This window comes from Vibrio cincinnatiensis DSM 19608, from assembly GCF_900167345.1.
Taxonomy (GTDB): domain Bacteria; phylum Pseudomonadota; class Gammaproteobacteria; order Enterobacterales; family Vibrionaceae; genus Vibrio; species Vibrio cincinnatiensis.
Genome location: NZ_FUXB01000005.1, coordinates 173014 through 230684, shown reverse-complemented (window position 1 = coordinate 230684; position 57671 = coordinate 173014). Strand labels below are relative to the sequence as shown.

52 protein-coding genes and 2 pseudogenes (2 of these 54 only partly in view) are annotated in these 57671 nt (G+C 43.5%); 13 read left to right on the top strand and 41 right to left on the bottom strand.

The window, feature by feature from the left end:
• Window positions 1–1896: the 5' portion of a methyl-accepting chemotaxis protein gene (locus B5D54_RS06570; RefSeq protein WP_078925729.1), read on the bottom strand. Its footprint begins 114 nt before the window's first position; the window shows 1896 of its 2010 coding nt (coding positions 1–1896); it begins with the start codon at window positions 1894–1896; its stop codon lies off the left edge, out of view.
• A gap of 623 nt (window positions 1897–2519) precedes the next feature.
• Here B5D54_RS06570 and B5D54_RS17470 point away from each other — a divergent pair.
• The 5 genes from B5D54_RS17470 (at window position 2520) to B5D54_RS06550 (ending at window position 5684) form a co-directional block, all read left to right on the top strand.
• The gene (locus B5D54_RS17470; RefSeq protein WP_078925728.1) at window positions 2520–2675 is read left to right on the top strand and encodes a PTS transporter subunit EIIB; all 156 of its coding nucleotides are present in this window, start codon (window positions 2520–2522) and stop codon (window positions 2673–2675) included.
• Window positions 2651–2959, top strand: coding sequence for a PTS sugar transporter subunit IIA (locus B5D54_RS17335; protein WP_254847073.1), 309 nt, complete (start codon window positions 2651–2653; stop codon window positions 2957–2959). The genes B5D54_RS17470 and B5D54_RS17335 overlap by 25 nt, the downstream gene beginning before the upstream one ends.
• An 8-nt stretch (window positions 2960–2967) precedes the next feature.
• On the top strand, window positions 2968–3141 hold the full coding sequence (locus B5D54_RS17330; RefSeq protein ID WP_254847072.1) for a PTS glucose transporter subunit IIA: 174 nt from the start codon (window positions 2968–2970) through the stop codon (window positions 3139–3141).
• Between the two features lie 8 nt (window positions 3142–3149).
• Window positions 3150–4595, top strand: a complete 1446-nt coding sequence (locus B5D54_RS06555) for a 6-phospho-beta-glucosidase (RefSeq protein ID WP_078925727.1) — start codon at window positions 3150–3152, stop codon at window positions 4593–4595.
• 81 nt (window positions 4596–4676) lie between these two features.
• Window positions 4677–5684 carry a LacI family DNA-binding transcriptional regulator gene (locus B5D54_RS06550; RefSeq protein ID WP_078925726.1) on the top strand — a complete coding sequence of 336 codons (1008 nt, stop codon included), beginning with the start codon at window positions 4677–4679 and terminating at the stop codon, window positions 5682–5684.
• A 14-nt stretch (window positions 5685–5698) separates the two neighbouring features.
• Here B5D54_RS06550 and B5D54_RS06545 read toward each other — a convergent pair.
• The 6 genes and pseudogenes from B5D54_RS06545 to B5D54_RS06520 form a co-directional block, all read right to left on the bottom strand.
• Window positions 5699–6853, bottom strand: a pseudogene (locus B5D54_RS06545) (glycerate kinase).
• Between the two features lie 28 nt (window positions 6854–6881).
• Window positions 6882–7463, bottom strand: coding sequence for a Tat proofreading chaperone DmsD (dmsD, locus tag B5D54_RS06540; protein ID WP_078925725.1), 582 nt, complete (start codon window positions 7461–7463; stop codon window positions 6882–6884).
• Window positions 7464–7531: 68 nt separating this feature from the next.
• Complete coding sequence (locus tag B5D54_RS06535; RefSeq protein WP_078925724.1) at window positions 7532–8377, bottom strand: dimethyl sulfoxide reductase anchor subunit family protein; 846 nt, start codon at window positions 8375–8377, stop codon at window positions 7532–7534.
• Window position 8378: 1 nt separating this feature from the next.
• Window positions 8379–8993: a DMSO/selenate family reductase complex B subunit gene (locus B5D54_RS06530; protein ID WP_078925723.1), complete on the bottom strand. Its 615-nt coding sequence runs from the start codon at window positions 8991–8993 to the stop codon at window positions 8379–8381.
• A gap of 15 nt (window positions 8994–9008) precedes the next feature.
• Window positions 9009–11456 carry a DmsA/YnfE/YnfF family dimethyl sulfoxide reductase gene (locus B5D54_RS06525; RefSeq protein WP_078925722.1) on the bottom strand — a complete coding sequence of 816 codons (2448 nt, stop codon included), beginning with the start codon at window positions 11454–11456 and terminating at the stop codon, window positions 9009–9011.
• A 409-nt stretch (window positions 11457–11865) separates the two neighbouring features.
• Window positions 11866–12669: a MetQ/NlpA family ABC transporter substrate-binding protein gene (locus B5D54_RS06520; RefSeq protein ID WP_078925721.1), complete on the bottom strand. Its 804-nt coding sequence runs from the start codon at window positions 12667–12669 to the stop codon at window positions 11866–11868.
• A gap of 232 nt (window positions 12670–12901) precedes the next feature.
• Between B5D54_RS06520 and B5D54_RS06515 the strand changes: the two genes are divergently transcribed.
• Complete coding sequence (locus tag B5D54_RS06515) at window positions 12902–13243, top strand: carboxymuconolactone decarboxylase family protein (RefSeq protein ID WP_078925720.1); 342 nt, start codon at window positions 12902–12904, stop codon at window positions 13241–13243.
• A gap of 69 nt (window positions 13244–13312) precedes the next feature.
• Here the strand turns inward: B5D54_RS06515 and B5D54_RS06510 are convergent, their stop codons facing one another.
• The 7 genes from B5D54_RS06510 to B5D54_RS06485 form a co-directional block, all read right to left on the bottom strand.
• The gene (locus tag B5D54_RS06510; RefSeq protein WP_078925719.1) at window positions 13313–14302 is read right to left on the bottom strand and encodes a sulfate ABC transporter substrate-binding protein; all 990 of its coding nucleotides are present in this window, start codon (window positions 14300–14302) and stop codon (window positions 13313–13315) included.
• Between the two features lie 215 nt (window positions 14303–14517).
• Window positions 14518–15999 (bottom strand): AGE family epimerase/isomerase, encoded by a 1482-nt coding sequence (locus B5D54_RS06505; RefSeq protein ID WP_115174020.1) that lies wholly within the window; start codon window positions 15997–15999, stop codon window positions 14518–14520.
• A gap of 145 nt (window positions 16000–16144) precedes the next feature.
• The gene (locus B5D54_RS06500; RefSeq protein ID WP_078925717.1) at window positions 16145–16558 is read right to left on the bottom strand and encodes a VF530 family protein; all 414 of its coding nucleotides are present in this window, start codon (window positions 16556–16558) and stop codon (window positions 16145–16147) included.
• A gap of 110 nt (window positions 16559–16668) precedes the next feature.
• Entirely contained in the window at window positions 16669–18039 is a 1371-nt protein-coding gene (gene mgtE / locus B5D54_RS06495) for a magnesium transporter (RefSeq protein WP_172459883.1), read from the bottom strand.
• A 134-nt stretch (window positions 18040–18173) separates the two neighbouring features.
• Window positions 18174–18299, bottom strand: coding sequence for a hypothetical protein (locus B5D54_RS17435; RefSeq protein WP_269117593.1), 126 nt, complete (start codon window positions 18297–18299; stop codon window positions 18174–18176).
• A 12-nt stretch (window positions 18300–18311) separates the two neighbouring features.
• Entirely contained in the window at window positions 18312–18818 is a 507-nt protein-coding gene (locus tag B5D54_RS06490) for a CBS domain-containing protein (protein WP_078925716.1), read from the bottom strand.
• 583 nt (window positions 18819–19401) lie between these two features.
• On the bottom strand, window positions 19402–19725 hold the full coding sequence (locus B5D54_RS06485; protein WP_078925715.1) for a DOPA 4,5-dioxygenase family protein: 324 nt from the start codon (window positions 19723–19725) through the stop codon (window positions 19402–19404).
• Between the two features lie 243 nt (window positions 19726–19968).
• Between B5D54_RS06485 and B5D54_RS06480 the strand changes: the two genes are divergently transcribed.
• A complete protein-coding gene (locus tag B5D54_RS06480) occupies window positions 19969–21477 on the top strand; it encodes an alanine/glycine:cation symporter family protein (RefSeq protein WP_078925714.1) in 1509 nt (502 codons plus the stop codon).
• A 104-nt stretch (window positions 21478–21581) separates the two neighbouring features.
• Here B5D54_RS06480 and B5D54_RS06475 read toward each other — a convergent pair whose 3' ends face one another.
• From B5D54_RS06475 to B5D54_RS06465, 3 genes are all read right to left on the bottom strand, one after another.
• Window positions 21582–22178: an acetate uptake transporter gene (locus B5D54_RS06475; protein ID WP_078925713.1), complete on the bottom strand. Its 597-nt coding sequence runs from the start codon at window positions 22176–22178 to the stop codon at window positions 21582–21584.
• Between the two features lie 209 nt (window positions 22179–22387).
• Complete coding sequence (locus tag B5D54_RS06470) at window positions 22388–23839, bottom strand: chitinase (RefSeq protein ID WP_078925712.1); 1452 nt, start codon at window positions 23837–23839, stop codon at window positions 22388–22390.
• Between the two features lie 139 nt (window positions 23840–23978).
• Window positions 23979–26663 (bottom strand): DUF2339 domain-containing protein, encoded by a 2685-nt coding sequence (locus B5D54_RS06465; RefSeq protein ID WP_078925711.1) that lies wholly within the window; start codon window positions 26661–26663, stop codon window positions 23979–23981.
• 126 nt (window positions 26664–26789) lie between these two features.
• On the opposite strand from B5D54_RS06465, the pseudogene B5D54_RS06460 reads away from it, so the two are divergent.
• The 3 genes and pseudogenes from B5D54_RS06460 to B5D54_RS06450 all read left to right on the top strand — a co-directional run.
• Window positions 26790–27253, top strand: a pseudogene (locus tag B5D54_RS06460) (transposase); the annotation flags it as partial.
• 301 nt (window positions 27254–27554) lie between these two features.
• The gene (locus tag B5D54_RS06455; protein ID WP_238095306.1) at window positions 27555–28091 is read left to right on the top strand and encodes a DUF6795 domain-containing protein; all 537 of its coding nucleotides are present in this window, start codon (window positions 27555–27557) and stop codon (window positions 28089–28091) included.
• A 3-nt stretch (window positions 28092–28094) separates the two neighbouring features.
• On the top strand, window positions 28095–29234 hold the full coding sequence (locus tag B5D54_RS06450) for a lipase family protein (RefSeq protein ID WP_078925710.1): 1140 nt from the start codon (window positions 28095–28097) through the stop codon (window positions 29232–29234).
• A 590-nt stretch (window positions 29235–29824) separates the two neighbouring features.
• On the opposite strand, the gene B5D54_RS06440 is transcribed toward B5D54_RS06450, so the two are convergent.
• Window positions 29825–31012 carry an MFS transporter gene (locus B5D54_RS06440; protein ID WP_078925708.1) on the bottom strand — a complete coding sequence of 396 codons (1188 nt, stop codon included), beginning with the start codon at window positions 31010–31012 and terminating at the stop codon, window positions 29825–29827.
• Complete coding sequence (locus tag B5D54_RS06435) at window positions 31009–31992, bottom strand: aldo/keto reductase (RefSeq protein ID WP_078925707.1); 984 nt, start codon at window positions 31990–31992, stop codon at window positions 31009–31011. The genes B5D54_RS06440 and B5D54_RS06435 overlap by 4 nt, the downstream gene beginning before the upstream one ends.
• A 92-nt stretch (window positions 31993–32084) precedes the next feature.
• Between B5D54_RS06435 and B5D54_RS06430 the strand changes: the two genes are divergently transcribed.
• Window positions 32085–32993: a LysR family transcriptional regulator gene (locus B5D54_RS06430; protein ID WP_078925706.1), complete on the top strand. Its 909-nt coding sequence runs from the start codon at window positions 32085–32087 to the stop codon at window positions 32991–32993.
• A 73-nt stretch (window positions 32994–33066) separates the two neighbouring features.
• On the opposite strand, the gene guaA is transcribed toward B5D54_RS06430, so the two are convergent.
• On the bottom strand, window positions 33067–34644 hold the full coding sequence (guaA, locus tag B5D54_RS06425) for a glutamine-hydrolyzing GMP synthase (RefSeq protein ID WP_078925705.1): 1578 nt from the start codon (window positions 34642–34644) through the stop codon (window positions 33067–33069).
• Between the two features lie 91 nt (window positions 34645–34735).
• Window positions 34736–36199, bottom strand: a complete 1464-nt coding sequence (gene guaB / locus B5D54_RS06420; protein ID WP_078925704.1) for an IMP dehydrogenase — start codon at window positions 36197–36199, stop codon at window positions 34736–34738.
• Between the two features lie 210 nt (window positions 36200–36409).
• On the opposite strand from guaB, the gene xseA reads away from it, so the two are divergent.
• Window positions 36410–37741 carry an exodeoxyribonuclease VII large subunit gene (xseA, locus tag B5D54_RS06415; RefSeq protein WP_078925703.1) on the top strand — a complete coding sequence of 444 codons (1332 nt, stop codon included), beginning with the start codon at window positions 36410–36412 and terminating at the stop codon, window positions 37739–37741.
• Here xseA and B5D54_RS06410 read toward each other — a convergent pair.
• From B5D54_RS06410 to trmJ, 19 genes are all read right to left on the bottom strand, one after another.
• The gene (locus tag B5D54_RS06410) at window positions 37738–37959 is read right to left on the bottom strand and encodes a zinc ribbon domain-containing protein (protein WP_078925702.1); all 222 of its coding nucleotides are present in this window, start codon (window positions 37957–37959) and stop codon (window positions 37738–37740) included. The two genes, xseA and B5D54_RS06410, sit on opposite strands and share 4 nt — an antisense overlap.
• Before the next feature lie 490 nt (window positions 37960–38449).
• On the bottom strand, window positions 38450–39937 hold the full coding sequence (der, locus tag B5D54_RS06405; protein ID WP_078925701.1) for a ribosome biogenesis GTPase Der: 1488 nt from the start codon (window positions 39935–39937) through the stop codon (window positions 38450–38452).
• A 171-nt stretch (window positions 39938–40108) separates the two neighbouring features.
• A complete protein-coding gene (gene bamB / locus B5D54_RS06400; protein WP_078925700.1) occupies window positions 40109–41269 on the bottom strand; it encodes an outer membrane protein assembly factor BamB in 1161 nt (386 codons plus the stop codon).
• 12 nt (window positions 41270–41281) lie between these two features.
• The gene (locus B5D54_RS06395; RefSeq protein WP_078925699.1) at window positions 41282–41896 is read right to left on the bottom strand and encodes a YfgM family protein; all 615 of its coding nucleotides are present in this window, start codon (window positions 41894–41896) and stop codon (window positions 41282–41284) included.
• Between the two features lie 41 nt (window positions 41897–41937).
• The gene (hisS, locus tag B5D54_RS06390; RefSeq protein WP_078925698.1) at window positions 41938–43206 is read right to left on the bottom strand and encodes a histidine--tRNA ligase; all 1269 of its coding nucleotides are present in this window, start codon (window positions 43204–43206) and stop codon (window positions 41938–41940) included.
• Between the two features lie 25 nt (window positions 43207–43231).
• Entirely contained in the window at window positions 43232–44356 is a 1125-nt protein-coding gene (gene ispG, locus B5D54_RS06385) for a flavodoxin-dependent (E)-4-hydroxy-3-methylbut-2-enyl-diphosphate synthase (RefSeq protein WP_078925697.1), read from the bottom strand.
• An 8-nt stretch (window positions 44357–44364) separates the two neighbouring features.
• Window positions 44365–45258 (bottom strand): RodZ domain-containing protein, encoded by an 894-nt coding sequence (locus B5D54_RS06380; RefSeq protein ID WP_078925696.1) that lies wholly within the window; start codon window positions 45256–45258, stop codon window positions 44365–44367.
• A gap of 461 nt (window positions 45259–45719) precedes the next feature.
• A complete protein-coding gene (gene rlmN / locus B5D54_RS06375; protein WP_078925695.1) occupies window positions 45720–46841 on the bottom strand; it encodes a dual-specificity RNA methyltransferase RlmN in 1122 nt (373 codons plus the stop codon).
• A 238-nt stretch (window positions 46842–47079) separates the two neighbouring features.
• Window positions 47080–47514, bottom strand: a complete 435-nt coding sequence (ndk, locus tag B5D54_RS06370; RefSeq protein ID WP_078925694.1) for a nucleoside-diphosphate kinase — start codon at window positions 47512–47514, stop codon at window positions 47080–47082.
• Window positions 47515–47596: 82 nt separating this feature from the next.
• On the bottom strand, window positions 47597–48889 hold the full coding sequence (gene pepB, locus B5D54_RS06365; RefSeq protein ID WP_078925693.1) for an aminopeptidase PepB: 1293 nt from the start codon (window positions 48887–48889) through the stop codon (window positions 47597–47599).
• Between the two features lie 199 nt (window positions 48890–49088).
• A complete protein-coding gene (gene iscX / locus B5D54_RS06360) occupies window positions 49089–49283 on the bottom strand; it encodes a Fe-S cluster assembly protein IscX (protein ID WP_078925692.1) in 195 nt (64 codons plus the stop codon).
• Between the two features lie 59 nt (window positions 49284–49342).
• Window positions 49343–49681 (bottom strand): ISC system 2Fe-2S type ferredoxin, encoded by a 339-nt coding sequence (gene fdx, locus B5D54_RS06355; RefSeq protein ID WP_078925691.1) that lies wholly within the window; start codon window positions 49679–49681, stop codon window positions 49343–49345.
• 10 nt (window positions 49682–49691) lie between these two features.
• Window positions 49692–51545, bottom strand: coding sequence for a Fe-S protein assembly chaperone HscA (hscA, locus tag B5D54_RS06350; protein WP_078925690.1), 1854 nt, complete (start codon window positions 51543–51545; stop codon window positions 49692–49694).
• A 21-nt stretch (window positions 51546–51566) separates the two neighbouring features.
• Window positions 51567–52082, bottom strand: coding sequence for a co-chaperone HscB (gene hscB / locus B5D54_RS06345; RefSeq protein ID WP_078925689.1), 516 nt, complete (start codon window positions 52080–52082; stop codon window positions 51567–51569).
• 111 nt (window positions 52083–52193) lie between these two features.
• The gene (gene iscA, locus B5D54_RS06340; protein WP_078925688.1) at window positions 52194–52517 is read right to left on the bottom strand and encodes an iron-sulfur cluster assembly protein IscA; all 324 of its coding nucleotides are present in this window, start codon (window positions 52515–52517) and stop codon (window positions 52194–52196) included.
• Window positions 52518–52578: 61 nt separating this feature from the next.
• Window positions 52579–52962: a Fe-S cluster assembly scaffold IscU gene (gene iscU, locus B5D54_RS06335; protein WP_078925687.1), complete on the bottom strand. Its 384-nt coding sequence runs from the start codon at window positions 52960–52962 to the stop codon at window positions 52579–52581.
• A gap of 36 nt (window positions 52963–52998) precedes the next feature.
• Window positions 52999–54213: an IscS subfamily cysteine desulfurase gene (locus B5D54_RS06330; protein ID WP_078925686.1), complete on the bottom strand. Its 1215-nt coding sequence runs from the start codon at window positions 54211–54213 to the stop codon at window positions 52999–53001.
• A 27-nt stretch (window positions 54214–54240) separates the two neighbouring features.
• The gene (gene iscR, locus B5D54_RS06325) at window positions 54241–54762 is read right to left on the bottom strand and encodes a Fe-S cluster assembly transcriptional regulator IscR (protein WP_078925685.1); all 522 of its coding nucleotides are present in this window, start codon (window positions 54760–54762) and stop codon (window positions 54241–54243) included.
• A gap of 123 nt (window positions 54763–54885) precedes the next feature.
• Complete coding sequence (gene trmJ / locus B5D54_RS06320; protein ID WP_078925684.1) at window positions 54886–55617, bottom strand: tRNA (cytosine(32)/uridine(32)-2'-O)-methyltransferase TrmJ; 732 nt, start codon at window positions 55615–55617, stop codon at window positions 54886–54888.
• 348 nt (window positions 55618–55965) lie between these two features.
• Here trmJ and suhB point away from each other — a divergent pair, with 348 nt between their 5' ends.
• Window positions 55966–56769, top strand: coding sequence for an inositol-1-monophosphatase (gene suhB / locus B5D54_RS06315; protein WP_078925683.1), 804 nt, complete (start codon window positions 55966–55968; stop codon window positions 56767–56769).
• Window positions 56770–56892: 123 nt separating this feature from the next.
• Here the strand turns inward: suhB and secF are convergent, their stop codons facing one another.
• On the bottom strand, window positions 56893–57671 hold the 3' portion of the coding sequence (secF, locus tag B5D54_RS06310) for a protein translocase subunit SecF (RefSeq protein WP_078925682.1). The gene runs 169 nt beyond the window's last position; the window shows 779 of its 948 coding nt (coding positions 170–948); its start codon lies off the right edge, out of view — the gene reads right to left on this strand; its stop codon occupies window positions 56893–56895.

Here is a 57671-nt window from a genome sequence, read left to right as displayed (position 1 = left end):
ATTGGCTAATGTCTGTATTTGACTAACCGTGTGTGTGACTTCTTCTGCCACTAATTGGTGCTGAGTGGTTGCAGAAGCAATCTGATGACTGCGATCTTCTATTTGATTTAATTGACCATGAACATGGCTCAACGATAGGCTGACATCATGGGTTTGAGCAATACAATGGCTCATATCGCCAACACACGCTGTCATTTGCTTCACCGCTAATGCAGCGCGGTTTTGTAACTGTTCTATTTTATGCTGAATTTCTTGCGTGCTTGCGGTTGTTTTAGCTGCAAGCACTCTGACTTCATCCGCCACCACCGAAAAACCCCGCCCTTGCTCTCCTGCCCTTGCCGCTTCTATAGCGGCATTGAGTGCCAATAAGTTCGTTTGTTCAGAGATCCCAGAAATAACATCAAGAATCGATTCAATACCAACACACTCACACTCTAACCGTTGGATCGTTTGTGTCGAATCATTAAGACGCTGCGATAAGTGATCCAACCGCTGCACATTTTCCTGCATCATGGCCTGACCAGACGTGGAATCCACCACTGCGGTGGTGACGATGGATAATGTTTGGTTGGCGGAACAAGCAATGTTGTGTACCGCTGATTCAATTTCTTCCATCGCCGTTGCTATCAATGCCGTTTGCGATGTTTGCTCACCAATAGTCCGGTTTAACGCTTCACTGGTTTGCTGATTCTCTAATGAGGCATCATTCAATTGAGTCGCAGCCCCTCTTATCTGCTTTATGATATGAGATAAGTCATCAATCACAAGATTCACTTTTGTGGCGACCCATCCAAGCTCATTTTTTGTGGATAGCTGGATTCTTTGAGTCAAATCTTTCGATGCAACCTTATCCAGAACCTCTTGCAGACGTTGGCTGGGTTTTCGGATCATATTGGCAATACTAAACCCAATCAATAACGCCATGATGATCGATAGCAGTGAGATAATAGTCAGCAGAATGAGCGTTTTTTCTGCTCGCGCAGAAGATTCAAGATAACGCTGTTCTGCGGTTTGTGCAGCATAAGCAGATAGCGCATCCATATTGTCCAATTGAGTATCAATATCTTTTTTGATGCTTTCGCGCTGACGCTGTAATTGCTCATAAAGCTCAACTATCGTGAGATGCTGTCCGACCACCCCATTCGGAGAAAAGATATGATGCTCTAACAGGGTTAACGAGGCTTCACTCTGCTGAAAAAAAGAAGGAGAGGAAGACTTCAAGGCTAAAATAGCCTCATCAAATCGCTCTTTTCGGCCATTAAAGCGACGCGCTATTCCCCGAGTCTCCATAACATCTTGCAATGAAAAAGTTTCATTGGCCTCGCCAAGCAACAACCCCACCTGTGTGAGAAGAACTTCCACCACTTCTCGCTCTTGATGCCCTGTGGTTTTGGCAAGATTCCCCAATAAATTACTATTAAGTTGAATCGCTAGAGACTGAAACAAAGACTGTTGATCAATATTCTGTTCTCGCAACTCAAGGTAACGGGAATAACTTTCTAAAACTTGTGTTATGTTTCTAAAGCTCTCTATGCTTGTCTCTTTTATTCTATGAAATCGCAGAGAGACATCTGCATCTTTACTGGCGATGATTTCAAACCAATCCAGTTTCTTTTCATAAAGTTGTATATTGGCATGAACCGCTTCACGTAAAGAATCGAGTTCATCGACATACATCGCAGACAAATATGAATTCAAACTTCGATTAATATTTAAGAAGCTTATCGTGAGTTCACCGGAACCTAGCATTAAAGGGGTAGATTCTTGTGTCATAAACTCTAAGTTCGCATTGATTTCCTCATTCCCTTTTAATAAAACCACTGCCGAGAATAACATAATAAAAATAAGAATAAAAAATCCAAGGTAAACTCTAGAAACAATTAAATTAAGCTGCATAGTATGACTCTTTATTATTTTAATGAAAAAAATGGCACTTAATGTGCCAAATTAAAAAGTAGCAAAATTAACAAAACGTCTCCCTAGTAAAACCTCTTTAGTCCATCACAACTTATAAACTCGATTATATCTATGAAAAAAATGAAAAATAAGTTATATTTCACAGTTGAAAATTTAAATAACCATGAAAGATGCCAAATCAAAGAACCACAATAAAAACAAACAAACTCAAAGAGTTAAATAAGAAATAAACCTCTCACAAATAACCACCAAGTTATTATTCCATATATAAATTTGCACAAAATCACAAAAACGCATTGACTCAAAGTGATAAAAAATGAATATTTTCATAAATATGAAAATATTCATTCACATAAATACCTAAAGATAACCTCACCTATAAATAAACCCGAAGTAAAAAGACAGAGCCTTATCAATTCTCACGTCCTCTTTTTGTGTCACTCGCTCAATCGTCCCCTTCTCCTTCAGTAAGACCTCATCACTAAGCCTTCATCGCTCCCGATTTTATCGTGATCTAACGCACGGAATACACAAAGGGGAATGGCTGAAACGGGTTTCAGAAATAACCATGCCTTCGTACCCTACACATAGAGGTGAAACTTATGGCTAAAATAAGAGATTATCAAAAGCTCGCCAATGACATCCTGAACCAGGTCGGTGGGCAAGAGAATGTTGTCAGCTTTACACGTTGTGCAACACGCCTTCGATTGAAGATAACGAACAGAAAACGCCCATGCCTTTATCAAAAGCAACTGTAACACCTAAAGTCACGATGAGCCTGATTAGCCCAGCAAAAGGGGAATTAATCGCGCTGGAAGAGGTCAATGATCCTAGCTTCTCTTCTAAGTTACTTGGAGATGGCGTAGCGATAAAACCCGTGGATGGGGTCATTAAAGCCCCCTGTGATGCCATCATCTCCTCGGTGATCGACAGTCACCATGCTGTAGGAATGACCTGTGAAAATGGTGCCAATATTCTGATTCACGTTGGGCTTGATACCGTTAACTTAAAAGGTCAACACTTTGAATGTAAAGTCGTTTAAATCAGAAAGTGAAAGCTGGCGATCCTCTGATTCAATTTGATTGCCAAGCCATTGAAAATGCGGGTTATGACATAACCACACCTTTTATCATACTGAACAGCGATGAGTTTTCTTTGAATATCAACCAACAAGAGAGCAATCAAGTTCAATTCGGACAACCACTAATTCAATTAACACAATGAGCGATAATATGAGTAATACATTTCCAGAAAATTTCCTATGGGGCGGCGCAGTGGCGGCGCATCAACTAGAAGGCGGATGGGATGCTAACGGAAAAGGTGTCAGTGTTGTTGATGTTTTAACCGCCGGCGAACATGGGGTTCAACGAAGAATTACCGACGGCGTGCTGGAAGGGGAAAACTACCCAAACCAAGTGGCCATTGATTTTTATCATCGTTATAAAGAGGACATTAAACTCTTTGCTGAAATGGGCTTTAAGTGTTTCCGTACCAGCATTGCTTGGACGCGTATTTTCCCCAATGGTGATGAAATGGAGCCCTGTGAAGCCGGTTTAGCCTTCTATGATGATCTCTTTGATGAATTGCTAAAATATGGCATTGAACCCGTCATTACGTTAAGCCACTTTGAAATGCCCTACCATCTTGCCAAGCAGTATGGCGGCTGGATGAACCGCAAAGTGATCGATTTCTTCGTTCACTACTCAACGGTGGTGATGGAAAGATACCAAAATAAAGTTAAGTATTGGATGACGTTTAACGAAATCAACAACCAAGCGAACGTGTCAGCCGATATCTTTGGCTGGATGTGCTCTGGCATTAAATTTTCCGATTTTGAACGTCCTCAAGAAGCGATGTACCAAGCGGTGCACCACCAATTTGTGGCCAGCGCATTAGTCGTGAAAAAAGGCCATGAGATCAACCCTGATATGAAAATCGGTGCCATGTGTGCCATGGTTCCTTTTTATCCAAGAAGTTCAAAACCTGAAGATGTCATGTTAGCGCAGTGCGCCATGCGTGATCGTTACCTATTTTCCGATGTAATGATTCGTGGCCACTATCCCGCATACGCTAAACGTGATTGGGCCCTGAAAGATTACCATATTGAGATGCATCCAGAGGACGAACGCATCTTAAAAGAAGGTAAAGCGGATTATTTAGGGTTTAGTTACTATATGTCGAACACTCTAGATTCGACTTCTTCACAATCCACAGAAGAAAGTATGGATGGCGGCCATGAAAATTCAGTGCCAAACCCTTATATCCAATCCAGCGATTGGGGGTGGCCTATCGACCCAACGGGCCTTCGTTACTGTTTAGCCGCATTGTATGAGAGATACGAAGTGCCACTGTTTATCGTTGAAAATGGCTTTGGTGCCATTGATAATATTGAGCAAGATGGTTCTATCCATGATGATTATCGTATCGAATACCTCAAGGCGCACATCCGTGAAATGAGTAAAGCGGTGAGCATTGATGGCGTAGATTTAATGGGTTACACCCCATGGGGATGTATCGATTTGGTCTCCTTTACTACGGGTGAAATGAAAAAACGCTATGGTTTTATCTATGTTGATAAACATAATGATGGAAGCGGAACGCTAGAGCGCAAACGTAAGAAATCTTTTGATTGGTATAAACAAGTCATTTCAACCAATGGCGAAAAGATTGAGTTTTAGATAACCACCTTAAGTCGATTGCGCATTGGTTTTATTACCAATGCGTCTTTCCACTCGATACCTTTATACGGAGAGGTTTTCATGGCTGTAACGATGTTAGAGGTAGCAAATAAAGCCGGTGTCTCAAAATCAACCGTATCTAGAGTGCTAAATGGTAAAAACATTGTCCGCCCAGAGTTGGTAAGCCGTGTGTTTGAAGCCATAAAAGAGACGGGATACAGACCCAATATCTTAGCCCAAAGTCTCTCATCACGTCAGACGAACTTTATTGGTTTTGTCATTGCAAACGTCCTCTTTGACGGCCCTTATTTCTCATCATTGATGTACCATGCTGCCTCATTTTGTGAAGACTCAGGCCATCAACTAGTGATGACCGATGGAAAACATAGCAAGGTGGAAGAGCGGCACGCCATCAACTTTCTGTTGGACATGCGCTGTGCTGGCATCATTATTTATCCCAAATATCTTAATGAAAAAGAACTCGCTTCAATCATAGCCAGCTCTGACATCCCCATCATGGTGATCAACCATAAGATCGAAGAACGGCCACAATACGCTATCACCACCGATCACTATCAAAGTGCCTTGAAGATGATGGAATACATTGTTGAACAAGGGCATAAACACATTGCGATTATTCGTGGTAATGTCTGCTCTGGTACAGATAAGCAGCGTTATCAAGCTTACCGAGATGTACTGGAAAAATATCACTTACCGTATCAAGGTAATCAAGAACAACAAGGCAACTGGACACTAAAAGGGGGATACTTAGCCGCCCAACGAATACTAGAAACCTCACCACAAATCACTGCGGTATTGGCATGTAATGATGAGATGGCGATTGGTGCCAGTAAAGCCTTCAAGAAGGCGGGATTAAGCTTACCAGAAGAGATGTCTGTGGTTGGGTTTGATAACAGTAACGTCGGTGAGTACCTTTCTCCCAGTTTAACCAGTGTGGATATTCCTCTTAAAGCGCTAACACAAAAAGCGATTCTCAACATTCTTGGAGAACATGAAAAAGCCGCTGCGATTGATACCTCTGCATCCATCATCTTCCGAGAGTCAGTACACCGAATGATGACCGAATAAACAGCCGACCTCCATTATTCACCACACAAAGAGATCTGCCATAAGCGAGCAATATTTTCAGCAATATTTTCAGCAATATTGCTGAGGTTAACTTCTGCTTCCGCTAACGCTTCTGGTAGGCTCATTGCTCAAGGCGTACAAGGAAAAACCGCATCAATGCCGTGCAGATAAACGGCTTGATAATTCTCTCCCGTACAACCGGCCACTGCGATGACTGGAACATTGAATGCTTTGGCGAGCTTAGCAACCCCTATTGGCGTTTTACCATAAATGGTTTGCTGATCAATGCGCCCTTCCCCCGTAAATACGATGTCTGTATCGACTAATTTTTCAGCTAACCCGACAGTTTCAAGAACAATATCAATCCCTGATTTTAATTTGGCGGGAGTATAAGCTATCCATGCCGCGCCCATCCCACCAGCAGCACCAGAACCTTTTACCGAGAGTACGTGATGACCCGTCACATGTTCAGTTAATAAGCCAAAGTTGTATAACGCTTGATCAAGCGTTATAACGTCTTCAGCACTGGCTCCTTTCTGGGGGCCAAACACCGCCGAGGCTCCCCTGTCACCGCAAAGTGGATTATCCACATCACAAGCGATGGATATATCACATTGGGCTAAACGAGGATCCAACCCAGAGAGATCGATTTGGGCTAATTCGCTCAACGCTTGCCCCGAGGGGATGATGTCATGACCATTATGATCATAAAATTTAACCCCTAAAGCGGCCAACATTCCGCTTCCAGCATCATTGGTGGCACTGCCACCTAAACCGATAATAAAACGTCTGATACCCGCATCTAATGCATGTTTCACTAACTGTCCTGTGCCATAACTGCTGGTTCGTTTGGGATCTCGCCATTCATTCGGAACTAAATGTAAGCCACTTGCTTGTGCCATTTCGATGACCGCAGTTTGACCATCCCCCAGCACCCCATAAATCGCTTCGACCGAATGACCTAAAGGGCCATTGACCGTCGTAGTAATACAGTGCCCCTCAGTGGCATCGACAAGAGCTTGAACCGTACCTTCTCCCCCATCGGCAACCGGTATACAAATAAACTCCGCGTTTGGCCAAACTCGTTGTAACCCCGTTTTAATGGCTTGACTCACTTGTTTGGCGGTTAAACTCTCTTTAAATGAATCTGGAGCAATCACAATTTTCATTCGTTGATCCTAAATAAAAATGCTCATACTAGCGATACACTTTCATTTCCACTGGCTGAACGGAAAAGGCTTGTTGTAAATATTCTAGCCACTGCTGAGCTATATCGGCTAAACATTGATACGTTTGGGTGGTTGCAGACTGTTTTAATAAGGTGAGATAACGATAACCCCAAGGTAAAAGATGGTGAGAGAGTAGCACCTTACCGCTGTTTTGGCTTTGAGCATCACTGAGTAACTGGCTAAGAGACATCAACATTAAGCCGAAGTGATCTTCCGGCTCACGTAACCCAGTATCGATTTCAATTTGATGCTGGCGTAAAAAAGCACGCAGAGCTAACGTAGATTCACCAAAAATCACCTGATCTTTATCGAGATACACCGATCCCCATGGGGGGGCAGGCATACTTTCTCGCCCTTCAAAAAGCTGCTGGTAGTCTTCGAGCAAGGTATCAGGCGCATCTTGTTGCTGCGCTTCCAGTAAGTCTAAAAAAGGGTGTTCCCCTTCCGTCCATTGTGTCAGTTGCTGTAAAATCACCTGATTTTGTTCATGCGAAAGCGGGTAATACAACAAACTGCCCAAAACCGAACTTAAGGTAATAATTTCATTCATAATAAACACTCTTAATGAACAAAGAAGGAGGCATTCGCCCCCTTCCTATGAATTGAGTCGAGTTCAGTTTACAAACCGACCGTCATGTGCAAGCTATAGAAAATACCACGCCCTAAGAACTCAGCCAAAAACACACAGACCACTCCCGCTAAAAGAGGAAGTAATGCCCGCTGAGAGCGACGCCAAGTTGGCCACCACCATAAGACCAATGCAACCACGAGTAGCAGCCACTGTACGCCCTTAAGCACGCCAATGTTTGGCAATAGATCTTGTGCTGACACGATCGCGGAATGAATATTGGCAAGTTCATGCAGTTGGATAAAGCTAGCAAGAATACTGACCACAACGCCAACCGTCCCCAATACGGGAAGCTGTTTTTCAACAACCTGAGTGCGATACCCCGCCCCCGTTAATAGGGCACAAGCCACTAAACTTCCGCCAATGACGGCTGTTAATACAAAGCTTAGTGGAGTATAAGCCGTATCCCAAGTCGGTACTGTCTCAATCATATACAAACGAGACATGGCATACATAAAGACAACACCCATTACCATCGCAGCCACCATCAAGCCTTTGCGCAATGTGGCAGAAGCTAGGTTAAGCACACTCATTAACCAGAAAAAACCACCCAACGCAAAAAATAGGCTACCAGTTAAGATTTCATTGGATAACCAAGAGTGCCCGACCCGATTAAAGGCATTAAAAGCACGCAGTGGGCTACCTAAATGGAAGGTCGATGCCGCAAAGCCTATTCCCATCAAAACCCAAACAAAGAATAGGCTTTTCACCATACTCGATTGTTGCGGTTTCGTTGGGCGTCCAAATAAAAGCGTTAAGCTCACCAGTAGAAATGCCCCGACCGCCGTTTGAGCAAAGACGGTAAAGATCACCAGTGGGAATTCATGCCAAGCCATCTTATACCTCCTTCGGATTTGCTAAGAAACCCGTTTGATCACCCGTTGGTCGGGCATTCTTGTTAGGTTTAATCACAATATTTGGCTTCGTGATAAGAGAGGAAGGCAGCGGTGCCACATCGGCATTGGTGCCATATTTTGCTCTTAATTCATCAATCGGCCCAAACTCCAAAGCTCGTAATGGGCAAGAGCCTACACAAATCGGTTCTAAACCTTGCTCGACTCGTTCATAACAGCCATCGCACTTGGTCATGTGACCTTTTTCTTCGTTGTATTGCGGTGCACCGTAAGGGCAAGACATCGCACACAACTTACAGCCAATACAAACACTTTCATCCACAATGACAAAACCATCTTCCCGTTTGTGCATCGCTCCCGATGGACAAACCTTAGTACACGCAGGCTCATCACAGTGGTTACAAGCAATAGAAAGGTAGTAAGAGAAGACGTCTTGACGGAAAGTTTCCCCTTCAACGACCCAATTTCCCCCTTCATAGTCATACACTCGGCGAAAGTTCACACCAACGCCTAAATCTTTATTGTCTTTACAAGAGAGCTGACACGTTTTACAGCCCGTACATTTGCTGGAATCAATATAAAAACCATACTGTTTCATAAGTTAATCCTTGGGTTATACGCGCTGAACTTGAACAAGGTTAGTGTGCTGAGGGTTACCTTTTGCCAATGGACTTGGCCGTTGAGTCGTCAGCACATTAATTGAGCCAGATTGATCGATTTTACGACCATCGGGGGTGTACCAAGCGCCTTCCCCTAATGCCACAACACCAGGAATAATGCGTGGTGTCACTTTGGCATGAATGCGCGTTTCTCCACGGTCATTAAAAATACGTACGCGATCACCGTTTTTAATCCCACGAGCTTGGGCGTCAATTGGGTTAATCCACATCTCTTGCCGTGCCGCTTCTTTAAGAATATCCACATTGCCGTAAGTCGAATGGACACGAGCTTTAAAGTGGAATCCGGTTAATTGCAGTGGGTATTCTGAACGCTTAGGATCATCCCACCCTTCAAATGTCGAGGTATAAACAGGCAGCGGATGAATCACATCCCCTTCAGGAAGCTCCCACGTTGCAGCGATTTCTGCCAACCGTTCTGAATAAATTTCAATTTTGCCAGAAGGTGTCGACAACGGATTATTCTGTGGATCTTCACGGAAGGCTTTATACGCAACATAATGGCCATTCGGATCAGTGCGCTTCACAATGCCTTGCTGACGAACCGTTTCAAAATCAGGTAGACTAGAGTCCAATTTTCGAGTTTCTGCATAGAGATGACGTAACCAACCTTCTTGATCTCGCCCTTCGGTAAAGGCGTCTTCCACACCAAGGCGTTTCGCTAGCTCAGAACAAATCTCATAAATCCCCCGCGCTTCAAATTGCGGTTTAATCGCTTGGTCGGCATAAATGAAATACGGCATATTGGCCGCTTTACCATCCATACAGAAATCGGCTTGTTCAGAAGTGGTCAAATCTGGCAATACGATATCAGCGTATTTAGCAGAAGCCGTCATATGGTTATCAATCACCACAATCATTTCACAAGCCGTGTCGTCTTGCAGAATGTCATGGGTACGGTTGATATCCGCATGTTGGTTAATTAAGCAGTTTCCAGCATAGTTCCAAATAAACTTAATCGGCACATCCAGCTTGTCTTTACCGCGAACGCCATCTTTCAATGCCGTCATTTCCGGACCACGCACAATGGCATCGGTCCATAAGAACATGGAAATAGAGGTTTTCACTGGGTTTTCTAAGGTTGGGAAACGTACAAATGGAATGCTGTAATCCGACTCACGAGCCCCACTTCCGCCACCATTAATGCCAACGTTCCCAGTTAAAATAGCCAGCATGGCCACCGCACGAGAGGCAATTTCCCCTCCGGCCGTACGTTGTAATCCCCAACCTTGGTGAATCGCACAAGGTTTGGTCGAACCAATTTCACGGGCCGTTTTAATAATAATGTCAGCCGGAATTCCGGTAATGGTCGCTGCCCATTCCGGTGTTTTTGGGGTTTTATCATCACCGAGGCCTAAAATATACGATTTATAATCACTGTTCGCCGGAGCTGATGCTGGCAGTGTTTTTTCATCGTAACCCACGCAGTATTTATCTAAGAAAGGTTGATCGACCAACGCTTCTTTGATCATCACATACGCCATGGCAGAGATAAATGCGGTGTCTGTACCGGGACGAATCGGAATCCACTCATCTTCTCGGCCACCTGCCGTATCGGTATAACGTGGATCGATAATGATCGTCCTCGCCTGAGATTTAGCTTTGCTCTCCACATAGTGGTGAATTAACCCTCCCCCAGACATACGAGTTTCTGCGGGGTTATTCCCAAATTGCACAATCAGTTTGGCGTTTTCTAAGTCGGAGAACGAGTTACCGTTCGCCCAGCCACCATAGGTGTAATTCAGCCCTTCAGCGATTTGCGCAGTCGAGTAATCTCCATAGTGGTTTAAGTATCCACCTTTTAAATTCATTAGGCGAGCCACTAACGTGTTACCAGGAGGCCAAGAACGAGTCACCGTGCCGCCTAATGTCCCAGTACCATAATTGAGGTATACGGCTTCATTGCCGTAATTTTCGATGATGCGCTGTAAATGGTTGGCGATTTCGTCGTACGCTTCTTCCCAGCTAATACGTTTAAATTTCCCTTCTCCTCGTTTTCCGACTCGTTTTAATGGATATTTAAGACGGTCAGGATTGTAAACTCGACGACGCATCGACCGGCCACGCAAACAAGCCCGAACCTGTACGTCTTTTGCCGCATAGTTATCGGTTCCCGTATTATCAGTTTCTACCCATTTTATCTCGCCATCCACCACGTGCATGCGCAGTGGACAACGGCTACCACAGTTAACCGTACAGGCACTCCAAACCACTTTTTCATCCGCTTTAGGCGGTGTTTCTTTGGCTTGAGCAAGCGTCGATTTAAAAGGAAGAGAAAGAGAACTGGTGACGGCCGCAAGCCCACCGAGCATCGAACTGGATTTAATAAATCCGCGTCGCGTGACATCGGGTGACAGTAAGGCTTTAAATCGGTTTTTGATCATATGACATTACCCACGCTATATCGCTGTACAAAGACAGCACTAGAGAAGTTGTCAAACAAGCTATTGATGACCAAAGATAATGCCGAAAGGAATATCCCCTCCTTTCGCTCTTTTCCATAAGTAGAACCTGAGTAGGGTTCTCGCTCCTATATCTGAGGTAGCTTCTTTCACAGCCTCGTTTATTGGTAAATAATCATAATTATTTTGTGGTTATTCTGGGCGATGAAAATTCGTCATTAGATTGATCTATATCTATAAAATCATAGATAAAAATCCGTAATAAAAATCACTATCAAAAACCTAATAAATAGAGAATAAAACTTGTAAATGAAGATAAGAGAGCAATAAAAAAAAGAATCATGGCAATTGTATACCATGATTCTCTATTGCTATTTATGAGCAAGGAGTACTAGTGAGCGGGCTCGATGGTTCCATTAAACGTTTGAGCTATAAAGTCACGAACCGCTGGAGAATGGTAAATTTGAACTAACTGTTGATAAGCCTCGTTATCTTTATCCTTTTCTCGCGTCGCTATCACCATTATCGCTAAAGGGGCTTGTTTCGATTCTAAATAAATGCCCTGCTGTTTTGGGTCAAGCCCAGCTGACATCACATAGTTCATGGTAATGGCTGCCGCATCAACCTCGTCTAATGTGCGTGGTAATTGCGCTGCATCAACTTCGATAAACCGAAATCCTCTTGGGTTCTCTACAATATCATTAAGTGTCGCGTTAAACCCCACACCATCACGTAAAGTAATCACACTAGCATCAGCAAATAACAGTAAGCCTCGCCCACCATTAGTAGGGTCGTTAGGAATAGCAATACGAGCTTGATCCGGCAACTGCTCAATTGAACGATACTTATTGGAATAGATGCCCATACGCATCAAGATAGATTCACCTATCGAGACGAGGTTAGCCCCATGATTACGGTTGTAGTTGTCTAAAAATGGTTGGTGTTGATAGCTATTGATATCAATGCTGCCATCTTCCAGTGCGGCATTCGGGGTAATGTAATCAGAAAACTCAATGACTTTTACTGTTAAGCCTTGCTTTGCTGCTTCTTTGGCGACCGCTTCTGCCACTTGCGCATGTGGCCCAACCGTTGCCCCCACTTTAATTTCCGTTTTATCTTTCTGGCCACACGCGGTTAATCCCACAAGTAGCGCGCCCCATAATACCCACTGACTCAACGTTTTCATGATTGGCATCCTTTCTCTTTAAACTCAATTAGACATCTAGAAGTCCATAATAAAGGGAAATTTCCATTACGCAAGCGGTGATTGATCCAATATCCGTCTCGTGGGGAATTTTCCACCCTAAGAAGGATTCCCCAAAAGTGGACATAATCGTATTTTAGAGGGCAAACGATATTTGCTTTTTTTAAACACACTTATTATATTAGCTAAAACTTATTTAGATACACCTAACAAAGAGGTTTTCATGAAATCGTATTCAGAACTACTTAAAGATCAAAACACCCTCGGCAAAGCATACAAACAGCAAAGCCCTGATACTCTTGCTGCCTTTATGCAGCTTCATAAAGCCGCCATGGCTCCTGGTGAACTTGATCTCAAAACAAAAGAGATGATTGCGTTGGGTATTGGTATTGCAGCACGCTGTGATGGCTGCATTGCCGCTCACGTGTTTGCCGCCCTCAAAGCGGGAGCAACCAAAGCAGAGTTAGTAGAAGTAATTAACGTTGCGGTACTGATGGGTGGCGGCCCTTCCTTTACTTACGGCACTCAAGCATTAGGCGCGATTGAAGAGTTTGAAGACAAGTAATGACCTGACTTAATCCCTCACTGATAATGGTACTGGTGGGGGATTAAGTTAAACACTGTTTGGTCAGTGTTATCGCCGTGTTATTTGATCAAAGATCCCACCTTGTGCAAAATGGATTTTATGCGCTTTCTCCCATCCTCCAAAACGTTCATCAATAGTAAATAGCTCAAGTTTGGGAAATAAATCGCTATATTGTTCAGCAATGGCCACCGCTCTTGGGCGATAAAAATGGCGAGCCGCGATGTCTTGCCCTTGGGATGAATACAAATATTCCAAATAGGCTTGTGCTACAGCGCGTGTATTTTTTCTATCGACAACTCGGTCAACTATCGCAACCGTTGGCTCAGCTAGAATTGAACGGCTTGGAACGATGATTTCTACTTGCTCATTTTTTAATTGATTCGTGATCAACAGCGCTTCATTTTCCCAAGCAATTAATACATCACCCATTTTCCTTTCAATGAAGGTATTTGATGCGGCACGGGCTCCGGTATCTAAGACTTTTACATTATCAAAAAGCGCTTTAACAAATTGCTGAGCTTGGCTTTCATCATCTTGATTTTGTGATAAAGCATACCCCCACGCAGCTAAATAATTCCAACGAGCCCCGCCTGACGTTCTGGGATTAGGTGTAATAATATCAATACCGGCTTTCACCAGATCATCCCAGTCATGGATATTTTTAGGGTTCCCTTTTCGAACCAAAAATACAATCGTAGAGGTGTAAGGTGCTGAATTATGGGGTAAGCGGTTTAACCATGATGGATCCACTCTACCCACATTCGCTATGGCATCAATATCATAAGCCAATGCTAAAGTAACAACATCGGCTTCGATACCATTCATGACGGAGACCGCCTGTCTCCCTGAACCACCGTGTGACTGTCTAACGGTGACCGTTTGCCCTGTCTTTTCTTTCCAATACTGTGTAAAAGAGGCATTGTATTGCTGATAGAGCTCTCGGGTTGGATCATAAGAAACATTCAATAGAACAATGTCTTTCGCAGCGGCATTACCCGCAAAAATAAATAGAGATAAAGTGAGTAGCCATTTACGCATCGATCATCTTCCTTAGTGAATATGCTGATGAGTAAACTAACACAACACTTATTCCAATATTAGCAATGTAAATTCATTTTATATTCCATTTGGAAATATAAATCTTTCATAAACAGCCTTGAATTTCACCATAAATAGCCAGCTTCCCTCATGATAAAGCTCACCTCACAGAGGCGCTAAAGAAATTAGGCCCCCAAAAAATGAAGAATATGACGCTATGGCTGAATGGTAGTAAATTCAACTTGCCAGCGTGGTAACCCATTGACGGTGGGTAATCGCTGCTGGCTTTTTACTTTCCCTTGAAAATAATAAGGCGATAAGGGGTATGACTGAGCATGATCAATAGCAAAATAGAGTGTCGCGGGCTGTTGATTCAATTGCTGAGCCGTTAAGTAGCCCACTAACGCATGTTCAAACTGATGGTAGCCATTGCCCCAGTGAAACGCTTTGGTTGATTTTGGATTTAGCCCGACACCACCATATTGTTCATCTACCCATACATCCATAAAGGCTTGAGCGGTGGACAGTAGTACAGGCTCTGCTGCGCCCTCTAATAAAGAAAGCGTCATGGCGGCTTGGTCAAGCTCTGCCCATTCCCAAGATGAAATGCCATTACTAAATGGTCGACTACGCCATGCTTTGATCGGATTGGCTTGCCACTGCGTCTCCGTCATCTCTGGGACAAAGGCTTGAATAGCCGAATAGTTAGGGACATATTGTGCATGTTCAATAATGTGTTGCATCCCTTGTTTAGCCAGCTGTTTCCAATCCTCTTGCTGCAATAAGACCCCGGTGAGATAAGTCATCCAATAAGCTTTAATGGTGTGCCCAAAGTCATTGTGTTTGGCTTGTTGTGTCATCACCGCGGGGTGGTGAATTGCCCCATAGAAACGTTGTTCTTGCGGGGAATAATAATGCGTCAGCATCACCTCGGTTAGCCATGATAAATCGGCTAACCAGCGGCTTTTATGTGGTTCTGGTAATAAAGGGGCCACCAATAATAAATACCCATTAATTTGATCTAGCTGCGCCACCAGCTCTCGCTGTTTGGTACTTTCGCCATCGCCATCGTTTAGTACCCAAGCTAACCCTTTACCATCAGCAAGCCGATATTGGTCAAAAATAAAACGTTGCTGCTTAATCAGTACCTTTTCTACTTGTGGATCACGCGTGAGATAATAATACATCGCCAACCCAACCAAAGCGTACGCTTGGTCTTGTGAGGTCCGTTGTTGCCATTCGAGCCCAACCTGACCATGTTTGGTAAAACTGATAAAGCCGCCATGTTCTTTATCTTGTAAATGATGAATTAAATACTCCGCCCCTGCCTGAGCCAATTGCAAAGCTTGAGGATCGCCCGTTAAGTGATAAAGCACACCATAAGCATACGTTTGCCGTGATTTCATTCGGGTATACTCTCGGCCAAAATGTGGTGTAATCCAACTTTTATTGAGTTCTTGGCATACTTTGGTCACCTCCAGAACTTGTCCATTATCACAGCGAAAGGTTGGAAAGTTTCCTACCGGACGCCCTTGGGCACTCTCCATCATCCAATAGGGCGCTAACCCTTGCTGCGCATGAGTAAGCCATGCTTGCCCATCAGGAAAACTCGGTGGTGAAAGCGGCTTGGCATTTATTCCTGAACAAAGCAGCGCAGCACTCAGGGCAAACAAACGGATTGGCGTCGATTTTTTCATCATGTAAGACCTTAAAACAAATGAGTTAAGGACTATACAAAAGAGCAGTCACACATTTCGTTGAGAAAATCACAGTTGTTTAGCCCTAAAAAGAAAAAGCCCAATATGGTCGGCATATTGGGCTTTTCATTCATCAATCCTATTTTCAACGCCGAAAATGACGCTCTCGAGCAGCTCGCTCTTTGTGTGCTGAGGCCGCCTTGGCTTGAGATTTTAAAATCGAATCAACCGTCAATTCCATCGGTTCTTTGGGTTGAAGCCCATGGGGAAACGTTCGAGCACGAGGGGATAAGTCATACTCTTCACCAGAGGCTCTTGGCATACGTTTAAAACGATACAGGTAAAAGTTCTCTAACTTCTCTCTTGCCCAATCCGTTTTCTTCAAATATTTCACACTGCTCGCAATTGATGGATTGGTATGAAAGCAGTTAAAGCGCATCGCCGTATCTAAAATATCCCAACCATAAAAATCCACCAGCTCTTGCAATAATGTTTCTAACTTCAGGCCATGGAGTGGATTATTTTGTTGCAACTCAATTCTTTCTTCATCAGTCATCATTATGAGTTCCTTATATGAAGGTAGCAGGGCGCGGGATTCTATCAGAGTTCATCAAGCTTCCCTATGATTTTCATCATCGCCCATTTGTATTTGTTCAGCCTTGTGAGCCTTTAAGCGGCCACCGGAAAATCCAGTATGCTGGTTGCAACCGTGAAATAGATGATCACACCAACTGCATCGGCAATCGTGGTCACTAATGGCGCACTGGCCGATGCAGGATCAAACTTAAGCTTGCTCAGAACAAAAGGTAACGACATACCTATCACTGAGCCAACGACCACCACAATTTGCATCGTTAAGGCCACCACCAGAGCGATTTCAGGACCACCTCGCCATAAGCCCAGTAATGAAACCGCCATAGCCATCGTGATTCCTAATAGGCCTGCGATAAAGAGCTCTTTAGCCAACATTTTGGCCCAATCTTTACCAATCACTTCACCCGTAGCGATGGCGCGTACCATCAAGGTTGCCGATTGCGCCCCCGCATTCCCACTACTTCCGATCAATAGCGGCAAAAAGAATACCAGTGCCACATAGGCTTGGATGGTATCTTCAAAATAGGCAATACCGGCACCAGAGAACAGGTTACCAAACACCAACAATACTAGCCAAAATACCCGTTTGCGGTACATTAACCCAACAGAGGCTTCTTTTAAGTTACCCGCAAAATCCACAGCGGCCGATTTATGAATATGGCGATCGGCTTCTTCTTCCGCCACGTCCATTGCATCATCATAAGTCACAATACCGACCATTCGATTTTGATGATCTAACACCGGCAGTGCTAATAAGTCATATTTACTGATCGCTTGTGCTGCCACATTTTGAGCTTCATCCACTCGAACAAAGATCAACACTTGTGTCATGATCTCAGCGACCGTTGCACTCGGTTCAGAAACGACAAGATCGCGCAGTGATACCGTTCCTTGCAAACGCTGCTGCGCATCCACAACGTAAGCCAAATAGATGGTTTCCCGCTCTCTGGCAATACTGCGCAGTTGACGTATCGCTTCTTCAACCGTGTGGTGTGCTTCTAAGGTGGCGAAATCAGATGTCATCACCGCACCCACACAATCTTCAGGGTAAGAAACTAAACGTTCAATATCTAAACGTTCTTCACTGTCCATTTGATCCAAAACTTCGCTTTGAAATTCTGGTTCCAACTGGGTCAGTAAATCAGCACGTTCGTCATGTGGCATCAACTCTGTCAGTTGTGCAACCTCTTGTGCGTCTAACTGCTCAGCCAACTTTTCTTGCCAACGGAGTGAAAAATACCCAAACAAAGCCGCTTGCTTTTCTAGCGAAAGCAAGAGCAATAGTTGCCCCGCTTCTTTAGAAGATAAGCTTTGGTTATCCAATAACTGAGTAAAAGCCTCAGCACAGTCAGCAAGAGGATGTTCTTCAACAAAGCGTTGCATGGCCTCAGCATTTTGGCTGATGTGTAGTGCCATAAGATCTTGGGTCATGATAGTGATCGACATCTAAATACTCTTTCCGTTGTCTAGGTGCACGAGATGAATTACATGCAAATGTTTGATTTTAGCACAGCGATAACACTCTCAGTGAACTGAGCAAGTCGCTTGGCATACATAGTGTTCGATAAATGATTGCTCAGTTAATCACAGTAAAAAGCTTTGACACAATCGGCTAAAAAGTGATGTTCAACAAAGTAGAGCATAGCCGATTGATGCTGACTCATACGCAAAGCCGATCGTTCTTGAGTCATGATAGCACTAGTCATTATTCGCTCCCCTTAGTGCTTCCAAAAACGCATAAAACGCGTCCAGCCAGATGATGTTTCAACAAGGTCTTGGTTATTCAGCTCAAGTTGATGACGAATAATAGTACGAGCAGCATTCACTTCTAATACACCAACCACTCGATGGCGACTATCCAGTATTGGCAGTACGGGCCATTGACTCTTTCTAAGTTGCAGTGCAGCAGGATAAGCTTCACTTAGAGCAAAGGCATAATGGTTGTTCCCTTGAACCAGTTCTGTAACACACTGTGTTTTATCTGCACATAATAATCGGCTAATAGCGACTAAGCCTTGATATTCAGCGCGATTATTAATCAGTGCAATCACATGTACCGTTGAAGAAAACAGTGGGCTCGCCTTGAGCATAGTGATCACTTCATGCACCTGTAATTGGTCGCTGACACAGAAAAAATCACGTTTAGCATGGCTTAACACTGCACCTTGTATTGGGGTACGGGCTTTGTTTACCTCAGCGGTGTAATGTGAACGAAAAACTGTCATCTTTGTCTCTCCTGAGTTTGGCTCAGGACAAAGAAACCTGGTGCTTAGAACCAAAAATTCGATGACTAAACGAAAAACGTTTAGCACAAAAAATTCAAAGCACGACATGTCGGCTCACAGCATGTGAGCATCAGTCATAGGTTACGCACGGGCAAAGTTTGCCTTATTGCGCAAAGTATTAACGTATGGAATTAACGATGGAAGGAAAGAGTTCGCTTTGCCAAGGGTGTTTACCGCCTGACAACAGCTAAAGAGGATTTAGCGACAGGCTAGCAAGAAACCGTTGGTGTTTTCGAACCATCGAAAAGACCATACTGTGATATTCGACTACTCGACGAGTCCATAGGTTTCTATTGTACCTCGAAAAAATTAATGGGAACCGGTAGATGTGCTAATTCTATCACTGTTGAAAAATCAAGCGAAGCAACCTACCGCCTTAAGCGAGCAAAATGGTATGGTTCGATGATTAAAAAGTCAATCACACATTGAGCGCTTAAGCTAATTTTTACACTAGCCTGACACAAAGCATAACCTCCCCTACACATAAGCAGAATAAGCAGAGAAAAACGTTGTTGTATCTCTCCTAACGAAGCTTATCTAAATTCACCCCTAACTTCTCCCCCAACCAGCGCACTTGCGGCTCACTATGATCATCAATATCGTTTCCTGAAACAGGATGGATCAACACACTTAACTCTCCACGCGCTTTATCTAACCAATCAATAAAATCGGACTGCTGCTCGGAAAAATGAATTTCAAACATTGGCTTACGATGAGGTCCAACCAACCGTGGCACCAATGAAAATAGGCGAAGGATCTGTCCAGATTGTTCCGCTAAAATTTTTTGCTGCAATGATTGCGCTTGATTTTGTTCGGACAAATCAAAATAAACATGGGCATGGTACATCATATTCTCCTCTCTGTTTTGTCAATTATACCTCGCACCTTCTCGCTTCCTATCCTCGATGGTTGTTCAACTTAATTGAAATTTTTGAATAAACTCTCGGTAATTAACTCAGCCCCACTGCCTTTTTGTGTCGAACATCACACTCCAATACATAAAAAAAATGAATAAATTAACATTAATTTTACAAACAACCTAATATATCCAAGCAAACAAACACAACAATTCATTAACAGGGATACCTCTATGCAGTCATTTGTTGATTTTATTAATGACATAATTTGGAGCCCGGCCTTGGTGTATTTATGCCTTGGTGCGGGTTTATTCTATTCCGTACTGACACGCTTTGTACAAGTTCGCCACTTCTTTGAAATGTGGCGGCTTCTGCTTTCTGGAAAAAGCTCATCCAAGGGGATCTCCTCCTTCCAAGCGCTTGCCGTTTCATTATCAGGACGAGTCGGAACTGGTAATATCGCTGGGGTGGCAGCGGCCATCGGTTTTGGTGGCCCTGGTGCCGTCTTTTGGATGTGGATGGTGGCTTTTTTCGGCGCAGCCACCGCTTATGCTGAATCTACGTTAGCACAGATCTATAAAGAAGAAGATGAAGGTGAATTTCGTGGTGGCCCAGCTTATTACATAGAAAAAGCCATGGGACAAAAATGGTACGCTTGGCTATTTGCTATATCGACCATTTTTGCCTGCGGTTTATTGCTACCCGGTGTTCAGTCTAACAGTATCGGAAATGCTGTAGAGGCGGCATTTGGTTCAGGACCTATGATTGAGACAGCGATGGGGACTTTTAGCTTTGCTAAAGTACTCACCGGAACGATCATTACGATTATGCTTGCCTTTATTATCTTCGGCGGTGTGAAACGTATCGCACACTTTACTCAAGTCGTCGTCCCTTTTATGGCTCTCGCTTATATCATCATTGCCTTTGTCATTATCCTGCTCAACATTGGTGAAGTCCCACGCATCTTTATGATGATCTTGTCTGATGCTTTCACGCCAATGGCAGGGGTCGGTGCGGCTATTGGCTGGGGGGTTAAACGGGGCGTTTATTCTAATGAAGCAGGGCAAGGTTCAGGCCCTCATGCAGCAGCAGCGGCGAATGTTGAACATCCCGTGCAACAAGGTTTAGTTCAATCATTCTCTATCTATATCGATACCTTGCTCGTCTGTTCCGCCACCGCATTTATGATCTTAATCACCGGTGCCTATAACGTTCATGGTGCCGATGGTATGATGCTGGTGCAAAATCTCCCCATCGAAGTCGCCGCCAATAGCCCTGAATTTACTCAGTTTGCCATTGAAACTGCACTTCCTGGAATAGGGAAGACTTTTGTGGCATTTGCTCTGTTCTTTTTCGCCTTCACTACCATTTTGGCCTACTACTATATTGCTGAAACCAATGTCGCCTATATTCGCCGAACATTGAGAGTTGAGGGGCTGATGTTCGTCCTTAAATTGGCCATCATCACGGTTGTTTTCTATGGCACGGTCAAAACTGCCAACCTTGCTTGGGCGTTAGGTGATGTGGGTGTTGGCTTGATGGCTTGGCTGAATATTATTGGAATTTTAATTATTTTCTTCTTATCAAAACCGACCATTATTGCTTTGAAAGACTATGAAGAACAGCAGAAACAAGGTGTGAAAGAATACCTATTTAACCCGGTAAAACTAGGTATAAAAAATGCCACCTATTGGGAAGAAAGATACAAACGGAAAACAGGCCAAACACCTAATACAGACTAATTACTTTCCCCTACCTTTCCCTTGTATAGTCGAGTTTAGATTCTGACTATAAAAAAAGCTGGCATTATATCTAATGCCAGCTTTTTTAGAAAAAATCAGTTCAGTTAAGCGGTAATTTCTTGAGCCATGGGCGCAACCACTTTCTTCTTCTCACCGATAGGTAAAACCGTACGGCCATATTCATTGTTAAGGACCTGTGCCATTGCGAAATAGATCGCACTTGCACCACAGAAAATCCCTTCAAAACCTGCAATCATGCCAATAAATTCACTGCCAGTGAAATCACGGATAGCCAATAAAGCGAAAAGAATCGTTAAAGAACCAAAGACCACTTGTTTTGCTACAGGATAACAAAGTGAACCAATGAACATAAAGCCAGTAAAGATACCCCATAATGCCAAATACCATCCCATAAAGTTGGTAGGGCTAGCGGGTAACCCCATGTATGGCATCACGATCAAACCAACTAAGGTTAACCAGAATAAACCATAAGAGGTAAATGCCGTTGTACCAAAAGTATCACCACGTTTAAAACACATGATGCCAACGATGACTTGGCTAAGACCACCGTAAAAAATCCCCATAGCGAGAATCATTGAATCGATCGGAAAAAATCCTGCATTATGAATGTTAAGCAGAATTGTCGTCATACCAAACCCCATCAAACCGAGCGGTGCAGGATTGGCTAATTGATTAGACATTCAAATTACCTTAAAAATATGTTAATAAAAATACGCGCGGATTCTATTGAACAAATAGTGAAAAAGGAAAAGTCATTTATGAAAACTTATTTTCCAAAAATGATAAAAATATAATGGGTGATAACAGGGAAGAAAACAGGAAATGATTTCGCCTTATCCCCCTATCCATAACGAAAGGATAAATAAGGCGAATGAAGTAAATGGATTGTTTAAGGGGTAATTAAAAACCAAGGATCGCCTTGAGTAGGAAGGTTACCCTGAGACCACCACTTAGCCTGATAAAGAACACCCTGATAAGTGACTTGATCGCCACCATAATATACTTTGCTCATATCCCAAACTTCTACGCCATCGATCGGTGGTTCACCAGGCAACTCAGGCTCTGTTGGTGTTAATTCATCAACCACACGAACCTTAGGCCAACTTGCGTGCGACTGGTATAAATTCGTGACACACCTTTCGTAATCTCCTTCCACTAAAGCAGAATAAGCCGTCTGAAATCCCACTAAGTTACATTCAAATGAATAGCCTCCTGGGCGATCTGGGTAATAACGCCAGTTACCATCCCAGTTGGTATACAAAACGTCGGTCGCCCCATTGAGGTTCAAACTGCCATAAGGCGTTTGTTGCCAACAGGTGTTTTGCTCATCCGCTTCAATCGGAATTTGATAATGTTCAGCCAGGCCTTCCCAATAGCGAATACGGTTCACAGGCTGACCTTTCTCTTTGTTCTGCTCACCACATTCGATTCCACCATTAATGACATTAATGGTGGTCCCAAACCCATAACCGATGCCCGCATCCTGTTCCCGCTGTGAGGGAACCCAAGTTCTATCAATAACATGTAACATCGCAGGCTTAGGCGCTTGTGGTGTCAAAAAAAACCAAATGGCAGAAGCCAAATTGAGCCATGAATCGGCAACCAGCCCGGGGTTATTGAGTAACATTGTTGCATCCCCCTCAAACATAACCTCAGAGAAAGCACCATAATTAAAGTGATATGAAAGCTGTTTTGCGCCCCGTCCAAAATAACCTTGTCCATCACCACAAGGCCATTTCCGATTTTGCCAGTCATTTTGTCCACACCCAGAGAGGTAACCTAATTGGCCTTCTGACCAGCCCATTTCTCGCACATGTACCAGCGCTTGTTGCCACTCTTCAAGCCCAAGTGGATTATCGGAAAGGTTCTCTTTGGCAATATGCCCTCCCGTTTCTTGGGCAAAATGCGCAAAGGCGGTCACAATCGATTTTTTACAAATCGCATCGGCATCTCGCCCATCACTATAGTCACCACAAAAAGCAGGAAACTTCCCTATGGCTCGTAAAAATCGGGTATAGGTGTATTCAGGTGCCGCCATATGAGTGAGAAAATCCCATTCATGTTCAGGGAAAACCCGCTCAACCCGTTTGACGTTATCCGGATTCGTCGCCAATCCCGGTTCAATCGCTTCAACAATGAGGTTAGATGTCGTTCTCAAAGCTTGAGCCCAAATCTCATACATCGGGTTCGCTGTTTTCGCTTTCTCTACCGCTTGTAAGTCTGCCCGAGAAAGAAGATAACCGTTAACAACTTGAGGATCGGGTTGGATATTCATCGAAGAGAAAGCAGGGAATACATACGCCATCCCGACCAACCACGCAGCAACTTTTCTTTTAAACATATTCACGTCCTTGACATCACAAAAAATCATCACTACTGATCATAGAGATAAAAATATCGTGATTAATCAATGGACGAAGAATATTTCACTCAATGCGAGGCAGTTCTCCATATTGATGATAACTCAGCAAAAGAATTTTCTAAGATTCTGAGATCTGCCCCGTTAAACGATTGAGCTTTTGAAATAACCAACCTAGAGCAATCAAAGAGCCCCCCAGCCCTAAAAAGCTCACGGCACGCCAAAAACCATCGAGAGAGCTAACATCCCATAAAAACACTTTTAGTGCAGCCCCTGCTAATATCGCCATGCCTATCCGCTGTAAAGCAGGAACCTGATAAATGGCACCACGCCAAGTTAGTCCACCACCAACGACAAAACCGGCTATCGAATAGCTGAATAACTCAGCCATACTGGTTGGTTGAAATAACGTCATAGAGCTCGCTTGCCAGAATTGGCGAATAGACATTCCTAACCAGAGAGCCGCAAGTGTCGCACTGGTAATCACAACCCACTGACGAGGTATACGTAAAATAGGCCAACCTTTGACGATAGCCGACATCAAAATACATGCAGGCAACAACCAGCCTAACGTTAACATGTTAAAAATAGGAATAGCCTGAGCAGAGACTCTCTCCCCCCAAAGAGGTGACTCAATCGTATTGAGCAAGAGCACCAATCCAAAGAAAATGCCCCATAACATATAGCTATAGACTTGGTAAACGAGCGTGAGGCTCTGTGCAAATTGGCTACGGTAGCTATAGATAAATCCCATCACTAACGTTTGGTTAGCAAAGATAATCGCCGATGTAAAATCAAGATAACTCAAATAACCATATTGCCCTGTCAGCCAATAATGCGTTTGAGTAAAAATCGTCATAAGAAGAACGTGTAAACATGCGCCTTCAAACCAACAAGAGAGCGCTGTATCCACTTTTCTTAAACGCATACGGGCATAGCTCAAAATAAAGAGAGCTGGTAAGTAACTAACCGCTCCCCAAAGCCAATGGCCACTTTCCACCGGTTGCCAAGCGGAAATAAATGGTAAGAGAGTCAAACGGATGACCAATAGCCCCATCGCTACTTTTACAGCCCAATTCGCTGGAGGAAAGCGGACTGTCTGGATCTGTACCGTCATGATAAAAACCTGAACAGCCATCGCTATCGTTAACCAAGTATTGCTTAACCAAACAAATAAACAACCCGCAACAATTCCATGAACCACCGCCGAGCAATGAGAAGCCAAAGAGTGAAAACGGCGAGCAAGGAGAAAATAACTCCCCGAAATTCCCAGAGTAAAACAGCTCCATAACAAGGCATACTGGGGAATAAACCAATGCAAATAAACCAAAGTACTTAGAGAAATAGCCGGCACTAACACAAGCAATAATCGAATATTAAATGGAGAGCGATCACTCAATGCCTGACAAAAGACCCTCATTCCAATCAATATGATGCTCATCGCTAATGCTAACCAAATGATCGACCGCCACGGTGAAGAAGCACCTGCATCACTCACAATAGCAATAATAAAAACAGCGACGGTTCCAGTCAGTATCGTGGGTAAAAAAATTCTTAATGACCATGTTTTTCGTAAGGCAGGCAACCAAACCATTGCTATCACTAACAAGTTGAAGTAGATGAACTGTAATGGGAGCATATCGGGTATGTTCGTGATAGATAACAGCAACATCAGCACCATAATGATTGAGATAACCACAGGAGAGTGGCTCCACCACTTTTGACAATGACGATAACGGGGTATCAGTCGCCAACCCATTCTTGGTACAAGAAAAATAAGATAGAGGGTAAAGGAAAGATAAAGGAGAAGCCATGAAAAGAGCCTATCCTCAGGGATGCTCTCTATCATTATCGTCATCCATACCATATGAGGTAGGGTAATACTTGGAGAAAGCCACGACTGACGCATAAGTTGCATTAACAAGGTTGCAGAGATCGAAATCAATGTAATGTAACCCGCAAGTAGATAATAATTAGGTTCGCCACTACTGATCCACAGCGGTGCAGAATAGCCCCCTATTAATCCAAGCACCGCCATTAATGGCCCCTGACGTCGAGATAAAGCGAACCCCGCCATAGCCACCCCCGCAAGAATCCATAAAGAAAGCGTCGGGCTCAACATTTGGTAGACAATAAAAGCAAAAATAACCGTACAGTAGATCCCCATTAATCCAGCACCAGTGATGGATGCTGGAACATAGGTAAACCCTTTAGAACGTATTGCTCGCTCTGGTGTTTTTTGCTCTTGACGATGAAGCCATTCGCCAACAAAAACAACAGCCAAAGAGAGAGCCAACGCCAACATCACTCTCATTAGCGGCGAAAACTTAATTTGGCTACCAATAACTTGCATCAGGTAACCGCTCCCCACCAACATAGCAAGAGCACCAACCCAGACTAACCAATTCTCTTTAATATTAGTGATTAAGTTTTTCAACGGTTTTTCTAACACATGCTCATCAGAGATAGAGAAACTAGAGAGGTGAGCCTCATTGACAGTAGCACTGACTGATGCCACGGTTGTGGAGCTCAAATCCGTTGCCGAGTCATAGTTGGAGAAACTATTTTGGGGAGAGGGATCAGACGTTATTTGGGTTAAAGAGAGCGTTGAAGCAGAATTCCTCACTTCCTCGGTCATACTACAAGAACTCGCTTGTTCAGCATTATGAAAAAACAGACTACGCAACGTCTGTAATTCACGTTCAAGCAAGGAAAGTTTACGCTCTAATACGGATATTCGACTCGTAGCTTTAAATCCATGAAATAACGCGAACAAGGCAATAATCACAACAAATATGGTAAACAAGCGTCTCTCCCTATCCTATCTTCTATTCCTAGCTTAGCTTGCGCTGGGTACTCGTATGGTTGATACACGGATATTATATCAGCCCCACAACAATGCAACCGCATGTATAAGTAAGATCTTAAATGAAAACTTGATCTTGGAATTCAGCTCTCTTTTAAAAATGAAATCATTGCTACAGAGTTGAGTTTGTCGAACGTGACTGATGCTGAAGTTCTGCCGAACTTACTCAAGCAAACACAAAGAAGGGCCATTGAGATCTCAGGTGATGGAGCTTATGACACCAAAGATGATTACGAAGCTATTCGTCCTCCAAGAGAAGGAGCGACATTCTGGGAGCTACAGTCGTCCTCGAAATCTTAGTGTAGCGTGTCAGAAATTGTATTATATGGTTCAAATAAATACTGGAAGCAACAGTATGGTTACCACAAGCGTTCTCTCTCAGAAATGGCTATGCATCGAGTGAAGCAATTACTAGGCGGTCGGTTGAACTTGAGAAATGACAATGCTCAAGTGGGTGAAGCTTATGCAATGATAAAAAATTAAACAAACTTACTGGGTTAGGTATGCCTGAAACTTGTCGTATTGACTAAGAAACGCGAACGAGAGAAACGGGGAGACTCGGCCTCTAAACTGAATAATGAAACAAAGCCTTCAAGTTCCCTAATGATCACAACTAAGCCTGTTCATCAACTAATCCTGTTCATCAATTGAGCGTGAATCTGACTAAAAATGTTCACACTTTCACTCAAAACAAATATAAGATTAGAAATGTAACTTTCATAAATAATAATTTCAAAATAGTGTTACATAAGTCTAATAATTAAATTTAAATCTTGTAAATAAACAACAAAATATATAACTTCATAAGCTTTTGATAATGAAATTTTTGATGTGAAAATTAACTTAATTGGTTTTATTTTAATCATATTGTTGAGTGTTAAGATGAGTTTTGGAGAAAAAATATTGAATAGAGAACAAGGTAACCAATACACACCACAAATTAACGGCATATTAACAAAAAAAGGCAAACCGATTGACAATCAAAAGATTAACCTTAGCATTGGTTTAAGCGCTTCAGGAAAATCAATAGACTTATCAACATTCACTGACAGTAATGGTCAGTTTGAATTTTCTCCTGTGTATGAGAAGAAAGAGATCGTTAAAGTCCCTCTTATTGAACATTATGTAACTATTGTTTTAACCGCAGAACTAGATATTGATAAAAGCATTATTATTTGGGAAAGTTCGTTCGATGGCTATGAAATAGAGGATTACGTAAAAAACAATATGGCTAATCTAGTCTGTGATGCTGCAAACCCTCTTAAGTACTTTGCTTTTTCAATTGATGATGAAGAAAACGATGATTACTACGTAAATAGTCAATGTGATTTATTTGGATATATTGACTCTGACTTATATGGGAGTTAAAAAATGCAGTCACTATCACCAAGGTTATCATCTAGAATCGCAGAAATCCCTTATTCTTTATTTGCAACAAACGTTCGTAATGTTAGTGGTTATATAGCAAAGTTCTTTACATTTGATCTACGGAATGATGTCAGAAAAGGAACAACAAGTGGCTTTATGGGATTTGGTGGAATGACATCAGATTTTGTAGCGATAGGTCGAGGTAAGGGCGACTTTGCCGATACTTTAGTATTTTCCTTCCGAGGCACTCAAGTAAACATTGGTGATATTATGACCGATGGAAACATTGGGATATCAGGTACCTCATCCGGTTACAGAGTTCATGCTGGGTTCGTAAATCTCTTCAATACAATAAAGCCACAACTTGCAGCATACATCGCTTGTTATTCGAAAAAGAACATGAAAGCACCGAAGGCAATACACTGTGTAGGTCATAGTTTAGGTGGTGCTCTTGCTTCATTAGCAGCAGACTGGGTGAAGAGTCATTATGGCTATAGTGTACATCTATATACTTTCGGCGCACCAAAAGTTGGCTTCAAACCATACGCAAGAAGGGTGCTAGATGCTTCATATCGCTGCACTCATGGTGCGGACCCAGTCCCTATGTCTCCTCTTTGGCCATTTACTCACGGTGGTATTGAGTATCGGCTAGATGGAAGTTCTGGCATCTACTTCTGCGCTCACGGACTAGGAAAAAAATCTGTTCCGGGGTATGTCAATACCGCTACAAGTAATGAGTGGTCGGCACTACAACCCAAGTCTCAAACTTACCTAGAACGCAACGTATTTCTTGACTTCAACAATAGATATAATGCTCGGATGACTGATGGTTGGGTAAGTAAAATAGTCTCTTCAATTTTGACCTTACTAAGAGTTTCAGGTCTGGGTCATATAATACAACAAATAGCAACCGTAGGCCTTACCGCTTGGGATCAATTAGCTAAAGCTATGGCGTACATTTCAAAACTAAAAAACGAGTATACAGAACACGTGCGCGGTATTTTAGGTCACATGAATGTAATGTCAGGTAGCGCAGAGATCGACCTATCGAGTATTACTTATAGAGTGATAAAACTTTGTTTTTCGAGATTAGTAAGAAGGCTAGGCAGTCATGTTAGAAACGCACTAAATATAGTAGAATAACACTAATAAAACTAACCATTGTTATTAAATAACCCCATAAGCACTTAATAAATTTGATTAATTATTTAAAATTAAGAAGGTGAATATTTTCGTGTTTTATTGGAAGTCAGTGGTTAATAACTTTACATAACGATAATCTAAGTGTTTTTCCATAGTGCCTTTTTCATCAAAGGCTCTGTTAAGACTTTTTCGAGACCATCACGGTCATTGACTTTGTAAAGTTTATCTTTGGGTTTGAAATTGTGTAACTTGGTATCAGTTAGCATGTTTTGACCTATTATTCTTGTTTGATACAATGTCCCATCAAAATACCACAGTCAAACCGTGCTTGGCGTTGCCATACATGCCAAAAATGACTAAGCCAAAAACAAAAAAAGTCCGCCATTACGCGGACTTAAGGTTGATTTAGTACTTGTTAATGCCAGACCTTTCTTAAAGGAGCATCATTCCCACTCTAAGATCAACAAGAATAAAATATATCGACATAACAGCTAGTTAGAAAGGTGGTCCTTGTCGATACCATCACCGATACCATGCGCAGAATTTTTTATTTTTTGCTGCTCGTCGACACATTTCATAACATTCCAAACTTATACCATAGTAGCTTTTTCCGTAGCTCCTTTGCGACTACCAACCACCAAAGCAAGACTTAGCAGCGTAATTAATGAAGCAGATAAATAAAGCGTACTAATATTCCAATGGCCTAAAATTCCTGCTCCTAAAACGGCCCCCATACCAAGAGCGCCATTGAAAATAGCAGCATAAATAGCTGAAGCTGGTAAAGCATCATCTTTCGCTAATCGGATGATCCATGTTTGAAGACCGACGAATAGTATCGCAACACCAAGCCCCCATCCGGATACGAGTAGCAATGTCATGACTTTGCTGTTAACAGTCGGAAGACTAATTAACGTCAAACACAACGAAATAAGTAGAAGCCCAGTGCTAAGGACTCTCTTCAAATGGTTGTCTATGTACATTCCGCACATAATGTTGCCAACTATACCAGCAACACCAAATGTCAACAAACAGATGGAGATCCAACTGTTTGGCAGAGCAATCACTGAAGAAAATAGCACCTCAACATAAGTAAATGCAGCAAAGTGTGAAACGATACCACAAGCCGCAATAAGGTAGACAATTCTCAACTTCGAATTTCGAAACACAGAGAAGAGTTGCCCCCTTCCCAAACGCGGTGTACCTGACACATGCGGAAGACTTAAAGCCAGAGTTAAAGCCGTAACAACAGATAATATTGCTAAAAGTAAAAACGATGATCGCCAGCCAGCATCAGAGCTTATCCAATTAATCAGTGGGACACCTAACACACTCGCGGTTGAAACGCCGCCGAAAATAATGGCAGTTGCTTTCCCCACACTACTTTCTGAGACCAACTGTGCTCCCAAAGTACCAATCATTGCCCAAAAAGCACCATGAGCAAGAGCACCAACGAGCCTGGCAACTAGCAATACGCTAAAACTATGACTGACAGCTGCCACACCATTAGACACCCCCAATAATAACATCAGTCCGACTAACAATGGTCGACGGGGTAAATGGCTAATCATCATAACTGAAATTAAAGCGGCAGCAGCACCAAGCCATGCATACAAAGTAACCACTAACCCTGTAGAACTAGCACTCTGCTGCATATCCTGTGCAATCGAAGACAACATACCTATTGGTGCTAACTCAGTAGCAACAACTGTAAATGACGCAATACCAAGCATAAAAACAGCGACCCAGCTGCGCCAATTTGTGTGGTTTAACGGGCTCAAGCGTTCACTCCTTTCATACCTTCAGTTGTATAACGCTCCCCTGCGGGCTGAAATTCTCGCACTGCTGATTCAATGCGGGCCAAATCGGCTGCCGTTAATACGACATCAGGAGCCCCCAAATTATCAATCAAATGCTTCATTTTCTTTGTACCCGGAATAGGTACGATGTCAGGTCCCTGTGCTAATAACCATGCCAATGCAATTTGTGCCGAAGAGCATGATTTACTACTGGCCATGCTAGCAACCACCTGTGTTAGCGGCCGATTTGCTCTTAGGTTATCAGGCGTAAATCTCGGTAATGATTGTCTTGCATCTTCAGGAGTAAAGTCACTGTCAGGCGTAATATTCCCTGTCAAAAAACCACGCCCTAATGGAGAATAAGGAACAAAACCAATACCTAATTCTCTACAAGTTGGCAAAACATCTTGCTCCACATCACGGGTCCACAGTGAATACTCGGTCTGCACGGCACTAATTGGATGAACAGCATGCGCTTTTCTCAGTGTACTTGCGCTGACCTCAGATAAGCCAATATTTGCAATTTTCCCCTCCTTAACCAATTGAGACAACGTAAAAACGGTTGTTTCTATAGGCACATTAGGGTCTAAACGATGGATATAGTATAAGTCGATGCATTCAACACCTAAGCGGCGTAGTGAACTCTCACAAGCACGACGAATATAATCTGGACTATTATCAATGACTCGTTGGTACTCCCCAGGACGACGCACAATTCCACACTTAGTCGCAACTTTAATTTCAGCACGGCTTTCTTTCAAAAACTCCCCAAGTAGCTGCTCGTTATGATAATGGCCATAAGTATCTGCGGTATCTAAAAAAGTGCAGCCAAGATCAATAGCTTTATGGAGTACCGACTTGGATTCGGCGTCATTTCTGGGCCCATAAAATTCACTCATGCCCATACAGCCTAACCCTATCTCGGAGACTTCAAGACTTTGACCTAATACACGTTTCTTCATGATTGATATCCCTTGGTTTACGTTGAGATATTCAGTATATTTTCCGAAAGTGGAGATTTATATGCACACAAACCGCAATCAGATTTCCGAAAATGGAAATCTGCCCCCCCCCGTCTTTGAATTGGGATGATACCAGGATATTTCTCGCCATCGCTAGAGAAGGCACATTAAGTCGCGCAGCAAAACGATTAAATTTAGGGATTGCCACCACTTCTAGACGTTTAGAACGTCTGGAGTCGGCTCTACAGACTCGCTTATTTACGCGTGATCAACAGGGCTATACATTAACCGATGAAGGCAGAGATCTGATTTCACCGGCTGAAGCCCTAGAGCAAGCTGGCTTTGCTTTTGGAGGTGCTACGTATCGTAATAATGATGAAGTGATGGGTCATGTACGCCTGGCAACAGCGCAAGGATTGGCCGATCATCTAATTATTCCAGCCATGCCAAAACTTATTGCGGCTCATCCAAATTTAACCGTGGAGATAGTCACGGGCGTGTCCACCGTTAACCTACACCGACGCGATGCTGACATTGCCTTGCGTATGGTAAGACCGGAACGGGGTAATGTGAGCATCCGTCGACTAGGTACACTAGGGTTTGGGCTTTACGCCTCACAAGACTACGTAAACAATAGAAAGAGCTCAGACACCACTAGCCTATCTTTCGAACATGATGATTTCATAGGGTGGTCTGAAATGCAGCAAAATTTGCCAGCAGCACAATGGTTAACAAAAATGTTAAGAGGAAAACCTTGTCGCTTAATCACAACCAGTCTGTCAGCACAAATGAGCGCTGTAGAAGCAGGAATTGGAATGGCTATACTCCCTCATTTTATTTCTAAGAAAAAAAACTTGGTTTGTGTCCAAGGTGATGTGGGTTGTGATCAGACTATTTGGTTAGCTATTCACTCAGATTTGGCACACTCACGTAGAGTTAGGGCTGTTGTTGATTTCCTAGATATGCTTGTCTCTGAAAACCAACCATCATTATCCCGATAAAAAAATGCCAGTCAGTAAAACTGACTGGCATTGCATTTATTGGCTTAAGGCTTTAATCGCTATTGATAGCCCCCTACTCCCACTCAATGGTCGCTGGTGGTTTACCAGAAATATCGTAGACCACGCGAGAAATACCATCGACTTCATTAATGATTCGATTCGACACCTTACCTAAGAAATCATAAGGTAAATGCGCCCAGTGTGCAGTCATAAAATCAATGGTTTCTACAGCGCGTAGTGAGACAACCCAATCGTATTTACGGCCATCCCCCATGACGCCAACAGAGCGCACTGGCAGGAATACCGTAAAGGCTTGAGAGACTTTGTTATACAAATCAGCCGCATGTAACTCTTCAATAAAGATAGCATCAGCACGACGTAATAGATCGCAATACTCTTTCTTGATTTCACCCAATACACGTACACCAAGGCCTGGGCCTGGGAACGGGTGACGGTAAAGCATGTTGTAAGGCAAACCAAGCTCTAAACCAATTTTACGCACTTCATCTTTAAATAACTCACGTAATGGTTCAACGAGGCCCATTTCCATATCGTCAGGAAGGCCGCCCACGTTGTGATGTGATTTAATCACATGCGCTTTACCTGTCTTAGAGGCGGCTGACTCAATCACATCCGGATAAATCGTACCTTGGGCCAACCATTTCGCATTTTTCAGTTTTTTCGCTTGTTCATCGAAGACTTCAATAAATACATGACCAATGGTTTTACGCTTCTCTTCAGGATCTGATTTTCCTTCCAGCGCTTTTAAGAAACGTTCTTCCGCATCCACTTTGATGATATTTAGGCCAAACTTATTGCCAAACATATCCATCACTTGCTGGCCTTCGTTGAGACGTAATAAACCATTATCGACGAATACACAAGTCAGTTTATCGCCAATCGCACGGTGTACTAACATTGCAACAACAGAGGAATCGACTCCACCAGAAAGCCCGAGGATCACTTCATCATCGCCCACTTGCTCTTTGATACGAGCAATCGCATCTTCAATGATAGACTCAGACGTCCACAGACGTTCACAGCCACAAGCGCCAAGAACAAAGTTTTCCAACATTTTTAAACCTTGTTTTGAGTGTGTCACTTCTGGGTGAAATTGAACGCCGTAGTATTTCTTCTCTTCATTCGCCATAGCCGCATAAGGACAAGTTTCAGTCGAACCGATTTGAACGAAGTCTGCTGGGATCTCGACCACTTTATCACCGTGGCTCATCCATACATCAAGTAAAGGGCGACCATCTTCGGCTAGTGCATCTTGCAAACCTTCAAATAGTTTAGACTCACCGGTAACTTTCACTTGCGCATAACCAAATTCACGCTCGGTTGAACCGGAAACTTTGCCGCCCAATTGTTCTGCCATCGTTTGCATTCCGTAGCAAACACCCAGCACAGGAACACCGGAATCAAATACGTATTGAGGAGCACGAGGTGAATGGCTCTCTGTAACGCTTTCTGGGCCACCAGACAAGATAATACCGTCAGGGTTAAATTCTCGGATATCGGCTTCTTCTACATCCCAGCTCCATAATTCACAGTAAACACCGATTTCCCGGACACGACGAGCAACCAGTTGAGTATATTGAGAACCGAAGTCTAAAATGAGGATTCGTTGATCATGAATGTTCTTGGTCATTATTAAGCAATCTTATCAGCTAAATTAAGAAACGGAGGCGAGTCTACTCGCCTCTCGATAGGTCATCAAGGAAAAAAGCAAACGTTTACGTTTAACCCATACGGTAATTTGGGGCTTCTTTTGAAATCTGTACGTCATGAACGTGAGACTCTTTCATGCCAGCACCTGAAATACGGACAAACTGTGCTTGAGTTCGTAATGCTTCAATATCTGCAGAGCCCGTTAGCCCCATGCATGAGCGTAGGCCGCCCATCTGCTGGTGTACGATCTCTTTAAGGTGACCTTTATAGGCAATACGGCCTTCAATTCCTTCTGGAACCAGTTTATCGGCGGCATTGTCTGTTTGGAAGTAACGATCAGACGAGCCTTTAGACATCGCACCGAGCGATCCCATGCCGCGGTAAGCTTTGTAAGAACGACCTTGATAAAGGATAACTTCACCTGGAGCTTCTTCTGTTCCGGCAAACATAGAACCGACCATCACACACGACGCGCCGGCCGCAATCGCTTTTGAAATATCACCAGAGAAACGAATACCACCATCAGCAATAACAGGAATACCATGTTCATTAGCAACGCCTGCCGCATCTGCAATAGCGGTAACCTGAGGTACACCCACCCCAGTAACAATACGCGTGGTACAGATAGACCCTGGGCCAATACCCACTTTAACAGCGCTAACTCCGGCTTCAATCAATGCACGAGCACCTTCAGCCGTTGCAACGTTACCACCGATAATATCGAGATCAGGATAAGCCGCACGCGTTTCACGAATACGTTGTAATACCCCTTCTGAATGACCATGAGAAGAATCAATCAGTAAGACATCCACGCCCGCTTCAACCAATGCTTTTACTCGCTCTTCATTACCAGGTGCAGCACCAACAGCGGCCCCAACTCGTAGTCGGCCTTGTTCGTCTTTACAGGCATTGGGTTTGCTTTCTGCTTTGTAGAAGTCTTTTGCGGTGATCATACCGGTTAGCTGAAAATCGTCATTCACGACCAAGACTTTTTCAACACGCGCTTTATGCATACGTTCTTGAACCTCTTCACGAGAGGCACCTTCTTTAACCGTTGCTAGGCGATCTTTCGGTGTCATCACATCCGACACCAGTTTAGAAAGATCCGTCACGAAGCGAACATCTCGACCAGTAATGATCCCAACCAATTCATTATTTTCTGACACCACAGGGAAACCAGCAAAACCGTGTTTTTTGGTTAAAGTCATCACATCGGCAATCGTTGCGTCAGGGCGAACCGTTACAGGGTTGGTAACCACACCCGCTTCAAAGATCTTAACTTGGCGAACTTCTTCTGCTTGCTGTTCAATAGACATGTTCTTATGGATAAAACCAAGACCACCTTCTTGTGCAAGAGCAATTGCTAGGCGCGCTTCTGTTACTGTATCCATCGACGCTGAAATCATCGGAATGTTTAGCGTGATATTTTGAGTAAGTCGGGTACGAAGATCGGCGGTGTTCGGAAGAACAGTAGAATGTGCAGGAACGAGTAAAACGTCATCGAAGGTTAGTGCTTCTTTAGCAATTCGTAGCATTAGCAATATCTCACAACATAGATGTTAAAGAGTATTAAATCCACTTCATCGTTTCGCAGAACAAAGGGATTTAGATTTGATATTGCGGAGGGATTATACGCCCTGAGTAATCGATTGACCACTCATTTTTTTATTTTTAATTTGCAATCCCCCCCTTGATATGTATTATATTGCCGCTAATTTCCATACTCACGTCTGGTTCAATTAGCGGTGCCCTCCTTGACTCATCAAAATATTTATACCGTCTCTCGTCTGAATGCAGAAGTTCGCTTGTTACTTGAAAATGAAATGGGCGTGGTATGGCTCGTCGGCGAAATCTCCAATTTTTCAGCTCCAGTTTCTGGTCACTGGTATTTAAGCCTCAAAGATAGCCGAGCCCAAGTAAAATGCGCCATGTTCAAAGGCAGTAATCGTCTTGTTCGCTTCAAACCACACAATGGTCAGCAAGTCCTAGTTAAGGCTCGCCTCTCTCTTTATGAGCCTCGTGGTGATTACCAAATTATTATCGAGAACATGCAACCAGAAGGCGACGGGAGGCTACAGCAAGAGTTTGATCAACTCAAAATGCAACTTGCTGCAGAAGGGCTATTTTCTCAACAGCTAAAGAAAACGCTTCCAGAACATCCACACTGTGTTGGCATTATTACCTCAAAAACAGGAGCCGCACTGCATGATATTTTACAGGTACTCAAACGTCGTGATCCTAGCTTACCGGTGATCATCTATCCAACCTTGGTTCAAGGAGAAGATGCCGCATTGCAAATAGCTCAAGCCATTGGCTGTGCTAACTCACGTGCAGAATGTGATGTATTAATCGTGGGGCGAGGTGGTGGCTCACTGGAAGATTTATGGTGTTTTAACCACGAAATTGTTGCTCGAACCATCGCTGCCAGTGAAATTCCAATTATTAGTGCTGTCGGACATGAGATTGATGTCACCATTGCCGATTTTGTCGCAGATATGCGAGCACCAACGCCTTCGGCTGCTGCTGAAATGGTCAGTAGAGATAATAGCCATAAAAAGCAAAAACTGGCGAGCTATCAACAAAAACTGGCGGGCGCGATACGTTACTATTTCACTCACCAGCAAGCTCATTTAAAGCAGCGACAGCATCAGTTGGATAAACAGCATCCCATTCATCGGTTACAGCGCCAACAACAGCAGTTAGACGACCTGAACTTACGTGTAGAACGAGCAATTCAACGCTATTTATCGACCGCCAATCAGCATGTTGCAAGGTCACATCATCGTTTACAATTACGTTCCCCAGAAAAACAGCTACGAGAGCAGAAACATCGTTTGATCTTATGTGAGGGCCAACTTACCACGGCCATGGAACGAGCCCTACTCGCCTCCCAGCATCGCTATACCTTACTCATCGATAAGCTAAATACGGTTAGCCCACTAGCGACACTCTCACGTGGCTATTCCATCACTCAAAATGATCGAGGGAAAGTGATCCACAGCGTTGATGAAATCAAAAGGGGTGATAAGCTGGTAACACGCCTTGCACAAGGAGAAATACATTCCACGGTAGATTAATCGATTTTATGAAACTCGATTCGAACCCGTGATTTGGATTTCAACTCATTACACTGATTGCAGAAATAGCTCGCAGCACCGCATGCCTGAAGCTTTTCTAATTCTCCAGCACAGTCAGGACAATACGCTATTTTCTTATAATGAACCTGACACAGCACACAATAGTACTGTCCATCCCACTCTAGCGTATGATCACATTGTGGACAGACTGCATCCATAATTTCTTTCCTATGTTCTTTTTCCTTGGATAATAACGTTAAGGCATTAAGAGTACAAACCTATCATATTCACTCAAATGCACGTTTATACCCTACTTTTTAATCACACTGCCACAAGAGATCACTATCTGATCTTTTGCTTTATTTAGCATGAGCAGCGATCTCCTATCAAAAGAACATTTATATCACCACAGCCCGAAAGCATAAGTTACATATTCTGCATTTGCATTTTAAACAGATAAAAAAACTAATCACGTGAGAATAAAGCACAAAATTCAGCATTTAAGAAAAAGATCATTCTTCGATCACTTAATGAATAAAACCCAAAATTCAATGCTAGTGATGCCACTATTTTAAGGTGCTTCCCGAGCGAGAGCGATAAAAGTGAATGACGAATGAGAGGAAGATAAACAAGAAAAATAGGGATGAAGAGACCATGAAATAAAAAACCCAAGCACAAGGCTTGGGTTTCAGTTTGAGGAGGTTCGTTTTACTTACGTCGATCTTTAACCATACTCATTAAGCGCTTGCGTTTACGCTCTTGAGATAGAGTCATTTTGTTCGATTTTGTTTCAAATGGGTTTTCACTGTTCTGGAACTGAATTCGAATGGGAGTTCCCATAATATCTAATGACTTACGGTAGTAGTTCATCAAATAGCGCTTATACGAATCCGGTAAATCATTCACTTGGTTGCCGTGAATAACAATAATTGGTGGATTATAGCCACCAGCATGAGCATATTTAAGTTTCACTCTTCGTCCACGAATCATTGGAGGCTGATGATCATCGGTTGCCATCTTCATAATGCGCGTCAAAACGGATGTGCCAACACGTGTCGTCGCAGAACGATAAGCTTCTTGCACAGACTCAAATAAGTGCCCAACTCCCGTACCGTGTAAAGCAGAAATAAAGTGAATACGAGCAAAATCCACAAATCCTAAGCGACGATCCAACTCTTTCTTCACTCGCTCTTTTATGTCTGTGGTTAATCCATCCCATTTATTTACAGCAATAACAATAGAACGTCCTGCATTTAGCGCAAAACCTAATAAGCTCAAATCTTGATCTGAGATGTTTTCACGGGCATCCACAATAAGCAGAACAACGTTAGCATCTTCTATCGCTTTTAGCGTTTTTACGACAGAAAATTTCTCTACCGTTTCATTAATACGTTTACGACGACGAACACCCGCAGTATCAATCAATACATACTCACGTTCATCACGCTGCATCGGGATATAGATCGAGTCACGCGTGGTACCGGGCATGTCATAGACCACGACTCGTTCTTCACCAAGAATGCGGTTGGTTAGGGTCGATTTCCCCACATTAGGTCGGCCAATAATGGCTAACTTAATCGGTTGATCTTGCAAACGCTGATAAACCGCTTCCGCTTCTTCTTCGGTATACTCAACTTGCTCAGGTTCGCTGTCTTCAAATTGAGTTAAATCTTCTAACTCTGCAGCTTGCTGCTGCATTTGTTCTGCTAAAGGGCTTAGAGCTCGGTCAATTAATGCTCCCACACCACGGCCATGTGCGGCCGCAATATGGTACATTTGCTGGCCCATCCCTAGTTGCCAAAATTCAGCACTGGCTGATTCTGCATCAATACCATCCACTTTGTTTACCACCAAAATGGCATTCTTTTCGATACGACGTAGATGCTGAGCTATCGCTTCATCAGCAACTGTCAACCCAGATCGGCCATCCACCATGAATAGAACAACATCCGCCTCATCAATCGCTGCTAACGATTGCTGAGCCATCTTAGTTTCTACACCTTCTTCACTGCCATCAATACCTCCGGTATCAATCACAATAAATTCATGTTCACCTAACTTGGCTTGACCATATTTCCGATCACGCGTTAAACCAGGGAAGTCCGCTACCAGTGCATCTCGTGTACGGGTGAGTCGGTTAAATAACGTCGATTTACCTACATTAGGACGCCCAACAAGAGCAACAACAGGTATCATAACAACCTCAATAATGATTCTTTCTTATGTAATTATACTGAAATGACTTCGCAACTCTGTTAATAAGCTTAGCATTCACAAGTCATTTGGGTATATAAACTCAAGGTTTATCTCAACAAAACGGCTCCTAACTGTTTCCAGCCAGGAGCCAATTGTGAATTGTATCACGATTTATTTGCGGATCGTCAGTTTCTTTATTCTACCATCACGAGTGGTCACCAGATACCCATCCTCTAAAGCGACAGGACCGACGGCAAAACCACTTTTATGAATGAGTTGCTGGGCGACAAACTCACCGCTGCTGCGATCAAACCAATGTAGATAACCTTCACTATCTCCGACCACCACATACCCCTCAATGATTTTGGGAGCAGTTAATAATCGGTGTTCCAATTGTTTATTGCTCCAAAGCTCGGTTCCACTTCGAGCATCAACCGCAACAACATGGTCTTTATCGGTAATCAGGAATAACCGGCTACCATCACTCACCATATCGGTTGTAGAAGAATAGTTACGTTTCCATATTGCATTCCCTGAACGCAAATCAATGGACATCAGCTGCCCATTAAAGCCGATGGTATATAAATTAGCACCAATGATAAGGGGAGCGGCATCCACATCCACCAGCCGATCAATTTCTGTCGCACCTTGTGGCTGCCCTACTGGCAATTGCCAAATCAGTTGACCCCGCTCAATAATCGCAGCCGCTAAACGACCATTCGGTGTCCCCCAAAATACACCACCAGATGCTGTCACTGGGCGGCTATCACCACGTAGCGTTAAACTAGGGACTTCCGTACTGATCGTCCACTTTTGTTCACCCGTACGTGCATCAAGGGCAACTAGGATCCCTCGGCTACTATTAACGATGATGAAATGATTATCTGCTGCAACAGGGGCAAGCACTTCACCTTCAACATTCGCCCGCCAGTTAACCTCTCCAGTTGTAGCCTCTAAAGCAAGCACTTCACCATTTTCACTGCCAATGAAGATCTGCCCATAAGCCGCGACTATCCCGCCAGAAAGACGAGCGGGCATACTTTGGCGAACATTGACACGCCACAATAATTTACCATTTTCAGGATTGAGGGCTTTAACCTCCCCGTCTCGACTGGCGACAAAAACCTTATCATAAGCATATTCAGGAGTCAGGTTTGAGAAATAGTGACCAACGCCACTTCCTACAGAGCTACTCCACAGAGAATGGGGGGTAAATTCACTGTTAACGATAGGAAGTGGAGCCATTATGATATTTTCTTCTTCGCCAGAGCACCCAGCCAATCCCACAAATACCGCGGCTGACAAAAGCACTTTGCTGAATATTTTTTTCATCCACTTATGCCCTTATCTGGCCAGATCATCCAACTTCATTTGCAAAGTCTGACTCGCATCACTCGCTTGTTGTGCTTCCGTATAGGCCACATAAGCAGCCTCTTTATCGCCACTACGTAGCGAAATATCACCACGTAACTCAGCGACACGGCCAGTCCAACTCACGTCTTTTACTGTCGCCAGTTCAGCCAGAGCCTCATCATATAACCCTTGCTCTGCCTGCAAACGAGCCAAACGATAAGAAAGAAGAGGCTTTAATGCTGCATCTTGAGTGACATTTTTGGCCCATTCAAGCTGAGCTAACGCTTCATCTAAATGGCCGGCATCAACCTGAACTTTCGCTAACTGCATCGCGGCTAAAACCGAATATTCCGACTTATTCTGACTATCAATAAATCCTTGAAGGTCTGACTCTGCATCAATGCCTTTGGTGGCCAAACTTTGTATTGCTTGAGTATAGCTTTCTGAAGCGGCCTCTTGGTTAGCGGTCACTGATTGTTGATAGTAACGCCAGCCAAATAGCCCCCCCAAACCAATAACAGCACCTAAAATGACAGCCTTGCCATTCTCTTTCCACCAATCTTTGATCGCTTCAACTTGTTGTTCTTCGGTATCGTAGAGTTCCACTTCCTGTCCTCTTAAATCAGAAATCTCAAAAACTAGCGTTGTTAGACAAGATGCGCCAACTGGCTTGCTATCTCGCTTTGAGAGAAGGTGGTTTGTTCACCACCCATTAAATCTTTCAGTACAACGGTCTGTTCTGCCACTTCATTTTCACCTAAAACAAGGGCAACCGCTGCACCCACTTTATCTGCACGTTTAAATTGTTTCTTAAAGCTACCGCCACCACAATGGTTCATGACTCGTAATCCCGGCAACTGTTCACGTAACTGTTCAGCCAGTTTCATGCCAGCCATCGTTGTACCTTCACCAGCGGTCACCACATAAACATCAACCGAACGACGGACTTCTGTATTTCCTAAGGTTTCCATCATTAATACTAAGCGTTCAAGTCCCATCGCAAAGCCGACGGCAGGGGTGGATTTTCCGCCTAATTGCTCAACCAGCCCATCATAGCGGCCACCGCCACACACAGTGCCTTGCGCGCCTAAACTTTCGGTAATCCACTCAAAAACGGTTCGGTTATAATAATCTAACCCACGAACTAAACGCTCATTCACGGTGTATTCGATGCCTGCTGCGTCAAGAAGTTCACACAAACCGGCAAAATGTTGTTTTGAATCTAAATCCAAATATTCGGAGAGTTTCGGCGCATCGCCCAATATAGCTTGAACGTCTGGATTCTTTGTGTCTAAAACACGCAGTGGGTTGGTATACATACGGCGCTTACAATCTTCATCCAATACCTCTTGGTACTGCTCTAAATAGTCGATTAGGGCGCTACGATAGTTAGCACGCGCCTCCAATGAACCGATAGAGTTCAGTTCTAAGCGAACATGTTCAGCAATCCCTAAATCACGCCATAAACGAGCGGTCATCATGATAAGTTCGGCATCAACATCTGGCCCATCAATGCCAAAAACTTCAACACCACATTGATGAAATTGGCGATAACGTCCTTTTTGTGGACGCTCGTGGCGGAACATTGGCCCCATATACCACAAGCGTTGCTCTTGGTTATAGAGCAACCCATTTTCGATTCCCGAACGGACACAACCGGCCGTACCTTCTGGGCGAAGAGTTAAGCTATCTCCATTACGGTCTTCAAATGTGTACATCTCTTTTTCAACCACATCGGTGACTTCACCAATTGCACGGCTAAATAGATGTGTCATCTCAACGATAGGCATACGAACTTCACTGTAGCCATATGCACTGATCACGTTTTTTACCGCGCCTTCCACTTTTTGCCAAAGCGGAGACTGAGTTGGGAGGCAGTCGTTCATACCTCGAATTGCTTGAATAGTCTTTGCCACAATACTTACCGTAATACCATTGAGATTAATCTTGTTCGAGTTGCTGAATATCGATGCGATTTTTCACATCTAATTGAGCGGCTTTGGCGCGAATTTTCGCTTCAAGTTGAGCAATAAGGTCATCATTATCAAACCGCTCTTTTTGACGTACGCCATCTTCATAAAAAGCACTTTTCTTATTGCTGCCCGCCAGCCCTAAGTGAGAAACTTCCGCTTCTCCGGGGCCATTAACTACACAGCCAATAATAGAAACATCCATCGGAGTCAAAATATCTTCCAAACGTTGTTCTAGAGCATTCACCGTTCCAATCACATCAAACTCTTGGCGAGAGCAACTTGGACAAGCAATAAAGTTAATGCCACGCGAACGGATACGTAAAGATTTAAGGATATCAAATCCAACTTTGATCTCTTCAACAGGATCCGCCGCTAAAGAGATACGTAGCGTGTCACCAATTCCTTCCGCTAATAGCATGCCTAAACCAACCGCAGATTTGACGGAGCCAGCCCGTGCCCCACCCGCTTCCGTAATGCCCAAATGCAGAGGTTGATCGATTTTTTTCGCTAATAATCGATAGGAGTCGACGGCAAGAAAAACATCTGAGGCTTTCACACTGACTTTGAATTGATCGAAGTTAAGACGATCAAGAATATCCACATGACGCATTGCCGATTCAACCAACGCTTCAGGGGTCGGTTCGCCATATTTCATCTGGATCTCTTTTTCCAGCGATCCGCCATTCACACCAATACGAATGGGAATGCCTTTATCTCGGGCACAATCGACAACTGAGCGAATTCGCTCTTCATTGCCAATATTGCCGGGGTTGATGCGTAGACAATCGACCCCATACTCTGCGACTTTTAACGCAATACGATAATCGAAATGAATATCAGCAACCAAAGGCACAGAGACTTGCTGCTTAATTTGCTTAAATGCTTCAGCCGCATCCATCGTTGGAACGGATACCCGAACGATATCTGCACCCACTTTCTCTAACGCTTTAATCTGAGCAACCGTCGCTGCCACATCGGTTGTTCGGGTGTTAGTCATGGACTGTACAGCGATGGGAGCCCCATCACCAATAGGGACATTACCCACATAAATACGTGTCGAGGGGCGACGTTTGATAGGAGACTCGTAGTGCATAATATTGTCTAAGGTAAGGTGAATCTAGCTACTTTGCCTGAAGTATACCCAGAAAGGTCAACAGGTTCACTCGCAAATGTGACGGAAACGCCTTCAGGCGCACCCAGAATGACTTGTAAGGGCGTTTCGCCCTGTAAATTGACCGTTTGTCCCGCTTTTTTTATTCCCGTTGATAAAGTTTTACCCGTAGCATCCTTTACTTGAATCCAGCAATCTGCTGAAAATGTCATCGTTAATTGATGATTGAGACTCAGATCTTCAGCAATCACCGGCGTTTCATCAACGACGCGAGGAACGGTTGTGCTCTCCTCGTCAACGATAGATGAAGAGACGCTCGTTTCATCACTCTCTGTGAGCGTATCATCTTGTGACTGGGCTTGAGTTAATTCAGTCACGGTCACAAAATCCGTGGCATTGCTCACCACGGGAGCGATCGGCTCTTCACTAACCACCGCCGGAGGATGATTACTTGGTAATAAACTATCTTGCTGATTATGTTGCCACCACCATAGTGAGGACATCCCAATAATAACCAGTACAATAATCCAAGTAATGGTCATGATGCGATTATCATGTTTTTCTCGTTTTGTCTTACGAGAAAAACTTTGCATTTTTTGCTCTTGAGGCTCAGAAACACAATTGGCTTCGTACGCTTCCATAATGTCGTGTTCTGAAAGACCCACCGCTTTAGCATAAGAACGTAGATAGCCACGTATAAAGGTGGCCACTAAATCCGAATCGAATTGGTTATCTTCAATATTGCGGATGATCGCCATACGTAAACGCAAACGGTCAGCAACTTGTTTTTGACTCAGTCCTAATGCTTCTCGCTGTTTTTTCAGTAGGGTTCCGGGTTGTTCTATCGGCGTATTTTCAGTGATGTTGTCTTGTTCTGTATTCATCCGCTGTATTCATCTCTTGTGTTCTTGCTCAAGCCACACGTTTTGGCTTTGGATTTTTATATTTGTTATTAGCCTATTTAAGAAACGTGGACTTCAGCAGGGAAAATTTAGTTATCCTTACGGCTTGGCATCAATACTCTCATCAACACCACACGAATGTTCAATGGTGGTTCAAGATACCATATCATCATACCCAAGCGGTTAGGATATCGAATTCATTCTATTCGATATAAAACTCGAACGCAGTATTAAAAATCATTCTAATGGATATTAAGCGCTAAACAACATTGATTTAGAAAAGAAATTACAACCAGGTCAAGATTTTTCGTTAAATTGACATAAAAAAGTAACAAAAAATGCAGTAATGGCTAAGCCTAGTTCAAAGTACACGGATCAACTACCAGTGAACCGTATGTTCACTGCAATACAAAAAGGCAGAAAATATCTGCCTTGGTAAGAACTTAAATCGCTTTTACAGGAATCTGTTGGGCTTCTTGTACTTTTAACTTCGTCCGTTTGGTTCGATCAATCACATCTCCCACTAATTGACCACAAGCCGCATCAATATCGTCTCCTCGTGTCTTACGGACTGTCACCGTATGCTCATATTGCATCAATGTTTTTTGGAAACGATCTATTCGTGAATTACTCGGTTTCTTATAAGGCGAACCAGGATAAGGGTTAAACGGTATCAGGTTGATCTTACAAGGGGTCTCTTTCATGAGTTGCGCCAGTTCGTGCGCATGTTCTGTACCATCATTGATATGATCAAGCAGAACATATTCTACCGTGACTTTACCTCGATTCGCATTGGATGAAGCAATATAACGGCGAACCGAGGCTAAAAAGTCTTGGATATTCCACCGATCATTAATCGGCATAATTTCGCTGCGTAATTGGTCATTGGGGGCATGTAAAGAAATCGCTAAAGCAACATCAATTTGCCCAGTCATTTGATCAAGCCCAGAAACGACGCCCGAAGTAGAGACGGTGACACGGCGCTTTGATAACCCAAACCCTAAATCATCGAGCATAATTTCCAATGCTGGAATGAGATTTTTCATGTTTAGTAGAGGTTCCCCCATCCCCATCATCACAACATTAGTGATAGGACGGCACCCCGTTTCTTTTTCTAAACCTATTTCACGAGCGGCTCGCCAGACCTGACCAATGATTTCAGATACACGTAGATTTCGGTTAAAACCTTGCTGAGCAGTTGAACAGAATTTACATTCCAAAGCACAACCCACTTGAGATGAAACGCACAATGTCGCACGATCTTCTTCTGGGATATATACCGTTTCAACATCCTGATCCCCGACACGCATCGCCCATTTGATCGTCCCGTCACTGGAATGTTGTGCCTGAGAAACATAAGGGGCCCGAATCTCACAATGCGCTTGCAGTTTCTCACGCAATTGCTTGTTGATATTGGTCATTTTTTCGAAGTCATCACAACCAAAATGATAGATCCACTTCATGACTTGATCGGCACGAAATGCTTTTTCACCTAACTCTTCGGCAAAGTAGGTGCGTAAGCCTTTACGATCAAAATCGAGTAGATTGACTTTTTCAATGGTCATGTGGCCTCTCAGAAATGGAACTGGAATTAAGGGCGCGAATTGTACAGCCTTTATGCGAGTGCGACAAGAGCATAAAAACCTTGCTATTACTGAGTTGATAGCAAGTGATTGATTAAAAATCAAACTAAAAAAAATTAACGGTATGCACTCAATAATAAAAAAGCATCAATAGCATTCAGCCTAAAGAAAAGGCTCTCAGTGATCATAAGAGCCTTTAAACAAAAGACCAAGGTTATGCTTATTCTTCGATTCGAGGACAAATCTCACTTTCAGGAAAGAAAAATTCGATTTCACGGGCGGCTGACTCCATGCTATCACTCCCATGTACAGAGTTATAACGCAGACTCAACGCATAATCGGCACGTAGCGTTCCACAAGCCGCTTCCTCTGGATTCGTTTTTCCCATTAGCTCACGGTAGCGGGTAATGGCATTCTCCCCCTCAAGCACCTGAACCATGATTGGACCTGAAGTCATGAATGAGCGTAATGCAGGGAAAAAGGCTTTACCTTCATGTTCCGCATAAAAACCACTGGCTTGTTCTTCTGTTAACTGAACCATTTTCGCAGCAATGATGCGTAATCCAGCTTGTTCTATGCGGTGATAAATTTCACCAATTAAGTTACGTTTCACTGCGTCAGGCTTAATTATAGAAAATGTTCTTTCAAGAGCCATTAGATGTCCTTCTATTTATAATAATGAGGAACCTAACTTTATAGGTTCCTCTTTCCGATGTTACTGAAGTAGGGTGGCGTGATTATTTCGCTTGTTCTAATAAAAGACGAGCAATAGTTTTCACTCCCATCGCCGTTGCCCCTGCGGCCCATTTATCACTGGCAGATTTACGATAAGTGCCTGCACAGTCAAAATGTAACCAACCTTGTTGATAATTATCGACAAAGTAAGACAAAAAGGCCGCCGCAGTACTTGCGCCAGGAGAGTAATCACCCGATGAGATATTGGATAAGTCCGCAAAGCTGGAAGGCAACATCTCTCGGTGAAATTCAGCTAAAGGTAAAGCCCATAAACCTTCGCGTTCTTCTTTCGCAGCCATCAGGGCCGTCTGTGATAAGGTCTCATCAAAGCTCAGCATTGCGTGGTAATCATTACCTAACGCATTTTTTGCAGCCCCCGTGAGAGTCGCACAGTCAATAATTAAAGCAGGATTTTGTTCGGAAGCATAAATAAGCCCATCAGCCAAAACTAAACGCCCTTCGGCATCGGTATTCATGATTTCGACCGTTTTTCCATTTTTATAGGTAATCACATCACCTAATTTGAGCGCTCGACCCGAAACCATATTTTCCGCGCAGCATAAAATGAGTTTAACCCGTTGATTTAAGCCTCGCATGATGGCTAGCCCAAGCGCGCCCGTGATCGTGCCAGCCCCGCCCATATCGGCTTTCATGGCAGACATGAAATTTGAAGGCTTCAAGCTGTAACCACCCGAGTCAAACGTAATGCCTTTACCAACAAGGCAAGCAAAGACTGGAGCGTTCTCATCCCCCGTAGGATTGAAGTCCAACTGTAACATCGCAGAAGTTCGTTCAGAACCTCGACCGACGGCAAAGATGCCTTCCCAGCCTTCTGTTAATAGATCTTTGTCTTTGACGATACGATAAGAAACCTGCTCAGGTGCTAAGGATTTGATAAATTCAGCGGCCATGGTCGCCAACTGACGAGGAGCAACCTCTTCTGCACTTTTGTTAATAATGTCGCGTGTCCAATCTGCAACTTTAATTCGGGCTTCAAGTTCTATTTGTTCGGCTTTTTCTAACGCTTTCCATTCCAGCGTATTCTTCTTCTTAGGATCACGATAGCCTTGGTAGAAAGACCAAATCGCTTCAAGTGTCCATTGGTCACCTTGTAAAAAGAGATGACGCAATCCTTGGCTATCGAATTTACGAGCGGCACGTTGAATACTATCAAAATCATCAACCGCAGTAAGATGAATCACCGCCCCTTGCTCAGAAAATGAAATTAATGCTTTTTCTCCCCACTGAGGCTGGGCGATTTCTAAACTAATCAATACCGACATTGGTGTAGACATAGTTTCTCCTTGTCTTCTTATATGGCGTTATCCCAAGAGTAAGGCAATGCGTTTTCTTAAACGAATCGATTGGGAATCATTATCACCATATCAAATAATTAACACTGAAATGTAGCCTTTATTCGATAAATTCAGCCACTTGATAAAAAAACGGACCATCAGGCCCGCTTTTCTCTACTTAATTTCAGAATGAGGATCATTACTCTTGCTCATCCATCCAACAAAGAATAATGGCTTCAAGAATCTTTTCATTTGAACGGTTAGGCTCATCATCAAAATCATCTAAATCCAAAATCCATTGGTGTAGATCAGTAAAACGTACATTTTTCGGATCTACTTCAGGATATCGTTCACAAAGTTCAATCGCAATATCCCGTGAGTCTGTCCATTTCATAACAAGCTCCTTAGTGTAATTCATCCCCTTTCTATAAAAAATGAGGGGATGAACAGAAATTAATGATCTTCCTTCGCGTGATTAAGCGAATATTTAGGAATTTCAATCACGAGATCTTCATCTGCTACTTTTGCTTGGCAGCTTAAACGAGATTCAGGCTCTAATCCCCAAGCTTTATCTAGCATATCGTCTTCGAGCTCATCACTCTCATCTAAAGAATCAAACCCTTCACGAATAACGACATGACAAGTGGTACAAGCACAGGATTTTTCACAAGCGTGTTCAATATGAATGCCATTTTTCAAAGCAACATCGAGTACACTTTCCCCCCTATTCGCCTCTAAAACCGCCCCATCTGGGCATAAGGTATCATGGGGCAATACGATAATTTTCGGCATGTTTATTCTCTCAAATTTCGTCAACAGAGTGGCCAGCTAATGCCGCTCGAATCGATTTATCCATGCGACGGGAAGCAAACACTTGGCTCGCTCTGTCCGTCTCTTTAATTCCTTGTTCAATAGCATCGGCATCATCACCATTACGAAGTTCAATAAGTGATTCTATCGCTGATAATAAGGTAGCACGTTCTTGGTCTGTCAAAAGATCATCACCGTCTGCTTGCATAGCAGCAATCAAACCTTCAATCACGCGGTCCGCTTCAACTTTCTGCTCAACTAAAGCTCGGGTTTGCATGTCTTGTTTGGCATAAGCCATGGAGTCTTTCAACATATCCGCAACTTCGCTATCGCTCAAACCGTAAGAAGGCTTGACTTGAATTTCAGCTTGGATACCGGTGCTTTTTTCCATCGCTGTCACTGAAAGTAAGCCATCCGCATCGACTTGATACGTCACTCGAATATGAGCAGCCCCTGCCGCCATTGGCGGGATGCCTTTCAATGAGAATCGAGCTAATGAACGGCAGTCAGCCACCAGTTCACGCTCTCCCTGCACCACATGGACACTCATGGCGGTTTGCCCATCTTTAAACGTGGTAAACTCTTGAGCACGAGCAACGGGAATCGTGGTGTTACGCGGAATGATCTTTTCCACCAACCCTCCCATGGTTTCAATCCCTAATGAAAGCGGAATGACATCCAACAGCAACATTTCGGAGTCAGGCTTATTTCCCACTAAAATGTCCGCTTGAATGGCGGCACCAATCGAAACCACTTCATCGGGATTAATGTCGGTTAACGGAGTTCGACCAAAAAATTCACCCACCCGTTCGCGGACTAGTGGTGTGCGAGTTGAACCTCCCACCATGACAACTTGCAGGACCTCCTCTGCACTGACCTGCGCATCTTTCAGTGCACGGCGACAAGAGAGAAGCGTTTTTTTAATGAGAGGTTCGATAAGCTTGTTCAATTGGGTGCGAGTAAACAAACCTTGCCAGCCAAAAATCTCGATCTGTGTTTCTTCTTTATCGGTTAAGGCTACTTTTGCTTGCGTTGCCACATCCAGCAATGCTCGACGTTTATCTGCGCCCAATGGTGACGTCAACCCGATTTCGGCATGTAAATATTCGGCAATCAGATGATCAAAGTCATCACCACCTAAGGCAGAATCCCCGCCCGTCGCCAACACTTCAAAAACCCCTTTTGATAGACGTAAAATCGAAATATCAAAAGTTCCGCCGCCCAAATCATAAACCGCAATAACACCTTCTTGGCCTGAATCAAGACCATAAGCAATGGCCGCCGCTGTCGGTTCATTAAGTAAACGTAGAACATGTAAACCCGCCAAATGGGCGGCATCTTTGGTTCCAGCTCGCTGCGCATCATCAAAATAAGCTGGAACCGTAATCACAACGCCCGCCAGTTCCCCACCTAAGTGATTTTGAGCACGTTCAGCCAGCTTTTTTAATATTTCGGCAGAGACTTGGATCGGGTTTTTATCCCCTTGTGGGGTTTGAATCACGGGCAACCCTTTCTCGCTGGATTTAAAACGATAAGGCAGTTGGTTATAACGCGTTTCAATATCTTGTAGTGAACGGCCAATCAAGCGCTTAACTGAAATGATGGTATTTTCAGGATCATGCTCTGCGTGTTCACGCGCAACCTCTCCAACCAAAGTCTGTTCATGAGAGTAATGCACAACGGAAGGTAAAATTTTGCGACCTTGCTCATCCTCTAAAGGAACAGCGGTGCCGCTTCGAACAGAAGCCACTAGAGAGTTGGTTGTCCCTAAGTCGATCCCTGCGGCTAATTTATGCTGATGAGGGGCCGAACTTTGACCGGGTTCTGCAATTTGAAGTAATGCCATGGATCGGTCCTTTTATTTGAATTAGCCGAGCAGTTTTTCTTCGACTCGTTCTATTTCAGTTTTTAATTTGGCAATAAATTTTAATTTACGAACAGTATCCGCTGCCAGATGCCACTGTTCACTATTCAGTTCACACTCAACTTGTTGTAAATGCGCTTGATAAGACTGTGTCACTTTGTTTTCAAAAGCCCATAGCGCCTCTTCCTCAACAGGTGCTTGCGCCAATAATTCTAGCTCTTCTCTCAGTTCCATTTGCTCCATCAAAAAGAGCGAGTCTTGCAAGGTTTGCTGCTCTCCCGCTAAGGCGATGTCATGCTGAGATAATAAGTATTCAGCGCGAGAGATGGGATTTTTCAAGACTTGATGAGCGTCATTAATCTCTGTTGATTTTTGTACCGCCATAAGACGATCACGCTCAGAAGCGGTTGCAAAATTATCCGGATGAAAACGTTTTTGCAACTCACGGAACTGAGAAGAAAGAAGGCTACCATCCAGTTGAAACTGAGTTGGTAGCCCAAATAATTCGAAGTAATTCATTAGGTTTTGGTTCCTCTTCCGGCACGAATGCTAAATCAATGGATACCCATTTAACTGGTTTAAAATAAGCATCCCAGAACTTATCGATGATTAAACTACCGGTGTCTACCATTAAACGTTGAAGCTTTCCCCACACCCACATTCACTCTTTGCGTTAGGGTTATTGAATTCAAAGCCTTCGTTCAAGCCTTCTTTTTTATAATCAAGTTCAGTTCCATCAAGATAAACTAAACTTTTCGCATCAATGATCACTTTAACACCGTGATCTTCAAAAACTTGATCGTCTTCATTTAATTCATCGACAAATTCGAGCACATACGCCATTCCTGAGCACCCCGTGGTTTTCACCCCTAAGCGTAAACCGAGCCCTTTGCCTCGGTTGTCTAGAAACGATTGAACTCGGTTTGCTGCGGTTTCTGTTAACGTGATGGCCATACTACAACCTTGCTTGTCAATGAATGAAAGAGTTGGAGCAGAAACTCTGCTCCAAAATAAATTACTGTTGGTGTTTTTTCTTATAATCGGCAACGGCCGCTTTAATCGCGTCTTCTGCTAAGATAGAGCAATGCACTTTTACAGGGGGCAACTCTAACTCTTCTGCGATTTCGGCGTTTTTGATTGATGCCGCTTCATCAATAGACTTGCCCTTAACCCACTCAGTGACTAGAGAGCTAGAAGCGATAGCACTGCCGCATCCGTAAGTTTTAAATTTTGCGTCTTCAATAATGCCCTCTGGTGACACTTTGATTTGTAGCCGCATAACATCCCCACAAGCAGGAGCGCCAACCATGCCGCTACCTACAGAGGGATCTTCTTTATCGAAAGAACCAACGTTACGTGGGTTCTCATAGTGATCGATGACTTTTTCGCTGTATGCCATAATAGTTACCTCGCATCCTCTATATTAGTGGAATGATTAGTGATGAGCCCACTCAACACTGTTTAAATCCACTCCCTCTTTATACATATCCCATAGAGGAGACATGTCGCGTAATTTATTAACCGCGACACGAATTAATTCGATCGCGTAGTCTATCTCTTCTTCCGTTGTAAAGCGGCCAAAAGAGAAACGAATGGAACTGTGTGCGAGTTCATCATCTAAGCCCAAAGCACGTAAAACGTAGGAAGGTTCTAGGCTAGCAGAAGTACAAGCACTACCAGAGGATACCGCTAAATCTTTCAACGCCATCAACAATGACTCGCCTTCTACAAAGGCAAAACTGATATTGAGATTATGAGGAATCCGTTGTTCAAGAGAACCATTAATGGTTACCGCTTCCATCTCTTTCACGCCATTAAGTAAGCGATCACGAAGTTTTTTAGCGTGCTCATAATCTTGTTGCATTTCTTGTTTCGCAATACGGAACGCTTCACCCATTCCCACAATTTGGTGCGTGGCTAAAGTGCCAGAGCGGAAACCTCGCTCATGGCCCCCCCCGTGCATCTGAGCTTCAAGTCGGATTCGAGGTTTACGGCGAATGTATAAGGCGCCAATTCCTTTAGGGCCATAAATTTTATGTGCTGATAATGAAATCAAATCGACTTTCATGTTTTGCACATCGATATCAATTTTACCCGCAGATTGAGCCGCGTCGACATGGAAAATGATTTTTCGTGAACGGCATAACTCACCAATTGCAGCAATATCTTGAATAACACCGATCTCATTGTTCACATGCATAATAGAAACCAACACAGTATCATCACGCATAGCCGCTTCTAATTTGGTTAAATCGATTAAGCCATTACTTTCCGGCTCAAGATAAGTCACCTCAAACCCTTCACGCTCAAGTTGGCGAGTGGTGTCTAGTACCGCCTTATGCTCTGTTTTACAAGTGATAATATGTTTACCTTGCTTAGCATAAAAGTGCGCTGCACCTTTAATTGCTAAGTTATCGGATTCTGTTGCACCCGAAGTAAAAACAATTTCACGTGGGTCAGCGTTCAGTAGGTCAGCAATTTGTTCACGAGCAGTATCAACCGCCTCTTCTGCCTGCCAGCCATAACGGTGCGATCGTGAAGCTGGATTACCAAATGCTCCATCCATCGTCATGTACTGAACCATCTTTTCAGCAACTCGAGAATCAACCGGACAGGTTGCTGAATAGTCTAAATAAATAGGCAGTTTCATTTTCTACTCCAATGTAAAACATTGCCGCTATGAGCGAACATTAAGACCAACGGGTGCCGCACCAATGGTGACTGATTTAGAATTCTTATGGCCGAACCCTTGGTTAACCGAAAGATCGAGCTCTTGTCGGTCGGAAATCTGTAAGACGTCATTATCCAGCATCAACTCACCAAGAGTGATGTTGTTTAAGAAGTCACTAATGCGTGAACTTAAATCACGCCATAAGGTATGGGTAAGGCAGCGTGTTCCACCTTGGCAATCCCCTCTACCACTACATTTCGTTGCATCAACAGATTCATCCACCGCCGCAATCACCGTACCAATTGAGATACTGTTAGCATCGTCACCTAAACGGTAACCTCCACCTGGGCCTCGTACACTAGCCACAAGGCCAGCTTTGCGTAATTTAGAAAACAGTTGTTCTAAGTACGAGAGAGAAATACCTTGCCGTTCAGAAATATCGGCTAACGGCACTGGCGTTTGCTGCGAATGTAGAGCCACATCTAACATGGCTGTCACCGCATATCTTCCTTTAGATGTAAGTCTCATATCACACCGTATCCACATTGATTATGTGGTTAGAATTCTTTCATACCTGACTGAATTGGTCAAGTATTAAGTTGAGTAATTTAGTCAGGTATTCATCCCTCGTCACTATAGGGATAATGATGGCTATGATTTGCTCGCTAACGACTTCTCCACGGCAGTCAACATCCCTCTTAAGATGTTAAGCTCTTGAGCTTCAGGCCGAGCTCGACTAAACAATCGACGCAACTTATTCATCACCTGCCCCGGCTGTTGAGGGGAAATAAAATCCGTGGTGAGTAACACTTTTTCTAAATGCTGATAAAACATCTCAAGTTCTTTATGTCGAGGATAATCTTGCTCACTTGCTGGCAAATGCTGAGCTTGCTGTCGAGTTAAATAAGCAACTCGAATTTCATAGCAAATCGTTTGTACAGCCATAGCTAAATTTAGTGAACTATATTCAGGGTTGGCAGGGATACAGACATGATAATGACAGCGTTGTAACTCTTCATTGGTTAGCCCTGTCCGCTCTCGTCCAAACACAACCGCGACAGAATGGTTTTGCCCTTCTTCTACAAACTTCTCGCCGCATTGGCGAGGTTCCAGCATGGGCCACTCTAAGGTCCTCGAACGGGCACTGCTTCCTACGACTAAAACACAATCCGCGACGGCCTCATCAAGTGTTTTTACCACCGTTGCCTTGAGCGCGATATCGCTGGCTCCCGCGGCTAAGGCGATCGCTTGAGCGTCCACCTCACATTGTGGATCAACAAGAACCATTTGATTTAGCCCCATCACTTTCATTGCTCTGGCAGCAGAGCCAATATTTCCTGAGTGCGAGGTCCCGACTAAAATGACTTTAACATTATCTAACATACGGTGAATATGGCCTATTTAAGATACTAAGCCGCCTTTTATCTTCTCATCAATTCAACTGCTCTTCCCTCTCTAAAATGGCAGAGAAGCAGTAAAAGAGTTCATTCCCCAAACCGCGAGAAAGACTATGATCAGCGAGAACTAACATAGCTTCATCACTTCCCGTTGAAAAGAGATAATGTTGCTTAGATTTAATCGCCCTAGCGTAACATAAACTTGACTAAAATGGTCAGACCCTTTCTCTCTTAATGCATTAAACGCACAAAAAATAACCACTTTCTTTTTAACTAAACTTTGGTATACTGCGCTCCGCTTTTTTCGTTCTTTAACATCCGTTGGGAAACTCGTATGCATCCTATGCTAAACATTGCTATTCGCGCTGCGCGAAAAGCAGGCAATCATATTGCTAAATCTCTAGAAAATGCTGAAAAAATTGAATCAATGCAAAAAGGCATGAATGACTTTGTCACTAACGTGGACAAAGAAGCTGAAGCAATGATCATTGCAACCATTCAAAGTTCTTACCCTGAACACTGCATTGTGGCTGAAGAAGGCGGTCTTATCGAAGGTAAAGATAAAGACGTACAATGGATCATCGACCCACTGGATGGCACTAATAACTTTGTCAAAGGGTTACCACACTTCGCGGTTTCAATTGCGGTACGCCTCAAAGGCAGAACGGAAGTCGCTTGTGTCTATGACCCGATGCTAAATGAGTTATTTACGGCTCAACGTGGCTCCGGCGCTCAATTAAATAATGCTCGTATTCGGGTGAAACCACTCAAAGATCTTCAAGGTGCCGTGCTAGCAACAGGGTTTCCATTTAAACAAAAACAGCACTCTGAATCTTATCTCAAAATTATTTCTTCCCTCTTTGTCGAATGTGCGGACTTCCGTCGTACCGGTTCTGCGGCTTTAGATCTTTGTTATTTAGCTTCTAACCGTGTTGATGGTTATTTTGAACTAGGCTTAAAGCCTTGGGATATGGCAGCGGGAGAATTGATTGCTCGTGAAGCGGGTGCCATTTTGACCGACTTTGCTGGTGGTACAAACTACATGCAATCAGGCAATATTGTTGGTTCAAGCCCTCGCGGTGTGAAATCACTTCTCCAACATATTCGTGAGAATGGCAATAGTGCTATTTTAAAATAAGCGACCTCTCAATAGGCGCGTTCACTGTCATGTATAAAAAATGTTATGTATAAAAAACCGCTGACTTGTGCAGCGGTTTTTCTTTAACTCTTCCTAACGTATATCCATTAGCATTGATTCGCTTTAGGGTAACTCATCTAATTCTGCGCCTTCTTTTTCTACCTGCTGAGGTAGAAGATGCTCACGCGTAATACCTAATTTCAGTGATAGCGCAGAAGCGACATAGATAGAAGAATAAGTACCTACGGTAATACCGAGCAATAACGCCGTCGCAAAACCATGAATATTCGCACCACCTTGCACAAACAGAGCAATCACCACAAACAAGGTCGTTCCAGAAGTAATCAAGGTTCGACTCAGGGTCTGAGTAATAGAGCTATTGAGTATCTCTACCGACTCACCTTTGCGTAATTTGCGAAAGTTTTCACGAATCCGGTCAAAGACCACGATGGTATCATTCAGTGAGTAACCAACAACCGTCAACAACGCCGCTACAATCGTCAGATCAATTTCGATTTGAAGAAACGAGAAAATACCTAACGTAATGGTCACATCATGCGCAAGAGAAAGTACGGCTCCAGAAGCCAAACGCCATTCAAAACGCATAGAGACATAAAGTAAAATACAGATCAGCGAAGCCAGTATTGCCAAGCCTCCCGCTTCTGCCAATTCATCCCCTACGTTAGGACCAACGAATTCAATGCGGCGCATTTCCACACTTTCACCCGTTCCCTCCTTGATCGCATTCAGGATTTGGTTACCAAGCGTTTCACCAGCAATACCTTCACGAGGACGTAAACGCACCATGACATCACGTGCAGAACCAAAGTTCTGCACTGTTGCATCACCAAAACCTTGCGCTTCAAGTGCCTCACGGATTTGATCCAGATGAGCCGGTTGCT

What these genes read in the sequence shown, in the direction of transcription:
- B5D54_RS06555 (WP_078925727.1), top strand. Translation starts at nt 3,150, where the DNA reads ATGAGTAATACATTTCCAGAAAATTTCCTATGGGGCGGCGCAGTGGCG.
- rlmN (WP_078925695.1), bottom strand. Translation starts at nt 46,841, where the DNA reads ATGACCATTGAAAAAGTCAATCTACTCGATTTTGATCGTAAAGGCTTA.
- B5D54_RS06470 (WP_078925712.1), bottom strand. Translation starts at nt 23,839, where the DNA reads ATGTTTAAAAGAAAAGTTGCTGCGTGGTTGGTCGGGATGGCGTATGTA.
- ispG (WP_078925697.1), bottom strand. Translation starts at nt 44,356, where the DNA reads ATGCACTACGAGTCTCCTATCAAACGTCGCCCCTCGACACGTATTTAT.
- B5D54_RS06435 (WP_078925707.1), bottom strand. Translation starts at nt 31,992, where the DNA reads ATGAAGAAACGTGTATTAGGTCAAAGTCTTGAAGTCTCCGAGATAGGG.
- B5D54_RS06525 (WP_078925722.1), bottom strand. Translation starts at nt 11,456, where the DNA reads ATGATCAAAAACCGATTTAAAGCCTTACTGTCACCCGATGTCACGCGA.
- B5D54_RS06535 (WP_078925724.1), bottom strand. Translation starts at nt 8,377, where the DNA reads ATGGCTTGGCATGAATTCCCACTGGTGATCTTTACCGTCTTTGCTCAA.
- B5D54_RS06510 (WP_078925719.1), bottom strand. Translation starts at nt 14,302, where the DNA reads ATGCGTAAATGGCTACTCACTTTATCTCTATTTATTTTTGCGGGTAAT.
- B5D54_RS06450 (WP_078925710.1), top strand. Translation starts at nt 28,095, where the DNA reads ATGCAGTCACTATCACCAAGGTTATCATCTAGAATCGCAGAAATCCCT.
- iscU (WP_078925687.1), bottom strand. Translation starts at nt 52,962, where the DNA reads ATGGCATACAGCGAAAAAGTCATCGATCACTATGAGAACCCACGTAAC.
- B5D54_RS06485 (WP_078925715.1), bottom strand. Translation starts at nt 19,725, where the DNA reads ATGTACCATGCCCATGTTTATTTTGATTTGTCCGAACAAAATCAAGCG.
- B5D54_RS06515 (WP_078925720.1), top strand. Translation starts at nt 12,902, where the DNA reads ATGAAATCGTATTCAGAACTACTTAAAGATCAAAACACCCTCGGCAAA.
- B5D54_RS06550 (WP_078925726.1), top strand. Translation starts at nt 4,677, where the DNA reads ATGGCTGTAACGATGTTAGAGGTAGCAAATAAAGCCGGTGTCTCAAAA.
- B5D54_RS06500 (WP_078925717.1), bottom strand. Translation starts at nt 16,558, where the DNA reads ATGATGACTGATGAAGAAAGAATTGAGTTGCAACAAAATAATCCACTC.
- B5D54_RS06475 (WP_078925713.1), bottom strand. Translation starts at nt 22,178, where the DNA reads ATGTCTAATCAATTAGCCAATCCTGCACCGCTCGGTTTGATGGGGTTT.
- B5D54_RS06430 (WP_078925706.1), top strand. Translation starts at nt 32,085, where the DNA reads ATGGAAATCTGCCCCCCCCCGTCTTTGAATTGGGATGATACCAGGATA.
- hscA (WP_078925690.1), bottom strand. Translation starts at nt 51,545, where the DNA reads ATGGCATTACTTCAAATTGCAGAACCCGGTCAAAGTTCGGCCCCTCAT.
- suhB (WP_078925683.1), top strand. Translation starts at nt 55,966, where the DNA reads ATGCATCCTATGCTAAACATTGCTATTCGCGCTGCGCGAAAAGCAGGC.
- B5D54_RS06505 (WP_115174020.1), bottom strand. Translation starts at nt 15,999, where the DNA reads ATGAAAAAATCGACGCCAATCCGTTTGTTTGCCCTGAGTGCTGCGCTG.
- B5D54_RS06480 (WP_078925714.1), top strand. Translation starts at nt 19,969, where the DNA reads ATGCAGTCATTTGTTGATTTTATTAATGACATAATTTGGAGCCCGGCC.
- B5D54_RS06530 (WP_078925723.1), bottom strand. Translation starts at nt 8,993, where the DNA reads ATGAAACAGTATGGTTTTTATATTGATTCCAGCAAATGTACGGGCTGT.
- B5D54_RS17470 (WP_078925728.1), top strand. Translation starts at nt 2,520, where the DNA reads ATGGCTAAAATAAGAGATTATCAAAAGCTCGCCAATGACATCCTGAAC.
- B5D54_RS17335 (WP_254847073.1), top strand. Translation starts at nt 2,651, where the DNA reads ATGCCTTTATCAAAAGCAACTGTAACACCTAAAGTCACGATGAGCCTG.
- B5D54_RS06520 (WP_078925721.1), bottom strand. Translation starts at nt 12,669, where the DNA reads ATGCCAATCATGAAAACGTTGAGTCAGTGGGTATTATGGGGCGCGCTA.
- fdx (WP_078925691.1), bottom strand. Translation starts at nt 49,681, where the DNA reads ATGCCGAAAATTATCGTATTGCCCCATGATACCTTATGCCCAGATGGG.
- dmsD (WP_078925725.1), bottom strand. Translation starts at nt 7,463, where the DNA reads ATGAATGAAATTATTACCTTAAGTTCGGTTTTGGGCAGTTTGTTGTAT.
- B5D54_RS06410 (WP_078925702.1), bottom strand. Translation starts at nt 37,959, where the DNA reads ATGGATGCAGTCTGTCCACAATGTGATCATACGCTAGAGTGGGATGGA.
- iscX (WP_078925692.1), bottom strand. Translation starts at nt 49,283, where the DNA reads ATGAAATGGACAGACTCACGGGATATTGCGATTGAACTTTGTGAACGA.
- B5D54_RS06330 (WP_078925686.1), bottom strand. Translation starts at nt 54,213, where the DNA reads ATGAAACTGCCTATTTATTTAGACTATTCAGCAACCTGTCCGGTTGAT.
- iscA (WP_078925688.1), bottom strand. Translation starts at nt 52,517, where the DNA reads ATGGCCATCACGTTAACAGAAACCGCAGCAAACCGAGTTCAATCGTTT.
- der (WP_078925701.1), bottom strand. Translation starts at nt 39,937, where the DNA reads ATGATACCTGTTGTTGCTCTTGTTGGGCGTCCTAATGTAGGTAAATCG.
- B5D54_RS06380 (WP_078925696.1), bottom strand. Translation starts at nt 45,258, where the DNA reads ATGAATACAGAACAAGACAACATCACTGAAAATACGCCGATAGAACAA.
- B5D54_RS06490 (WP_078925716.1), bottom strand. Translation starts at nt 18,818, where the DNA reads ATGACAGTTTTTCGTTCACATTACACCGCTGAGGTAAACAAAGCCCGT.
- guaA (WP_078925705.1), bottom strand. Translation starts at nt 34,644, where the DNA reads ATGACCAAGAACATTCATGATCAACGAATCCTCATTTTAGACTTCGGT.
- bamB (WP_078925700.1), bottom strand. Translation starts at nt 41,269, where the DNA reads ATGAAAAAAATATTCAGCAAAGTGCTTTTGTCAGCCGCGGTATTTGTG.
- iscR (WP_078925685.1), bottom strand. Translation starts at nt 54,762, where the DNA reads ATGAGACTTACATCTAAAGGAAGATATGCGGTGACAGCCATGTTAGAT.
- hscB (WP_078925689.1), bottom strand. Translation starts at nt 52,082, where the DNA reads ATGAATTACTTCGAATTATTTGGGCTACCAACTCAGTTTCAACTGGAT.
- mgtE (WP_172459883.1), bottom strand. Translation starts at nt 18,039, where the DNA reads ATGTCGATCACTATCATGACCCAAGATCTTATGGCACTACACATCAGC.
- trmJ (WP_078925684.1), bottom strand. Translation starts at nt 55,617, where the DNA reads ATGTTAGATAATGTTAAAGTCATTTTAGTCGGGACCTCGCACTCAGGA.
- pepB (WP_078925693.1), bottom strand. Translation starts at nt 48,889, where the DNA reads ATGTCTACACCAATGTCGGTATTGATTAGTTTAGAAATCGCCCAGCCT.
- B5D54_RS17435 (WP_269117593.1), bottom strand. Translation starts at nt 18,299, where the DNA reads ATGACTAGTGCTATCATGACTCAAGAACGATCGGCTTTGCGTATGAGT.
- ndk (WP_078925694.1), bottom strand. Translation starts at nt 47,514, where the DNA reads ATGGCTCTTGAAAGAACATTTTCTATAATTAAGCCTGACGCAGTGAAA.
- guaB (WP_078925704.1), bottom strand. Translation starts at nt 36,199, where the DNA reads ATGCTACGAATTGCTAAAGAAGCACTAACCTTCGATGACGTTTTACTC.